This window comes from Microbacterium halotolerans (assembly GCF_003569805.1).
Taxonomy (GTDB): domain Bacteria; phylum Actinomycetota; class Actinomycetes; order Actinomycetales; family Microbacteriaceae; genus Microbacterium; species Microbacterium halotolerans.
Window position 1 is genome coordinate 971606 of record NZ_KZ984051.1, and the last position, 57671, is coordinate 1029276.

Genomic DNA, 57671 nt, shown 5'->3' on the forward strand with positions numbered 1-57671 from the left:
GCCGCGCTCAGCGCGTTCAGCGGGAGAAGCGGACCTCCGTGAGGGACTCCCCCAGGAAAGCTTCATCGCGCTGGGCGCCGTCGAAGACGAAGCCGCGCTTGGTGTAGAAGCTCTCGCCGCCCGGGTAGTTCTGTGCGATCCAGCCGTACAGCGGCTCGTCGCCGTCGACGACGGCGTCGAACAGCGCGCGGCCGATGCCCTTGCGGTGCCACGAGTCGAGCAGGAACACGAAGTACAGTTCGCGCGGGGCAGGGGCGTCGTCGTCCCTTGCGGGGCCGGAACCGGCGAAGCCGACGATCTCGCCGTCGACGAGGGCGGCCGCATGGCGGTGCTCGTCGCCGCGGGAGGCGTAGTTCGACCACAGGTCCGCGAGACGGCGAGGGGACACGGCCTCGAGGGCTGCGGTGGAGATCATGCCGTCGTAGGTCTCGTGCCACACCTTGGCGTGGACGCGACCCATGGCCTGGGCGTCGACATCTCGGATCGGTCGGATGAGCACGTCGTTGGTGTCCATGGGGCAGAGCCTAAGGCGCGGTCCCTGGTGCGCGAAATCCACATTCCTGCGCACATAAATCGTAGTGTTGAGGTATGTCGACGCTCGATGATGCCCACCCCGGAAAGGACATCGTCGACGAGGCGATCGCCCTGGCCAGGAAGTGGGTCTCGAAGTCCGCCGACGCGGCACCCGATGCCGCGGCGGAGCGGCTCGCCGGTGTGCTCCGCGACGACAACGGGCTCGCCTTCACCGTCGGCTTCGTCGATGGAGTGATGCGCCCCGAGAGCCGCACGGCAGCCGCGCACAGCCTCGCCCGCGTCGCGCCGCTGGCCCCGAGATTCCTGCCGCCGCCGATGCAGGCCGCCGTGCGCCTCGGGGGCATGGTGGGTCCGCTCGCCCCCGCCGCCGTCGTGCCGATCGCTCGGCGTGTGCTGCGTTCGATGGTCGGGCACCTGATCGCCGACGCCCGTCCGGACAAGCTGGGCCCTGTGCTCGAGAAGATCCGCGAGGACGGCGAGAGGGTGAACCTCAACCTTCTCGGCGAGGCCGTGCTGGGCGAGAAGGAGGCGCAGCGGCGCCTCGCCGGCATCAGGCAGCTGGTGGAGCGCGACGACGTCGACTACGTCTCCGTGAAGGTGTCGAGCGTGATGAGCCACGTCTCGATGTGGGCGTTCGATGAGATCGTCGACAGGGTCGTAGAGCGGCTCACCCCGCTCTACGAGCTCGCCGCCGGCAACGGCACCTTCCTCAACCTCGACATGGAGGAGTACCGCGACCTCGACCTCACGATCGCGGTGTTCACGCGCCTGCTCGAGAAGGAGCAGCTGCGCGACATGCACGCCGGGATCGTGCTGCAGGCCTACCTGCCCGATGCGCTTCCCGCGCTCCGCGAGCTCACTGCGTGGGCCGGGCAGCGGGTCGACTCGGGCGGCGCTCCGATCAAGGTGCGCCTGGTCAAGGGGGCGAACCTCGCGATGGAGCACGTCGAGGCCGCCGTGCACGACTGGTCGCTGGCGACCTACGGCACCAAGCTCGACACCGACGCCAACTACATCAGGTGCCTCGACGAGGCCATGCGGCCCGAAGCCACCCGCGCCGTGCGCATCGGCGTGGCCGGGCACAACCTGTTCGACATCGCCTACGCATGGCGTCTCGCGAACGAGCGCGGCGTGACGGACGATGTCGAGTTCGAGATGCTGCTCGGCATGGCGCAGGGCCAGGCACGGGCGGTCGCCGAGACGGTCGGGCCCATCCGGCTGTACGTGCCCGTCGTCGCGCCGGCGGAGTTCGATGTCGCGATCAGCTACCTGGTCAGACGTCTCGAGGAGAACGCCTCGAATGAGAACTTCCTCTCGGTCGCATTCGATCTGGTCACGCATCCGGATCTGTTCGAGCGGGAGCGGGAGCGCTTCGTCGAATCCGTGCGGCGCTCGGGCGCGCACGACCTCCTGATCGGGCCGAACCGCCGTGCCAGGCCCGGCCACCTCGATGAGCCGAGAGCGACAGCCGACCCGGATGAGCCGCTCACGCAGGCGGTGCTCGACCTCCAGCGCGGCCACGGTGATCCGGAGGACGAGGCGGGGCCGACGCGCAACGACACATTCGTCGAGACGGCCGAGTTCCAGACCAGGGCGGTGACGGAGGGCGGTGCGCCGGGCTTCCACAACGCCCGCGACACCGACCCGGCACTGCCGGAGAGCCGCGAATGGGCGCGGCGGATCCTGGCCAGGATGGCCACGTCGACGCTTGGTGAGGAGCGCGTGCTCTCGGCACGGGTCACCACGAGCGCCGAGCTGACCAGCCGTGTGCTCGGCGTGCGCTACGCCGCCGCGTCGTGGGGGGAGCGGCCGGCGTCCGAGCGTGCCGAGATCCTGCGCCGCGCGGCCCGCGCGCTCGAGGCGCACAGGGCCGACCTGATCGAGGTCGCTGGCTCCGAGACCGGCAAGGTGCTCGCCGAGTCGGACATCGAAGTCAGCGAGGCGATCGACTTCGCGAACTACTACGCCGCGAACGCGGGGGAGCTCGACCGTATGCCTGGCGCGCGGTTCGTTCCCGCCGCCGTCACAGTCGTGGCTCCGCCGTGGAACTTCCCGCTCGCGATCCCCTCCGGCGGCGTGCTGGCGGCGCTCGCTGCGGGATCCGGCGTCGTGTTCAAACCCGCCCCGCAGGCGCGCCGCTGCGGTGCCGTGATCGCGGAAGCGCTGTGGGAGGCCGGCGTGCCGCGCGACGTGCTCGAACTGGTCGATCTCGACGAGGGTGAACTCGGACGCGAGCTGATCGAGCATCCGGATGTCGAGCGCGTGATCCTCACCGGATCGATCGAGACGGCGAAGCTGTTCCGCTCGTGGCGGCCTCAGCTGCCGGTGCTCGCCGAGACCAGCGGCAAGAACGCGGTGATCATCACGCCGTCCGCCGACCTCGACCTGGCCGCGGCGGATGTCGTCAGGAGCGCGTTCGGGCACGCCGGACAGAAGTGCTCAGCGGCATCGCTGGCGATCCTGGTCGGTCCTGTCGGCCGCTCGAGGCGGTTCGCGCGGCAGCTCGTGGATGCAACGAGGTCGCTGCGGATCGGCCCGCCGTCCGACCCGCTCAGCGAGGTCGGCCCTGTGATCGAGGTGCCGACGGGCAAGCTGGAGTGGGCGCTGAACACGCTCGACGAGGGCGAGCGCTGGCTCGTGAAGCCGCGAGAGCTGCCCGGCGGCGGCGGGCGGTACTGGACCCCCGGCATCCGGGTCGGTGTGAAACCGGGCTCGCGGTTCCATCTCGAGGAGTTCTTCGGCCCCGTGCTGGGCATCATGCACGCCTCGTCGCTGGACCAGGCGATCCGGATGCAGAACGCCGTGGACTTCGGTCTCACAGCCGGCCTGCACACCCAGGACCCGCGCGACCTCGAGGAGTGGGTCGACCGAGTCGAGGCCGGGAACCTCTACGTCAACCGCGGCATCACCGGTGCCGTCGTGCAGCGTCAGCCGTTCGGCGGGTGGAAGCGCTCCTCGGTCGGGCCAGGCACGAAAGCCGGCGGGCCCAACTACCTGATCGGTCTCGGCACCTGGCGCGGCACCTCGGGCGGGCAGGCGTCGAGGTCGCTGCATCTGCGCGGTCTCGACACCCGCATCGCCTCGCTGATCGAGGCCGCGCAGCCGAGCCTGCCGTACGCCGGCTTCGAATGGCTGCGTCGGGCGGCGCTGGCCGACGCGCTGGTGTGGGATCGCGAGTTCGGCAAGATCAAGGACGTCTCAGGGCTCGGTGTGGAGCGCAACCTGTTCCGCTACCGGCCGGTGCCCGTCGCGGTGCGCTGCACGATCGACGCATCGTGGCACGAGCTGCTGCGTGTCATGGTCGCAGGCGTGCGCGTCGGCAGTCACTTCTCGGTCAGTCTTCCTGAGGGCATGCCGCGCGAGGTGCACCGCGAGCTGACTGCGCTGGGCGTGCCCGTGCATGTCGAGGGCGACGATGAGTGGATCCGTCGTGTGAATCCGCGTGCCGATGAGGCAGAGGATGATGACGCTCCGGATGACGCGCGGACGGATGCGGAAGCGGACGACCTCGCGGTCGACGGGATGGTGCCGTCGGCGCGGACCGAGCCCACGGACGAGATTCCGGAGGTCACGACCGCGCACGCGATCAATCCGGATGCGGCGCAGGGCGGCGATCTGGTCGCCGCAGGTGCGCCCGCCGACATCGAAGACGAGGAGGAGGACGACACGCCCGAGCTGCGCCGTCCGCCGCGGGTGCGACTCGTCGGGCCGCGGGAGTCGGTCGAGCGTCTGCACACGAGGCTCGCCGAGGCGACGGCGGGTGATCCGGATCTGGCCGTGTACGACGGCGAGGTCACCACGGCCGGCCGCCTCGAGCTGCTCCCATTCCTGCAGGAGCAGGCGATCTCGATCACCGCCCACCGCTACGGCAACCCCGACCCCACCTTCGACGAGGTGATCTGACCAGGGCGTGCGCCCGTCGGCGCGTCCGGCGACCTGAGGCGGTTCCCGGCTGGGCGTGGCAGAATGGTTCCGGCGTGCTCGTGCGTAGGCGTTCAGTTGCTCCGCCGGGCCCCAGGACTGCGTCCGCCACCGTTTCACGACGAGGAGCGTCAATGTCCCAAATGGCCCCTGCCCCCCAGGCCCCCGCACAGCGCACGATGCGCACGCGCCGGTTCCTGATGTGCCGGCCAGAGCACTTCACGGTGTCCTACTCGATCAATCCGTGGATGCATCCGGATGATCCGACGGACACGTCACTGGCCGTGCGCCAGTGGCAGGCGCTCTACGACGCCTACGTCGCGCTCGGTCACGAGGTCGAGCTGATCGACGACGTCGACGGCCTGCCCGACATGGTCTACACGGCCAACGGAGGGTTCGTTCTCGACGGCGTCGCCTACGTGCCGAAGTTCCGGCACGCGGAGCGCCGCGGTGAGGAGGAGCTGTTCGCCGGATGGTTCCGCGAGCACGGCTTCGGGGTGGTCGAGCCGGAGTTCACGAACGAGGGTGAGGGCGACTTCCTGCTGGCGGGCGACGTGATCCTCGCCGGTCGCGGCTTCCGCTCGGACGACGCCAGTCACGGTGAGCTCGAGCGGATCTTCGGTCGGCCGGTCGTGTCGCTGACGCTCACGGACCCGCGGTTCTACCACCTCGACACCGCGCTGGCCGTGCTCGACACCGTCGTCGCCCCCGGCGAGACGCCGATGATCGCCTACCTGCCCGGCGCCTTCGACGACGCCAGCCGAGCCGAGCTGGAGCGGCGGTTCCCCGACGCCATCCGGGTGTCGGACGCCGACGGTGATGCGTTCGGGCTGAACGCATCGAGCGACGGCCTGCACGTGTTCTGCTCACCGCGCGCCACGGGCTTCCAGGAGCAGCTGCGCGAGCGCGGCTACGAGCCGGTGCCGATCGACCTGTCGGAGCTGCTGCTCGGCGGCGGCGGCATCAAATGCTGCACGCTGGAGCTGAGGGGAGCCGCATCATGACGCAGGAGACGCACGTTGCGCGAAACTACGCACCGCTCGACGTCACGATCGCGTCGGGCGAGGGCACGTGGGTGACCGATGTCGAAGGACGCCGCTACCTCGACATGCTCGCCGGCTACTCCGCGCTCAACTTCGGCCACCGGCATCCGGAACTCGTCGCGGCGGCCACGGAGCAGCTCGGGAAGGTCACCCTGACCAGTCGCGCGTTCCGCTCCGACAGGCTCGAGCCGTTCGCCGCAGCCCTGGCGGAGCTGTGCGGCAAGGATCTCGTGCTGCCGATGAACACCGGGGCGGAGGCAGTCGAGACGGGGATCAAGGTCGCCCGAGCCTGGGGCTACCGCGTCAAGGGCGTCGCCCCAGAGCGCGCGAAGATCGTCGTCGCCCACGGCAACTTCCACGGCCGCACCTCGACGATCGTGAGCTTCAGCGACGACGCGTCGGCGCGAGACGACTTCGGTCCGTTCGCGCCGGGTTTCGTGTCCGTGCCTTTCGGCGACATCGATGCGCTGACCGAGGCGATCGACGACGAGACCGTCGCCGTCATGATCGAGCCGATCCAGGGCGAGGCTGGCGTGATCGTGCCGCCGGAGGGATTCCTGCGCCGCGTGCGCGAGGTGACCGACGAACGCGGCGTGCTCTTCGTCGCCGACGAGATCCAGTCGGGCCTCGGCCGCACCGGCGAGACGTTCGCGTGCGATCGCGAGGGCGTCGTGCCGGATCTGTACCTGCTCGGGAAAGCGCTCGGCGGCGGCATCGTGCCGGTGTCGGCCGTGGTCGGCGACGAGAGCGTGCTCGGCGTGCTTCGCCCGGGGGAGCACGGCTCGACGTTCGGCGGCAATCCGCTCGCCGCGGCCGTGGGCCAGCGGGTCGTGCAGCTGCTCAGCGACGGACGGTTCCAGGAGCGCGCCCGCGCACTCGGCGAGCATCTCGACGCTCTGCTGTCCGGCCTCGTCGGCTCCGGTGTGGCGTCGTACCGCCGAGTCGGGCTGTGGGCCGGTGTCGACATCGACGAGTCGGCGGGAACCGGCCGCGAGGTGACCGAGGCACTGCTGGCCCGCGGCGTGCTCGCGAAGGACACCCACGGCCAGACGGTCCGCCTCGCTCCGCCGCTGACGATCCGCGCATCCGAGCTCGACTGGGCCATCGAACAGCTCAAGCTCGTCCTCACCCGCTGAGCATCGGCGGGTTCCACCGCCCGCGAGGTGCCTGGAGTTCGCCGAGATGCCCCGGGATGGTTGCGGTTGTGAACCATCCCGGGGCACTTCGGGAGCGATGTCGCTCGCGTGCGTGCGAGGTGACATCCTGGCCCGTTCGGAGCTCGCCTCGGTGAGGGGCTACGCTCGGAACATGGCACGCATTGTGGTGGTCGGCGACGCACTCATCGATGAGATCCACGACGAACTCGGTACGCGCGAGTTCATCGGAGGAGCGGCGCTGAACGTCGCCGTCGGCATCGCCCGCCTCGGCGAAGACGTGACCCTGGTCGCGATGGTGGGCGACGACGATGCCGGTGCGCAGATCCGGGCTCATCTCGCCGAGCACGGCGTCGAGCTGATCGCGACGGACTCGCCGCACGGCTCGGCCCGCGCGATCAGCACGCGCGTGAACGGCGAGCCGACGTACGTCTTCAACGAGGCGTCGCAGCAGCGGCACATCGCGTTCTCAGATGAGGCGGTGGCAGCGGTCGAGGCGGCCCCGGTCGTGGCGCTCAGCTGCGTCGCGCTGGACTCCGCAGCGCAGATCGCTGAGTTCGACCGGGCGCTCAGCGGTGCGCGCATCGCGATCGACCCGAATCCGCGTGGGGGGATGCTGCTCGACCGAGATGACTTCGTCGCCGGGTTCGAACGCGTTGCGGCGGCCGCGGAGTTCGTGAAGGTCGGCGAGGACGACGCCGCGCTGCTCCGGATGGGGTCGGTGGACGACCTCGAGGCGCACCTGCGCTCCAGCGGCGTGCCGACCGTGCTGGCCACCCGCGGCTCCGAGGGCGCGACGATCGTGACCTCATCCGGAACCTTCGATCGACCGATCGCGGACCTCCCCGGCGACGTCGTCGACACCATGGGCGCCGGTGACTCGATGTTCGCGGTCTTCGTGGCGGCGCTCGCCGCATCGGACGCACCCGACTGGCGCCGCACGTTGGAGCGCGCCCAGCTCATCGCCGCAGCGACGTGCCGCGCCGAGGGCGCCCTGCTGCAGCTCCCGTAGCGCCGCTCGCAGAACCGGCCGGAGCGACGCCTAGTCGGAGAGCTGACCGAGAGTGCGGGGGCGCACGACCAGCCACAGCGCGAGGATGCCGAGCACCGAGCAGGCGATCATGATCGACGCCATCGACAGCGGTGTGATGCCGCCGGTGATGCCGGCCACGACGCCGACGAGAGGTGAGATGACGCCGGCGATGCCGTTGTTCGCCGCGCCCAGCACGCTCGCGGCGGTGCCTGCGGCATCCGGATGACGGTCCAGCGCGAGCACCTGAGCGCACGGGAGGGTGAAACCGCACGACGTCATGAACACGAACAGCGGTGCGATCACGCCCCACGGGCCGTCGATGAGCGCCGCGCACACCGGGATCGCGATCGCGGAGACCAGCAGCATCCCGGTCGAGAACGCGAGCACCCACTGCGGACCGTAGCGGGCAGCCAGTCGTGCCGCGACCTGGTTGCCCGCGATCAGGCCGAGCGAGTTCACGGCGAAGACCAGGCCGTACTGGACGGTCGACAGGCCGTAGCCGGTCTGGAACAGGAACGACGAGGACGACAGGTACGAGAACAGCCCCGAGAACGTCATCGCGCCGATCGCGAGCACACCGACGTACACGCGGTCGGTGAACACGACGCGGTAGCGGTGCCGGATGGAGGTGTTGCCGGATGAGACGCGGTCGTCCTTCGGGCGCGTCTCGGGCAGCGCGAACAGGGCGCACACGAGGATGAGCGCTCCGTAGCAGGCGAGCACGACGAAGATGCCGCGCCACGGCAGCACCAGCAGCAGGCCGGAACCGATCAGCGGCGCGATCACCGGTGCGACGCCGGTGACGAGGGCCAGGCGTGAGAGCATGATGACCAGGCGCCGGCCGGCGAACAGATCTCGCACCATCGCCATGGCGACCACGGCTCCGCCGGCTGCGCCGATGCCCATCAGCACGCGGGTGATGCCGAGCACAGCGAGGTCAGGCGAGAAGATCGCGCAGGTGCTGGCGATGAGGTGCAGCGTCGTGGCGATCAGCAGCGGGGTGCGACGCCCGATCATATCGCTGAGCGGGCCGACGATCAGCTGGCCGAGAGCGAATCCGACCATGGTGCCAGTGAGCGTGAGCTGCACGGCGCCTGCGGTCGTGTCGAACTCGCTCTCGAGGGCGGGGAACGCGGGCAGGTAGAGGTCGACGGTGAACGGGCCCAGCGCCGTGAGAGCACCGAGCAGCAGCACGTACGCGAAGCGACGTCCGGCCGAGAGCTTGTCGCCCGGATGCACATGGGCGGTTTCGCGGGAGGCCTCGCGCACGTACTCCGGAACCGAGATCGACCCGGTCGGGATCGCGATCAGACCGGTGGCCGTGGGGATCGCATGCGTCTCGGTGCGGGGTTCGCGGGCGCGCCTGTCGTGGGCGTCGCGCGGTTCGCGCACCTCATCCGGTGTCACGGCATCCTTGGCATCGCCTGGCTGCTCGCGTCGGGCTGCGCCCTGGTCGCCGTCACGGGGTGCGTCGTCGCTGTCGCGGTGATCGCTGGTCACGGGCACTCCTCATGGCTGGTGGACGGCTACCCCTGACGCTATCGCGACCCGCCTGGCGAGAGCCAGCATGCCGGAGCGCGCCCGCTCACCGGAACCCCGCGAGGGAGGCCGCCGAGATGCGCACGTTTTCGACATCCGGACGTTGAAACCTGCGCATCTCGGCGAGAAAGGCGCATCTCGGCAGCCGGGAGTCAGGGGCGGGGGAGGTAGCGGTACACGTCGAAGGTGCGGGCGACGACGGCTCGCAGGGAGTCGAGGTCGCCGTCGACGATTCCTGCGGCGCGTGCCTGGATGAGCAGGTTGCCGACGGCGGTCGCCTCCACGGGGCCGGCCTCGACCGGGACGCCCGCGCGGTCGGCGGTGAGCTGGCAGAGCAGCTCGTTCAGCGACCCGCCTCCGACGATGTGGATCGTCTCGACCGGCACGCCCGACAGCTCCGACGCCGTGCGCACGGCGCCGGCGAAGGCCTCGGCGAGGCTCTCGATGATCGAACGGGCGAACTCCGGCTTCGTACGCGGCACGGGCCGACCGTGCTCTGCCAGCCACACGGCGATGCGCTCCGGCATGCCGCCGGCCGGCATGAACACCGGGTCGTTCGCGTCGAAGACGCCGACGGCGCCGTCGACCTGCGCCGCTTCGGTGAGGAGCTGCTCCAGATCGATCCGCTCGCCGTCGCGCTCCCACTCCCGGATGGTCTCGCTCAGCAGCCAGAGTCCCATCACGTTGTGCAGGAACCTGGTGCGCCCGTCGACCCCGCCCTCGTTGGTGAAGTTCGCCTCGCGGGCGGCGTCGGTGAGCACCGGATGCTCGGTCTCGACGCCGACGAGGCCCCAGGTGCCGCACGAGATGTACGCGGCGCGGTCGGCCTTCATCGGCACGGCGACCACGGCCGATGCGGTGTCGTGCGACCCGACCGCGACGACGGGGGCGCTGCCGCCCAGTTCCTTCGCCACGTGCGGGAGGAAGGAGCCGACGCGCTCGCCGGGGGCGACGAGCCGCGGCAGCACGCGCTCAGGCACGCCTATCCGTGCGGCGAGCTCGGTGTCCCATTGCTTCGTCGTGACGTCGAGCAGCCCCGTCGTCGACGCGTTCGTGCTCTCGGCGACCCGCTCGCCCGTGAGCAGCCAGCCGAACAGGTCCGGCATCAGCAGCACGGCATCGGCCGCGTCGAGCATGCCGTCCTGCCGCTCGCACGCCAGCTGGTACAGGGTGTTGAACGGCAGGAACTGCAGCCCGTTGCGCCGGTACAGCTCCTCGAACGGCACCGCCGCGTGCACGGCCTCGACGCCGCGGGCGGTCCGTTCGTCGCGGTAGTGCATCGGCGTGGAGAGCATCCGATCGCCGCGCAGCAGTGCGTAGTCGACCGCCCACGAGTCGACGCCGATCGAGGCGACATCCGGGGCCGCGGCGAACGCCTCGCGCAGTCCGGTCATCGCGCCGCGGTACAGGGCGAACAGGTCCCACTGCATGCCCGACGGTGTCGTGACCGGATCGTTCGCGAACCGCCCGACCGTGTCCATCCGGAGCTCGTCGCCGTCGAAGCTGCCGACGATCACGCGCCCGCTCGTTGCGCCGAGGTCGACTGCGGCGACGGACGTCATCGGGCCGCCTCCGACACAATGCAGTCAGCTCCCGCGGCAGCGGCGGAGATCGTCCCGAACCGACCGCTCGAAGCGCGGATCGACTGCGTTGTGTCGCGGCGTGCGTGCTTTCCTCTGTCGGCGACCGTCGATGTCATCAGATCTCCTCGTGGGTTGTGGGCTCGGCGGCTGTCGCGAGTTGCTTTCGAGGCGGCCGCCGCACGGATCAGCGGACGAACGCCTGCGCGACGCCGGAGTCGACCGGAATGTGCAGCCCGGTCGTGCGGCTCAGCTCGGGCCCGGTGAGCACGTACACCGCGTCCGCGACGTTCTCCGGAACGACCTCGCGCTTGAGGATCGTGCGGTTCGCGTAGAACTGACCGAGCTCCGACTCGTCGATGCCGTAGGTCTTGGCGCGGTTGGCGCCCCAGCCGCCGGCGAAGATGCCGGAGCCGCGCACGACGCCGTCCGGGTTGATGCCGTTCACGCGCACGCCGTGCTCGCCCAGCTCGACCGCGAGCAGCCGCACCTGGTGGGCCTGGTCGGCCTTGGTGGCGGAATAGGCGATGTTGTTCGGCCCGGCGAACACCGAGTTCTTCGACGAGATGTAGACGATGTCGCCGCCGAGCCCCTGCTCGATCAGAGCCTTCGCCGCGGCCTTCGATACGAGGAACGAGCCCTTCGCCATCACGTCGTGCTGCAGATCCCAGTCGGCGGCTGTGGTCTCCAGCAGCGACTTCGACAGCGAGAGCCCTGCGTTGTTGACCACCAGGTCGACGCCGCCGAAGGCGAGCAGCGCCTGGTCCATCGCGGCCCGCACCGCCTGTTCGTCGGCGACGTTCGCCGCGACGCCGATGGCGACGTCGCAGCTCCCGAGCTCTGCCGCGGCGGCACGGGCCTTGTCGAGGTCGAGGTCGGCGATGACGACGCAGGCTCCCTCGGCGGCCAGGCGGGTCGCGATGGCCTTGCCGATGCCGGATGCCGCTCCCGTCACGAAGGCGATGCGGCCGGCGTGGGTCTTCGGCTTCGGCATCCGCTGAAGCTTGGCCTCTTCGAGCGCCCAGTACTCGATCCGGAACTTCTCCTCGTCCGAGATCGGTGCGTAGGTCGACAGCGCCTCAGCTCCGCGCATCACGTTGATCGCGTTGACGTAGAACTCGCCTGCCACGCGGGCGGTCTGCTTGTTCTTGCCGTAGCTGAACATGCCGACCCCGGGCACCAGCACGATCAGCGGGTCGGCGCCGCGCATGGCGGGGCTGTCGTCCGTCGCGTACGCGTCGTAGTAGGCCGCGTAGTCGGCGCGGTAGGCCTCGTGCAGCTCCTTCAGCCGTGCGATCGAATCCTCGACCGACGCATCGGCCGGCAGATCCAGGATGAGCGGCTTGACCTTGGTGCGCAGGAAATGGTCGGGGCAGCTGGTGCCGAGTGCGCCCAGTGACGGGGCCTTCTCCGAGGCGAGGAAGTCGGTGACGACCGCGTCGTCGGTGAAGTGCCCGACCATGGGGGCGTCGTGCGAGGCGATGCCCCGGATGGTCGCGGCCAGCGCCGCCGCCTTCTCACGGCGCTCGGTCTCGGGCAGCGCTTCGTAGCCTGAGCGCACGGCGCCGAACGGGTCGGCCTTGCCGTTCTCCGCGATGTATGCGGCCGCGGTGTCGATGATCCAGAGCGAGTTCCGCTCGCTCTCCTCGCTGGTGTCGCCCCATGCCGTGATGCCGTGGCCGCCGAGCACACAGCCGACCGCCTGCGGGTTCTCCTTCTTGATCGCGGCGATGTCGAGTCCGAGCTGGAAACCCGGGCGGCGCCACGGCACCCACACGACCTTGTCGCCGAAGATCTTCCCCGTCAGCTCCTCGCCGTCTGCGGCGGTCGCGATCGCGATGCCGCTGTCGGGGTGCAGGTGGTCGACGTGCGCAGCGTCGACGAGGCCGTGCATGGCCGTGTCGATCGACGGCGCCGCACCGCCTGACCCGTGCGCGCAGTAGTCGAACGCGGCGACCATCTCGTCCTCGCGGTCGATGCCGGGGTAGACGTTCACCAGCGCGCGCATCCGGTCGAGGCGGAGAACGGCGAGGCCCTTCTCCTCGAGCGTGCCGAGGTCGCCGCCCGAGCCCTTCACCCAGAGCAGCTCGACGGGCTCGCCGGTGACGGGGTCGGTCGCCGTGCCCTTCGCCGACGTGTTGCCCCCGGCGTAGTTGGTGTTCTTCGGGTCGGAACCGAGTCGGTTCGAACGCGCGATCAGATCGGCGACGGCGGGGTTGGTCGGTGCATCGGTGGTCATGAGGCTCCCTGTTTGTTTGTGTTGATTCTTACAGGAAACAACAAGCTTGACAACCCGGATGCCATCCCCCGCCGGTGAACACTCCGCCCACCGTCGCTCAGGTGCGGGAGGACGCCGCTTTCCCGCGGGGTCGGCGGCACTCTTACGCACCTGAGCGGCTATCGGATGCTGACCAGGCCGCGGAAGGGAGCCAGGCGGGGGTCTGACGGGTCGAGCTCCGTGATGAGCGTGTCGATCTGGCCGGTCGACAGAGTGGCGGCGGTGGAACGGCCGCCGAGCTTGGCCGAGTCGAGGCACAGCACGACGCGATTGCTCGCGCGCGCGAACACCTGCTTGACCTGGCTCTCGATCAGCGACACCTCGCTGGTGCCATGCTCGGCGTCGAACCCCGTCGAGGACAGGAAGAAGAGCTTGTACAGCATCGACGCGGCGCCGGCGCAGGCGACGGGGCCTACGAGGCTGCCGGTCGACGGCTCCGCCTCCCCTCCTGTCAGCACGGTCTGACCCGCGTGCGCCGCGCGGAGCGCGACGTAGTTGTCGATCGAGTTCGTGGCGATCGTCAGCTTCGGCCGTGCATCGAGATTGGCGGCGATGGTGCCGACCGTGCTCGACGCATCGAACGCCACAGCGCCGGTCGTCGGCAGCAGATCCGCGGCCTTGCGCGCGATGACCTGCTTCGCGCGCGGTCGGGTGGCACGGCGCTCATCGAAGTGGCGGGGTCGCTCGATCGCGACGGCGCCTCCCCGTACGCGTCGCAGCTGACCGGACAGCTCGAGTTCGTCGAGGTCGCGGCGCACCGTCATCTCCGACACGTCGAGCTGTGCGGCGAGGTCGGTCAGGCGAGCGGCGCCCTCGGTGTCGACTGCAGCCAGGATCGCCGACCTGCGCTGTTCGCCGTCGACCGTTCGGTTCGTCGCCATGCGGACTCCTGTTCGAATCTGTTATGTTTCACACCGTAGTTCACGATATCGAGGATGTCATTCACGTGACGCCCGGGATGAACCGTGGCGGACGAGCGCAAAGGAGCGGAGGGTCGAATGGCTCAACGGGGTACGGCGGGGCACTTCGCCGCGATCGATCTCGGCGCGACGAGCGGCCGCGTGATCCGAGGCGTCGTGAGCCGAGACAGAATCGAGCAGGTCGAGGCATCTCGGTTCGCCAACCGCCCCGTCATGCTCGACGGCACGCTGCACTGGGACGTGCTCTCGCTGTGGCGCGGCGTGATCGACGGGCTCTCCCATGCGGTGAGGGACGCCCCGCAGCTGAGGTCCGTTGCGGTCGACACCTGGGGCGTCGACTACGGGCTGCTCCGCGACGGCAGGCTGATCGCGAACCCCGTGCACTACCGAGACGCCCGCACGGCGGACGAGCTCGAGCGCGTGCACGCAGCGATGCCCGAGGCGGATCTCTATGCCCGCACCGGTGTCGAGCCGCTCGCGATCAACACGATCTACCAGCTGGCGGCCGAGGTGCGCGGCGGGCTGCTCGACGTCGCCGACACGGTGCTGCTCACTCCCGACCTGTTCTCATACTGGCTCAGCGGCGCAGCGGTGGCGGAGCAGACCATCGCATCGACGACCGGTCTGCTCAGCGCGGCTACCGGAGACTGGGACGACGGCGTGCTCGCAGCCCTCGGACTGTCGCGCGATCTGCTGGCGCCGATCACCCGGCCGGGCGAGCGCATCGGTGCGCTGCGCAGCGACGTCGCCGCACAGATCGGTGCGACGAACCCGATCGACGTGATCGCCGTCGGCGCGCACGACACCGCGTCTGCCGTGGTCGCCGTGCCCATGCCGGCCAGCGGAGGTGCGTTCATCTCGTGCGGCACGTGGGGACTGGTCGGCGTCGAACGCCGTGCCCCCGTTCTCACGCCGGAGGCGCTGGCCGCCGGTGTGACGAACGAGCGCGGCGTCGACGATCGGTTCCTCACGATGCGCAACGGCATGGGCCTGTGGATCCTCAGCGAGACCCAGCGCTGCTGGGAAGCGGAGGGCGAATCGGCGGACATCCGGATGCTCCTGGCCGAGGCAGAGGACGCGCCCGTCGATGTGACGGTGTTCGACGTCGAGGACGCGCGTTTCCAGCCACCGGGCGACATGCCGGCCCGCATCGCCGCGTGGTGCGCCGAGCACGATCTGCCCGCTCCGGTCGGTCGGGGCGCGGTCGTGCGCTCGATCATCGAGTCGCTCGCCCAGGCGTTCGCCGAGGCGGTCGCCGAGATCGGCGCGCTGAGCGGCGAGCCGGCGACGCAGATCAACGTGGTCGGAGGCGGATCGCGCAACGAGCTGCTCTGCCAGCGGCTGGCCGATCGCTCGCAGCTGCCCGTTCTCGCCGGCCCCGTCGAGGCCACGGGGCTCGGCAGCCTGCTCGTGCAGGCGAGAACCGCCGGAGTCGTCGACGGCACGATCGAGGACCTCCGCGACATCGTCATCCGGACGTTCTCACCGAGGCTGTTCCGCCCGCGCTCGCTCTGACGGGCGCCAGACATTCCGCTTCAGATGAAGGAGACATCATGACCGCAGTGCTGAGACCGGGGCTCGTCGGCGAAGAGCTCGTCGATCTCACCAGGCGACTGGGTGAGCCGGCGCGCGACCTCGTGATCCTCGCGGAGGGGAACACGAGCGAGATGATCGACGACGACCGGATCGTCGTGAAGGCATCCGGATCATCGATGCGCGACGCGCAGCCCGAAGCCTTCGTGTGCGTCGACCTTGCACCGCTCGTCGAACTGCTGCGCGACCCGGATGCCGACCAGGCGCGGCTCACAGCGGAGCTGACGGCGGGCGAGGCCGACGGGCGCGAGGTGCGCGCGTCGATCGAGACGCTCGTGCACGTCGCAGTGCGGGCTGTGGCCCCTGTTCGGTACGTGGCGCACACCCATCCCACGGATGTGGTCGCTCTGCTGTCCAGCACGAACGCCGAGCAGGCCTTCGCCGAACCCGTCTACACCGACGAGCTGATGACGCTCGGACGCCCGCTGTACGTGCCGTATGCCGTTCCGGGCATGAACCTCGGCCGGGTGTTCCTCGAGCGCCTCGAGGCCTACCAGCACGCGCACGGCGAGCTGCCGTCGCTCGTGCTGCTCGGCAACCACGGCATCGTCGCGATCAGCGAGACGGCCGCGGGAGCCGAATCGATCTCGCTGATGGCCGTCAAGAGCGCACGCGTGCGCTCCGGGGCGCACGCCTTCGGCGGCCTCGCCCCGCTCACCGGCACCGAGCACTACTTCGACCGCCCGGACTTCGCCTCCCGCCGCGCAGAGCTCGCGGGGAAGGGCGAGTAGCGGCGAATCACTCCAGGTTCGTGTGGCGGGCGCGCATCGCCTCCGCGTCGTCGCCGCGCAGATCGCGCACGCGGCGGGTGATCAGGTCGACCAGCACGAACATGCCGATCTCATACGCGCTGCCCATCGGCAGCGCAGCGTCGCTGCCGGCGTCGCGCGCCATCGTCTGCGCATCGATCACGAGCACCTCGTCGGCGCGGTCGGCCGGCTCGATGTCGGGTTCGGCGGTCAGATACAGGATCTTCGCGCCCGCCTGCTTCGCCGTGTCGGCGATCGCGGTGACCATTGAGATCCGGCCCGGCCCGCAGCTGAGGATGACGAGGTCGTCCTCACCGAGGTGCGGCACCGTCATCTCGCCGACGGCGTGGGCGTCGACCCCGGCATGGAACAGCCGCATCACGAGGCCCTTCATCACCAGCCCTTCGCGCCCGCCCGCATAAGCGGCGACACTGCCGGCGTCCGCGATCATCCGGGCGGCACGGTCGAGGGATTCGGGCGGCACGCTCTCCACGGCCGAGGCGACCTCGGCGACGGCGCGGGCGGCTTCACGGGTCACTGTCATGGGAGCTCTCCTTCTCCTGGCCGCGTCGGCGCGGCCGTTTCGGTGCGGGTGGCGGCAGGTCGCTGGGAGTCCGGATGTCGGAACGTCCGAGACAGGATTCCGCAGGCCGGACCGATGCGGCATCGGACGGGACTCGACGGCATGGTTGTGGTGGTCATGCCTGCCGTGGCTTGAGATCTTCGGCGAACTCATCGAGCGCGGCCCCGAGCGCGGCGAAATCGACATCCGCCGATGGGGCGATGTGCACGGTCGCGACGACCGCGCCGCCGCGTTCCCTGCCAGGTGAGACGTACGCGTTCAACTCGAGATTGCCCGTCGAGGAACGCGCAGGCGCTCGTCGTCCCATGTCGTGCCCGCAATCGTCGGGAGCCCGCGTTCCCCTCTCGCTCGAGGCCCATTCCCTCAGCGCATCCTCGTCGGGAGACGACTCGGGGAACTCGTCGAGCGTGCGGCGAAGGTCTTCACGGGGCACGGCCAGAAGCACGGGCTCCGCACTGCCACCGTCCCACAGCGGCAGCCGGCTCCCTGCCCGTGGTGTGTACGGCAGCACATGGGCGCCGAGTCTGACGGCGATGCAGACGTTGTGCGCGCCGATGAGGGACTGCAGCGTGACGGTGTGCTCGTGCAGCACGCTCGAGCGCTCCCAACCGATCCCGAAGCGCCGCACCGTCGCGATGTCGTCGACGAACCCCGAGGCGATCTCCGTGAAGGCGCTGCCCAGGATGAGGTCGTCGCCGCTGCGGGCCAGCATGCGCTCGTCGAGGAGCGTTCCGATCAGGTCGCTGGCGCTGCTCTTGGCCAGTCCGGCAGCGCGCGCGAGATCGGCCGGCCGCGCGCGGCGCTCGAAGGCCAGCGCGTCGAGGACTCCCAGCGCGCGCCGTACGGCCGGTGCGCGGCCGCCGCCCTGGTCTGATGTCATCCCCATCGCTCGTACCCCTCCGCGTTGTCGGCGTCGATGATCCGGACCGGAATCAGATGTGCTCGCTGCGCGAGTGAGCGGCCTCTGGCCAGTTCGCGCCCGATCGTGATCGCGGCCGTGATGAGCCGTGCGGGATCCTGCGCGACGGAAGCGATGAGCGGACCGCCGGAGACGATGTCGTCCACCGCGTCGGAACGACCGTCGACGCTCACGATCGGAATCGCCGCCTCCGTGTCACGCTGCGCGGCGGCCGCCCCCATCGCTATCGGATCGCATACGGCGAAGACCGCGTCGACATCAGGCACATCCGCGAGAACGCGCGCCATCATCCGCTGCCCTGCCGCCGAGGTGTCGTGCTCCTCCTGGCAGTACGCGGCGATCTCGATGCCGCCGCTGTCTCTGATCGCCTCTCGGAACCCGGCGACGCGGTCGATGTTCGCGTTCTTGCGCAGCCCGTCGAGGATCGCGACCCTTCCGCGTCCCCGCAGCACCTCGGCGACTCTGCGCCCTGCGAGCAGCCCGGCCTGGGTGTTGTCGCTGGTCACGCTCATGTCGACGCCGTCGAGGCGGGAGCCGATCGCGATCACCGGCACACCCGCGCGGCGCGCATGGTCGAGTTCCTCGGTGTGGGTCCCTGCGTCGACCGAGTCGATGATGATGATGTCGGCGCCGTCGTCGATCAGCTCGTGCCACTGGTCGCGCTGGGTCCGAGGGCTCTCCTGGGCGTCGCGCACAAGGAGCTGACCGCCTGCCGCGCTCATCTCTCGCGTCGCGGCGCGCAGCATCGCCGTATAGAAGCTGTTCGCTCGCGAGACGATGAGGAGTCCGACGCCGAGGGGCCTGCCCAGCATGGCGGTCGACGCCGCTGCGAGCTCGAGCACGTGCGAGCCCAGCCAGAATCGCCCGTCGGCAAGGCGTACGAGCATCCGGTCGTCCGCGAGCGCATCGCAGATCCCGAGCACGCTGGTGCGCGGGAGCGAGAGCGCCTTGGCCATAGCCGAAGCAGTCGACGGTCGGCCGGTGCTGGCGAGATAGCGCAGCAGAGCGACCGCACGTGCCGCGGCAGGGACTCGACCAGGCTGCAGCATCACACTCTCGCATCGTCGTTGACACCGGATGCGCCCAACCATACACTTTGTGACCACGAGCCGTGCATGAGTTCGAAATTTGGAACACATCTCGTCTCGACCCGAGCATCAGCAGTGTTGCGATCACTCGTCAGGAGATTTCGATGAAGACTTCCCGTGCACTCATGACCGTCGCAGGCCTTGCCGCCGGCGGCCTGCTTCTCGCCGGTTGCGGTGGCGACGGCGGAGATGGAGGCGGCGGTGGCGACGACGCCGTCACCGTCGCATTCGTTCCCAAGCTCCAGGGCTCGCCCTACTTCGAGGCGATGAACACCGGAGCCGAGCAGGCGGTCGAGGACATCGACGGTCTCGAGTGGATCTACCAGGGTCCGACCGATGCCAGCGCCACAGCGCAGGCCGACGTCGTCCGCTCGATGATCCAGCAGCAGGTGGATGTGCTGATCGTCGCCCCGAACGATCCGGATTCGCTCGCCCCGCTGATGCAGGAGGCCGCCGACAACGGCATCAAGGTCGCCACCAGTGACACGGATGCGCCGGACTCGGTCCGCGAGCTGTTCGTCAGCCAGGCGACCGCCGAGGGAATCGGCACCACCACCATGGACACGCTCGCAGAGGCCATGGGAGAGGAGGGCGAGTACGCGATCGTCTCCTGCGGTGAGACCGCGGAGAACCTGAACTCGTGGATCGAGGTCGAGCAGGCGCACCAGGAGGAGGCCTATCCCGACATGGAGCTCGTCGAGGTCGGGTACTCGGGCGAGGACTCGGCGGCGAACGCTCAGATGGCGACCGACTTCATGAACGCCTACCCCGATCTGAAGGGCCTGATCGGGCAGTGCACCACCTCGGCCGTCGGCGTCGCACAGGCCGTGCGCGATGCCGGTCGCGTCGGCGAGGTCTTCAGCGTCGGGGTCGGCACCCCGGCATCGATGGTTCCGTACCTGGAAGAGGGCTCCTCATCCGGATCGATCCTCTGGGACGTCGAGCAGTTCGGCTACCTCACCGCATGGGCCGGTCTGCAGCTGGGCCAGGGCAACGAGCTCGCCGAGACCAACGCCGTCAACGACGCCATCACCGCCGCCGAGTACTCCGCCGACGACAGCACGCTGCTTCTCGGGCCGCCGACCGTGTTCGACGCCGAGAACGCCGGCGAATACGACTACTGATCGATCCGAGCCGGAGGGCCATCGTGACAGACGTCATCCCTCGAGTCAGGCTCACCGGGATATCCAAGCGCTTCGGGGCCGTGCGTGCCATCAGGCACGCCGACCTCGAGGTGCTCCCCGGGAGCGTGCACGCCCTCGTCGGCGAGAACGGCGCGGGCAAGTCGACCCTGATCAAGATCCTCGCCGGTGCGGAGTCCTCCGACTCGGGTGAGATCGCGATCGATGAGCGGGTCGTCTCCTTCGCTTCGACCACCGACGCGATCGCCGCCGGGATCGCCACCGTCTACCAGGAACCGCAGCTGTTCGGCGAGCTCACGGTCGCGGAGAACATCTTCATCGGCAGGGAGCGGCGCCATCGCGGCGTCGTCGACTGGAAGAAGCAGCACGGCGAGGTCTCGGAGCTGCTCGAGCTGATGGGGCTGCCGGAGAGGTACGCGACGGTTCCGATCGACGAGCTGTCGATCGCCACGAAGCAGCAGGTCGCGATCGCCAAGGCACTCGCGCAGGACGCGTCGGTGCTCATCCTCGACGAGCCGAGTGCGATCCTGACCGACGCCGAGATCGACGTGCTGTTCGGCGTCGTGCGCAGGCTCCAGGAGCGCGGCGTCGCGATCATCTACATCTCGCACCGGCTGGACGAGCTGTTCCGGATCGCCGACACCGTGACCGTGATGCGCGACGGCGAGACGACGGGAACGCACGCGATCGCCGACATGACCGTCCGCTCGATCGCCGAGGAGATGGTCGGCGGTCTCGAGGTGGCGGAGAACCGGCGCCGTGACCTGACCGGCGCCGCGCCGGTGCTCGAGCTCGACGGCCTGACGCGCGGGAACGACTTCCGAGACGTGAACGTCCGCGTAGGTGAGGGGGAGGTCGTCGCGCTGTACGGGCTGGTCGGCTCCGGCTCGTCGGAGATCTCGGCTGCGCTGTGGGGGATGAAGAAGGCGACATCCGGTCGGATCCTGCTCGACGGCGGGCCCGTTGCGCCGCGCTCGCCGCGGCACGCGCAGAAGCTCGGCATCGGGCTGCTGCCAGCCGACCGCAAGGGCCAGGGCATGTTCTCGTTCCAGACGATCGCGTTCAACATCTCCGCAGGCCGCATCGGGAAGTTCGCACGGGGCGGGCTCTGGTTCGACGGGAAGAAAGCGCGCTCCGTCGCACGCGACATGATCTCGCGGCTGGCGATCAAGACGCGCAACGAGCGCTACCCGATCGCATCGCTGTCCGGCGGCAACGCGCAGAAGGTCGTGCTCGCCAGACAGCTCGTCGAGGTGCCGCGGGTGCTGGTGCTCGAAGAGCCGTCGCAGGGTGTGGACATCCGGGCCAAGGAGGAGATCCACACGATCATCGAGGAGCTCGCGGACCAGGGCGTCACCGTTCTGGTGGTGACGTCGGACCTGCCGGAGGCGCTGCGTATCGCGGATCGCGTCGTGGTGGTGCGCGCAGGAACGACGACCGCGGAGTTCGGGCCGGACGCCACGCAGGTCGACGTGCTGGCCGCTGCGGCGGGCGACGCCGCGCAGACCGAGGAGGTCGGATCATGACGGATCTGCTCACCCGCGACATTCCGGCGGCGGGAAAGCGTCGAACCCGCGTGCTGCCGCGCGCCCTCTCGACGCAGGAGATGGTGCTGATCGGCGTGCTGATCGTGCTGTGGATCCTGCTCGGGGCGTTCACACCCAACTTCCTGACCGCGCAGTCGATCCAGCCGCTGCTCGCCAGCGCCGCACCTATCGCGCTGATCGGCATCGGCATGACGGCCGTGATCGTCACGGCCGGGATCGACATCTCCGTCGCCGCCATGCTGATGGTGTGCGCCGTCGTGATGGCGAAGCTGATGGTCGACCTGTCGTGGCCGATGCCGCTGGCTCTGCTGGCCGGCATCCTGCTCGGCGGGCTGTGCGGGCTGTTCAACGGCATCCTGATCACGCTCGGACGCGTGCATCCGATCATCATCACGTTCGGCACGTCGAACATCTTCATGTTCCTCGGGTGGCGCATCTTCGACTCGAAGGTCGTCAACGGCATTCCGACCAGCGTCGGTGTGCTGGGCCGCGGGGCGGATGGGCGGTTCCTGGGCGTTCCGTACTCGTTCCTGATCGTGATCGTGCTGGCCGCACTTCTGTGGTGGTACATGAGGTACACCGCGGGCGGACGCCATTTCTACGCGATCGGCAATGATCAGAACGCGGCACGGCTGGTCGGCATCCGCGTGCAGAAGCGCACGATCATCCCGTACGTGCTGACGGGCCTCGGCGTCGGTCTCGCCGCCATGGTCGCCATGGCGAACGGCACGCAGACGCTGGCGCAGTCCGTCGGGCAGGGCATCGAACTGCAGGCGATCGCCGCGGTGGTGATCGGCGGCACGTCGATCGTCGGCGGTCGCGGCAGCGTGCTGGGCACTCTGCTCGGGGCGCTGCTCGTGCAGACCGTGACATCCGGGACCATCCAACTCGGGTGGGCGCCGCAGCTGGCGAACTTCTTCGTCGGCGTCGCGATCATCATCGCCGTCGGCGCCGACCTGCTGCAGCAGCGACTGACGAGGAAGGCATCATGAGCGAGCAGAACACCGCCGCACCGGCGCCGGACACCACTCTCGTCGTGCAGAGTCGCTCGGAGGAGACCCGGATGGCCGCGATCATCCGGACGCTGCTCACCCGTCGCGAGCTGATGCTCGTCGTCGCGCTGATCGTGCTGCTGATCGTGATGTTCTCGCTGTCGGCGGCCGGCGTCACGAACGGTCCATTCAACGGCCGGGCGATGGCGGGCAACCTGATCAACGTGGTGCCGCTGGCGATGCTGGCGCTCGCGGAGATGATCGTGATCCTCACCGGACGAGGCTCGATCGACCTGTCGGTGGGCTCGATCGTCTCGCTGGTGAGCATGGTCTTCGGCTTCATGTACGGCGTCTGGGGGATGCCGCTGTGGACCTCGATCATCGGAGCGGTCGTGGTCGGCGGGCTGCTCGGCGCCGTCAACGGCGCGCTGGTGGCGTTCCTCGGCTTCCCGCCCCTGATCGCCACGCTCGCGACCTACTACGCGTATTGGTCGCTGGCGATCGTGATCAACGACCAGCAGCCGATCAGCTCGCCGGAGATCCAGGAGCTGTACGACACGGCGCGTTCGATACCGATCTTCGGCAGCGGGTTCCCGAGCATTCCGGCAGGCGTGTTCCTGTTCCTGATCCCGACCGTGATCGTCGTCTGGTACCTCGTCAACCGCGCGCCGCTCGGCCGTCGGCTGTACGCGGTCGGCACCAACGACGTCGCGGCGAAGTGGGCGGGCATCGACCTGGTGCGCACGCGCTTCACGGCGTTCGTGCTCTCCGGGGCGATCTCGGGCCTGGTGGCAGTCGTGACGGTGGGGCAGTTCGCCTCGGCCAGACCGGATGCCGGAAATGCGGGCAGCGGCATGGCCCTGCCCGCCATCACCATCGCCGTTCTCGCCGGCGTCGCGATCACCGGAGGCATCGGCAAGGTGTCGGGTGTGGTCATCGCCGCGCTGCTGGTCACGTGGCTGAACGCCGGCATCCTGCTGCTGTTCCCCGGCAACCACGGCACGCAGTACCAGCTGCTCGCGCTCGGTGTGCTGCTGGTGGGGGCAGCGCTTCTGAACGGCTACACGAACCGCAGGTATCACATCATCGGATAGGGGTGGGGTGTGCGTGCTCGCACACCCCACCCGACACTCGAACGGAGCACCATGGCAGTTCTCGACTCGTTCTCGCTCGCTGGGAAGACCGCACTCGTCACCGGAGGGAATCGTGGGCTCGGCCTCGCGTTCGCGCGCGGTCTCGCCGAGGCCGGTGCGCGCGTCGTCATCGCCTCCCGGGACCACGACCGCAATCAGGCGGCCGTGCGGAAGCTCAGCGACGAGGGCATCACGGTCGACGCGATCGACGTCGACATCACCCAGCCGGGCGAGGCGGACCGGATGATCGACGAGGCGATCGCGAAGCTGGGCCGTCTCGACATCGTGCTGAACAACGCGGGGATCTCGATCCACCGGCCGGCGCTCGAGGTCACCGACGAGGAATGGGACACGGTCGTGAATCTCAACCTCACGGCGCTGTGGAAGGTGTCGATCGCCGCTGCGAAGGTGATGAAGGACGCCGGCGGCGGCAACATCATCAACACAGGTTCGATCAGCTCGCTGATCGTGAACCGGCCGCAGTGGCAGCCCGCGTACAACGCGTCGAAGGCCGCAGTGCACCAGCTCACCAAGTCGCTCGCCGCCGAATGGGCCGAGCACGGCATCCGGGTCAACGCCGTCGCCCCGGGCTACGTGAAGACCGAGATGGCGCCGGTGGACGAGCCGCAGTTCCGACAGCACTGGATCGAGGACGCGCCGATGAAGCGCTACGCGACTCCGGAGGAGATCGCCCCGACGATCGTCTACATGGCCTCGGACGCCTCGTCGTTCATGACGGGCTCGGTGGTCGTGATCGACGGCGGGTACACGCTGTACTGACGGGCGGCGCGGAATAGGGAGCGCGCTGCCGCGGTTGCGGGTTTCATGGCGCAGGTGATGACGACGACCGAGCAGACTCCGCTCGAGCGGATGCTTGCCGCGTTGGAATGGCGCGTGCTGGAGGGCCGTCGAACGTCGCTCGCTCCTGGGGAGCGGCTGCGGTTCCGCGCCGGGGTCGCCGCACTCGCCTTCGTCGCGCAGGGGCGTCTGATTCGGACGGCTGAGAGCGGATGCGGGGAGCTGCTCGCCGGCGCAGCCGTCGTGTCGATGGGGCGTGCGCCCGTCATGCTGTCGGCTGGCGAAGCCGCCGAAGTGATGTCGGTCGAGCTGGAGCTCACACCCGGCACGTCGTCGATGCTCGAGCGGGTTCCGAACATGCTCTCGGTCGCCCGTTTCGCGGAGGAGGAGCCGACGATGGCCGCGATCGCCCGTGATATCGGGAAGCCCGGCTGCGAGGAGCGGCACGGCACCATGGGCACGATCTGCGCGCTGATGGCGACGACGGTCGTGCTTGCGGCGATCCGGATGTGGGCGGAGGCCGGGTGCGTCCCAGAGGGCTGGCCCGCACGATCCGCCGACCCGTTCCTCTCCCGCGTGCTCGATGCGATCCATGACGATCCGGGTCGAGCCTGGTCGGTGGCGCAGCTCGCGGAGATCGGTGCGATGTCGCGCACGGTCTTCGCCGACCGCTTCCGCGCCGCAACGGGATGCACGCCCGCGGCGTACCTCGGCGCGGTGCGCATCGACACGGCCAAGTCGCTCCTCGCCGAGGGCGCCAGCGTCTCAGAGACGGCACGGAGGCTCGGCTTCGCCTCGGACGAGGGGTTCAGTCGGGCGTTTCGCCGCCGCACCGGCCTCCCGCCTTCGCAGTGGCGCTACCGCCGCGACCTGCCGGCGAGCGAGAACAGCACGCCGCCGACCGCGGTGCAGATCGCCGCGATCGCGTAGGTCCACACGATGCCGGCGGAGTCGACGATCAGGCCGCCGATCCCCGCTGCCAGCACGATCGCGAGCTGGAACCCGACGACGACGAGCGCCCCGCCCGGTTCGAGGGCGCCGGGCGCCTGACGCGCGATCCAGGCGTTCAGCACGATCAGCCAGCCTCCGAACGCCGTGCCCCAGACGACGACGGCAGTGCCGAAGACGGGCACGGAGCCAGCCGCGGCGAGGGTGATGGCGATCGCGACGGCCACGGTGAGCGGCACGGCCGCGCGGAGCACACCCAGGTGCCGGTCGACGATCGCTCCCACGATCAGGTTGCCTGCCAGACCGCCGATGCCGAAGAGCGCGAGCAGCGTGACGACGCCCGCCGCGTCTACCTCGACGCGCTCCAGGGCGATCCGGATGTAGGTGTATGCCGTCACGTGTCCGAAGACCGTGAGCACGTGCCCCGCGAGCCCCGTGGCGATGCCGGGGCGGCGCAGGGTTTCGACCAGCAGCGAGATGCGGGGAGCGCCCTCTGCGGGAACAGGCGGCAGGATCCAGCGCAGCGCGACCGCGACGGCCGCGGTGACGACAGCCGCGGCGACGAAGACCGTGCGCCAGTCGGCGACCGCGGCCAGCATCACGCCGAGCGGCACACCGGCGACGGTCGCGAGCGAGACGCCCGCCGTGGTGAACATCACAGCACGTCCGAGCCGCTCTGGGCCCGCGATGCGTGCGGCGACGGCGAGCGACATCCCCCAGAACCCGCTGAGCGCGGCGCCGAGGAAGAAGCGGGAGATCAGGATCATCCACAGCTCGGGCGCCGCGGCGACCACGAGGTTCGACACGGCAGCGGCCGCGGCGAGCAGGGTCAGCAGGGTGCGCCTGTCCATTCTCGGCACGATGAGCCCGATCGTCGGCGCGGCGATGAGCCCGACGAACGCCGTGACGGTGACCGTCTGACCCGCCTGACCCGGCGTCACACCGAGCTCAGTCGCCATCTCGGTCAGCAGTCCGTTCGGCAGGAACTCGGCGGTGACGAGCACGAAGCTCGTCATCGTCATCACGATGAGGGCCGCGTAGTCGAGGCGATCGCGGGTCGGGGAGTGCGTCGGTGTGGTCGCAGTGTCGGTCATGATCCCAGGCTCGTGCACGCGCGGAGCCCGCGCCCGACGCGTCGTCCGCACCGCCCGATCGATCGTCCGGATGCGGTTCAGCCGCCCGTGGAGCGTCTCACTACGAGCTCCGGTGGGAGAACGACCTGGCTGTGCTGGTGCGTTCGGTCGTGAGCGGAGTGCTCGATCAGCAGACGCGCGGCGATGCGCCCGAGCTCATCGATCGGCTGACGGATCGTCGTCATGGGCACGATCCAATCCTTGGCGACATCGATGTCGTCGTATCCGACGATCGCGATGTCCTCCGGAACACGCAGTCCGATGCCGGCGAACGCGCGATACGCGCCGAAGGCGAGCATGTCGTTGCCGCAGAAGACGGCCGTCGGCCGGTCGTGTTCGAGCAGTCGCTCGGCGGCCGCGTGACCATCGCGGATGCCGATGCCGGATGCGGAGATCTCGATGAGTGAGGCCGTCGGATCCATGCCGGTGTCGCGCAACTCGGCCCGTGCGCCGTCGACGCGATCGGCGAACTGCCGAAAGTGCGCCGGGCCGCCGATGAATGCCAGCTGCCGGTGTCCGCGTTCGACGAGGTGGCGCGCGGCGAGTCGCCCGCCCTGTCTGTTGTCGACCGACACGGAGCAGTGCGTGTCACCACCGTCGAAGTCGAGCAGCACGACGGGGAGCGAGCGCGGAAGCGCGCGATAGCGGGAGGCATCGATATCCGGCGTCGCCGGGGCGAGAAGGACGCCGCGCACGCCTTGCGCGGCGAGCATGCGCAGCAGTGCCGCCTCGCGTTCGAGGTCTCCGTCCGACGTGCTCAGCATGATCACATGACCCGATTCCCGTACGGCGCGCTCGATCGCGTGCGCCGCCTCCGTGTAGAACGGGCTCTCGACGTCGAGGACGACGAGGCCGATGACCTCGCTCGGTGCGCCGGTCAGCATCCGGGCCTGCTGGTTCGGAACGTAGCCGAGCGCGGCGATCGCGGCGTTCACGCGATCGCGCGTGTGGGTACGGACCCGCTCCGGATGGTTCAGCGTGTTCGACACCGTTCCGCTCGAAACTCCCGCGTGTGCCGCGACATCGCGGATGTGAACGGCTCCGACGTGCGAACTCGTGTGTGTCCCCATGGATCAACCCTGTCTCAATGGATGAGGCCGGATCCCTTGTGAACCGCGACCGCATTCGTTAAGTTTAAAGCGCTTTAGAAATTAAAGCGCTTTAAACCTGCATCACGCAACGGCGCGGGTGCCCCGACGTTCCGGGCACCGTGCCTCCGCAATCCACATCGATCTTGGAGGACACGATGGTGAAGCAACGACGCTTCCTGGCACCGGCGATCACAGCACTTGCGGTGATCGGGCTGGGGTTGGCCGCCTGCACCCCCGGTGGGCAGAGCAATGGCGGCGGGGACGAAGAACGCGAGGCCGGTGACGGCGACTACACGATCGCGATCGTCCCGAAGGACTCGACGAACCCGTGGTTCGTGCGAATGGAGGAGGGCGTTGAGCGATACGCCGACGAATCAGGCATGGACGTGTTCCAGCGCGGGCCGTCCGACACCGATGCGACCATGCAGGCGCAGGTGATCCAGGATCTCATCGCCCAGGATGTCGACGCGATCGGAGTGGTTCCCGTCGACCCTGCGGCGATCGAGAACGTGCTGAAGCAGGCGCTCGACGCCGGCATCGTCGTCGTCACCCACGAAGGCGCCAGCCAGCAGAACACGATGTACGACATCGAAGCGTTCAACAACGACGAATACGGGGCGTTCATCATGGACAACCTCGCCGCGGCCATGGGCGAGGAAGGCCTGTACACGACCATGGTCGGACACGTCACGAACGCCTCGCACAACGAGTGGGCGGACGGTGCGGTCGCGCGCCAGGAGGAGGCCTACCCTGACATGCAGCTTCTGGAGGAGACTCCTCGAGTCGAGTCTCAGGACGACGGCGAGGTCGCGTACCAGATGGCGAACCAGCTCCTGAAGGCGCACCCCGACCTCAAGGGCGTCGTGGGCACGTCGTCCTTCGACGCGCCAGGTGTGGCCAGAGCGATCGAGGAGAACGGGCTGATCGGCGAGGTCTTCGCCAGCGGCACTGGTATGCCGGCGGACAACAAGGAGATTCTCGAGAAGGGCATCGTCAAGTCGCTCACGCTCTGGGACCCGGCCGGTGCTGGGTACGCACTCGCCTCGCTCGCGACGAAGATCCTTGACGGAGAAGAGGTCGCGGACGGCATCGACCTGGGCGTCGAGGGCTACGAGGACATGCAGTTCGCCGAGGGCAGCGACACTGTGCTCGAGGGAAACGGATGGATCGAGATCAACGCCGACAACGTCGAAGACTTCGGCTTCTGACCTTCACGGGCGGCCGGTGAACAGCAGCACCGGCCGCCTCCGACCCTTCCTGAAGGGAATGCTCACCGTGGACAACATCATCGCTCTGCGCAACATCCGCAAGGCCTTCTCTGGGGTGCAGGCCCTCGACGACATCACGCTCGAGATCGCGCCGGGCGAGGTGCACTGCCTCGCTGGAGAGAACGGAAGCGGGAAATCGACACTCATCAAAGTGCTGTCGGGAGTGCACGCGCCCGACAGCGGTGAGATCGTGCTCGGGGATCACTCTTTCCGTTCGCTCACACCGGGAGAAGCGATCTCCCAGGGCGTGCAGGTGATCTACCAGGACTTCTCCGTCTTCCCGAACCTCACCGTGCTCGAGAACCTCGCCTTCACCTCCGAGATCTCGGAGCGCCGGAAGTTCATCAGCTGGCGGCGCATGCGCCGCATCGCCGAAGAGGCGCTGAAGAAGATCGGCGTGGACATCGACCTGAGCGCACGCGTCGACTCGCTGTCCGTCGCTCAGAAACAGCTCGTCGCTATCGCCCGTGCCCTCATGAACGACGCACGACTGCTGGTCCTCGACGAACCGACCACCGCCCTCACCAAGCGGGAGGTCGACCGCCTGTTCGGGATCATCGGCGAGCTCACCTCGCGTGGAGTGGCGATTCTCTTCGTCAGCCACAAGCTGGATGAGGTCTTCGAGATCAGCCAGAGATTCACGATCATCCGCAACGGAAAGCACGTGATCACCTGCCTTCCGGAGGAGCTGGACAGGAAGAGCTTCTCCTCGTACATGACGGGCCGCGAGTTCGACCAGACTCCGTTCGAGCCAGCAGATGTCGCCGATGCGCCGGTTCTCGAGCTCGAAGGGCTCGGCATCGCAGGCGCCTTCGAAGATGTGAGCCTCTCATTGCATCCCGGCGAGATCCTCGGGATCACGGGGCTGCTCGGTTCGGGCAGGACCGAGCTCGCCCTTTCGATGTTCGGGGTGCTGCGGCACGACACGGGTCGGATCCTGCTCGACGGGCGTCCGGTCGCATTGAGGAGCGTGCGCGACGCGATCGCGCACGACATCGCCTACGTTCCCGAGGACCGGCTCACGGAGGGACTCGCGCTGGAACGGTCGATCGGCAAGAACATCACCATCCCGGTGATCGATCGCTTCGTCTCGCGCCTCGGCCTGCTCAGCGGGAAGCGCCTCGGCGCGGAGGCGGAGCGATGGGTCGATCGTCTGCGGATCGCCACTCCGTCGCCGGACAATGCCGTCAGCACGCTCTCGGGCGGAAACCAGCAGCGGGTCGTCCTGGCGAAGTGGCTGGCGACAGATCCGCGCATCCTGATCCTCAACGGGCCGACCGTGGGTGTCGACATCGGATCCAAGCACGACATTCATCAGGTGCTGCGGGGCCTCGCCGCGGACGGCCTCGCCGTGGTGATCATCTCGGATGACATACCGGAGGTGCTCGAGAACTGCAGTCGGGTGCTCGTGATGAGGGCAGGCCGGATAACCCACCACGTCGAGCCTCGTGAGACCAGCGAACAGGAGCTGTCCGAATACATGTCGGAGGACATCGTCGAGGAGGTGAGCCGATGAACGTGCGCGTCGCGGCACGGAAGGTCGTGCGTCAGAACGAGTTCTACATCCTGCTCGTCATCGTCGCGCTCTCGATGGCGATCCAGATGCGAAGCGGCCTGTTCTTCACAGCCAACAACCTCGTCGATCTTGCGGGGGCGATGGTCGTTCCCGGAATCTTCGCCGTCGGCACGTTCATGGTCCTGGTGTCGGGCGGAATCGACGTCTCGTTCCCTGCGCTGGCCTCGCTCGCCGTCTACGCGACGACGCGCATCCTCGTCGACGCCGGCTGGCAGGGCGGTCTCTGGCTTCCCCTGCTTCTCGTCGTCGGCATCGCGGCTGTGCTCGGCGCGTTCAACGGACTGTTCACGGCGTCCATCGCGATTCCCGTGCTGATCATCACCCTCGGCACGGCGAACGTGTTCACGGGGTTCATGCAGGGTGCGCTGTCGTCCGTGCAGATCCCCAACATCCCGCAGGCCATGGCGGAGTTCGGCCGTGCGTCGCTGTTCGTGACCGAGAATCCGCAGACGGGGCATCTCGCGCGCCTGCCCGTGGCGTTCCTCCTGCTCGTGCTGATCGTGGCGCTCGCCTTCGTCGTGATGCGATTCACGACCTTCGGCCGATCGATCTATGCCATCGGCGGCGATGAGAGCTCCGCTGCGCGCGCCGGTGTCAATGTGCGGCGGACGAAGTTCCTGCTCTACGTCATCGCGGGCGTGCTGGCGGGAATCGCCGGTCTCGTACGCACCAGCATGATGGGCCAGATGCACCCGACGAACCTGCTCGGCATGGAACTCATGGTCATCGCGGCCGTGGTGCTCGGCGGAGCGGCCATCACCGGAGGGCGAGGCACGCTGACGGGGGCGATGCTCGGCACGCTGCTCATCGTGATCGTGCAGAACAGCATGATCCTGCTCGGCATCCCGACGATCTGGCAGAGCATCGCGCTCGGTGTTCTGATCCTCGTCGGAACAGGGATCTCGGCCGTGCAGATCACCAGATCCCGTCGAGGACAAGGGGCGTTGCTGTCATGATCGCGAACACTCAAATGTCAGCCGATCGCGAGGAGCCGTTGTGACCACCACCATGATTCCCACCTCTCACACGCCTCGCGTGCTGAAGGGCGTGCTTCGAGACGCGCACGTCGCGCGGCTCGCCGCCGTGCTGCTCCTGCTCCTGGTGTTCTTCGCCGTCGTGAAATGGCAGAACTTCAGCTCCATCGTCACCTGGCAGGCGATGGCCGTGCAGTTCCCGGAGTTCGGGCTCCTCGCCCTCGGAGTGATGCTGACGATGGTGCTCGGCGGTATCGACCTTTCCGTCGTCGGCACGGCGAACATGACCGCGATCGCCAGTGCCATGCTGATGCTCCAGATCGCTCCGGCAGGATCCGGATCGTCCGCGGGGTTCCTCGCACTCGGCGCGGCGGTCGCCTTCTCACTCGTGCTCGGTGCGGTGGCCGGGGCGCTGAACGGCTTCCTCGTCGCCAAGGTGAGGATCCCCGCGATCCTGGTCACCCTCGGCACATTCGAGCTGTTCACAGGCATCGGGCTCGTGCTCAGCGACGGGAAGCCGATCTCCGGCATGCCGCCCGAATACGCCTACGTGATGGGCAGCCGGATCGCGGGCTACGTTCCGATGGTGCTGGTCATCTTCGTGATCGGGGCCGTGCTCATCTGGTTCCTCATGAACCGCACGGCGTTCGGCACGAAGCTCTACATGCTCGGGTCGAATGAGACCGCGGCGACCCTGAGCGGGCTCAAGCGCACAAGCCTGATCGTGCGCACCTACATGCTGTCCGGTCTGTTCGCCGCATCGGCCGGACTCGTGATGCTTGCCAACTACAACTCGGCGAAGGCCGACTACGGCACGACGTACACGCTGCTGGCCATTCTCATCGTCGTGCTCGGCGGCATCAATCCGAACGGCGGCACGGGGCGCCTGGCAGGCATCGTGCTCGCGGTCATCGTGCTGCAGGTGCTCTCCTCCCTGTTGAACACCTTCCCCGATGTGAGCAATTTCTACCGACCGCTCATCTGGGGCGGGGTGCTGCTGCTCGTGATCGTGGTCAATCAGTGGGACGGGCGAGGGAATCTCTCCAGAATGCTGCGGTGGAGAGGACGTGCATCATGAGCGATTCAGAGGATCGGCGGGTCGTGCTCGGTGCCGACTTCGCGGGATTCTCGCTGAAGGAAGCAGTGAAGTCGCACCTGATCGAACGAGGCTGGCAGGTCGACGACCTCACGCCGACCCTCGATGAGGCGGACATGTATCACAGGGTCGGTTTCCTGATCGGCGCGCAGATCTCGGAGGGACGCTACGAGAAGGCTCTCGCATTCTGCGGCTCGGGCATGGGCATCCACGTCGCTGCGAGCAAGTGCCCGCACGTGCACGCAGCGGTCTGTGAGACGGTGCAGAGCGCACTGCGGGCGGCGACCGCGAACAACTGCAATGTCCTCGCGATGGGGGCGTTCTACGTCGCACCCCGCCTCGGGCGGGCGATGGCCGATGCCTTCCTCGAGCATTCCCTCGGTGACGGATACGAGGAATGGGAGGGGTTCCGCGAGTACCACCAGATCGGCTACGACGAGTGCGAGCGATTCGACTACGCGGCGTACCGCGACAACGGCTTCCGCGTCGTCGAACCGCGCGAGGCAGTGCTGGGGCCGGAGCCTCGAGGGCTCGCTTTCTGAACGGCGACAAAGGAGACAGCAATGGCAAAGGTTCTGCTGGCCGGTGAGTCGTGGTCGACGACGACAGTGCACACGAAGGGCTTCGACAGCTTCACGACGTCGGGGTACGACGAGGGCGGTGGTGCGTTCATCGCCGCCCTCGAAGCCGCGAGACACGAGGTGGCCTACCTTCCTAACCACCACGCGGCCAGCCGATTCCCTCGCACCGCCGATGAGCTGGCCGAGTATGACGTCGTCGTGCTCAGCGATATCGGTGCGAATACGCTCCTCCTCCCGCCAGAGGTGTTCGAGCGCGGCAAGCGTGCACCCAACCGCCTTGACGTGCTCGCAGACTGGGTGCGGTCGGGCGGCGGGATTCTCATGGTCGGTGGGTATCTGACGTTTCAGGGCATCGAAGCGAAGGCCAACTATCGCAGCACCGCGATCGCCGATGTGCTGCCGGTGGAGATGGAGACGGGCGACGACCGAGAGGAAGCACCGCAAGGGCTTGTGCCGCGCGTCGTCGTCGACGCCCATCCCGCGCTCGCGCAGGTCGAGGGGGAATGGCCCGCCCTGCTCGGCTACCAGCGTCTCACCCCGCGTGACGAGTCGCGGGTCCTCGTTGATATCGGCGACCATCCGCTCCTCGTCGTCGGCGAGGCGGGGGCAGGACGCTCGGCCGCCTTCGCCAGCGACATGGGGCCGCACTGGATGCCGGCCGAAGCTGTCGAATGGGCGGGCTACGCGCCGCTGTGGGCGCGGTTGGTCGAATGGCTCGCAGGCGAGAGCACGTGACGGATGGACGTGCGCTGGTCGGCATGACAGTGATGCGTGTTCAGCCGCCTCCGACCTCGAATCGGTCGGGCGGGTGCCCGCCTGGCGTCGGGTAGAGGAACAGGATCTTCAGCTGCTCCTTCTCGTTCGCACGGAAGCCGTGGGCGCCGTCGGCATGTGCGGGGCTCAGCACTGCGCCTCCCGGAGCGATCGGCGTCTCGCCGCCGAGGGAGTCGAGAGCGACGCCTGACCCGCTGACGACGTACTGGAACTCGAACTGCGAGTGGTAGTGCAGCGTGATCGTCACACCGGGTTCCAGCGTGACGATCCCGCCGTACATGTCGGCGCCGTCAGTGGCACCGCTGACGATCAGCTCGACGCTCGTTCCCGGATAGTCGGGTGGCTGAGTCTGTCGGGCATCCGGGCCGATGTAGACAGAGACGGGTCCGCTGGCGCCCTCTTCCGCAGTCACGCGGATGCCTTGCGACGAAGAAGCGGTCGGACGGAAGTCTGCATGGAACATCCCCTGGCTCGTGACGACGGTGTCTGTGGATGAGGATACGCCTATCGGCTGCCCGCTCGAAGCGCGACGATGAAGGGCCGCGGTCGGAGCCGCGGGCCCTTCACCTCCGGATGTCGGTCAGGCGCCCCAGCCGGCCTGCTGGCCGCCGACGCGGTCGGCCTCGATCTTCTCCTGGTAGCCGGAGCCGAGGTGCGCATGCATCGGGTCGGCGGGCAGACCCCGGCACTCACGCCACTCGGCGAGCTGCGGACGCACGTCGGTGTAGAACGCGTCCATGAACACCTGGTTCGCGGCGAGCACGTCGCCGGCCACCTGAGCGGTGCGCAGCTTCTCGGTGTCGACGAGCAGAGCGCGGGCGGTCATCTCCTGCACGTTCAGCACCGAGCGGATCTGGCCGAGGATCTTGTTCTCGACGTTGTGGCACTGGTCGAGCATGAACTGCACGTCGGGGTTGTTCAGCCCGCCGCCGCGGACGACCTCGAACACGATACGGAACAGCTGGAAAGGGTCGGCCGCGCCGACGATGAGGTCGTCGTCGGCGTAGAAGCGGCTGTTGAAGTCGAACGAGCCGAGCTTGCCGAGACGCAGCAGCTGCATCACGATGAACTCGATGTTCGTGCCTGGCGCATGGTGGCCCGTGTCGAGGCAGACCATCGCCTTCTCGCCGAGCGCCGAGACCTGCGCGTAGGAGGTGCCCCAGTCGGGAACGTCGGTGTGGTAGAATGCCGGCTCGAAGAACTTGTACTCGAGCACGAGGCGCTGATCGTCGCCGAGGCGCGCGTAGATCTCCTGCAGCGACTCGTGCAGGCGATCCTGGCGGCCGCGCATGTCGGCCTGACCCGGGTAGTTCGAACCCTCGGCGAGCCAGATCTTCAGGTCGCGTGACCCGGTCGCGTCCATCACATCGATGCATGCGAGGTGGTGGTCGATCGCCTTCCGGCGCACCGAGACGTCTTCGTGCGTGAGCGCGCCGAACTTGTACTCGTCGTCCTGGAACGTGTTCGAGTTGACCGTGCCGAGCTGCACGCCCTCGTCCTCCGCGTGCTTGCGCAGGTCGGCGAAATCGCCCATATCCCACGGGATGTGCAGCGCGACGGCCGGTGCGAGACCGGTCAGTCGGTGCACCTGGGCCGCGTCGGAGATCTTCTCGAACGGGTCGCGCGGGGTGCCAGGCGTGCCGAACACTTTGAAACGGGTGCCCGAATTGCCGAAGGCCCAGCTCGGCAGCTCGATGGCCTGCGCTTCGAGCGATGCGAGGTGTTCGGGGGAGAGCGTGCTCATGACGATCACCGTGCCTTTCACAGTCGTGGGGGGCGCGACGAGGCGGGCAGGCCTGGAGACCCTCGTCGCTGTGGATTCTACTGAGTTGAATCGTTTCATGATCCGGACGATCCGTCAACAGGGCGCAGCCGCGGTGCAGCCAGCGAGCCGTGCGTTCGAGCGACGCGCGGGCCGCGTTCGTGCGCTCATGGCGATGCGGCGTTCGGGGCCATCGCGCAGGGTTACGCTGTCAGCACGCACAGGTGAGAGGGGCGCGATGACCGTCAGCATCCGCGACGTCGCGGCGCACGCCGGAGTATCGCTCGGCACGGTGTCGAACGTGCTGAACAGGCCGGATGTCGTGGCCGAAGGCACGGTCGAGCGCGTGCGCGCCGCTGTGGCCGAGCTCGGCTATGTGCGCAACGACGCCGCCCGTCAGCTGCGCGCGGGGCGCAGTCTCACGGTCGGACTGGTCGTGCTCGACGCCGCGAATCCGTTCTATGCCGAGCTGTCGCGCGGTGCTGAGGACGAGGCGTCGCGACACGGTCTCTCGGTGCTCGTGGGCAACAGCGGCGAACAGGAGGAGCGTGAGTCGGCGTACCTCGACCTGTTCGCGCAGCAGCGGGTGTGGGGCGTGCTCGTCTCGCCCGTCGGTGAGAACGTCGACCACCTCATCCGGCTCAGCGAACGCGGCACCCCTGTGGTGCTCGTCGACCGGTCGGCGCCGGGATCGGGGCTCTCCTCCGTCGCGACCGACGACGTGCGAGGCGGTTACCTCGCCGTGAAGCACCTGCTCGATCAGGCACGGCGCCGCATCGCCTACATCTCGGGGCCGCAGGGTCTGCACCAGGTCGCCGATCGCCTCGAGGGGGCGCGTCGAGCCGTCGACGAGGTGCCGGGAGCGACGCTCGAGGTGATCGAGTGCGCGGCGCTGACGGTGCTGGAGGGCCGCGCGGCCGCACAGGACATCGTCGACAGACCGCCGGCGGACCGGCCTGACGCGGTCTTCGCGGCCAACGACCTGCTCGCCACCGGAGCACTGCAGGCGATCGTGATGGGCGGATCGATGCGGGTGCCCGACGACATCGCCCTGGTCGGCTACGACGACATCGATTTCGCCTCATCCGCCGTCGTGCCGTTCTCGTCCATCCGGCAGCCCGCCCGCCTGATGGGCGAGACCGCCATGCAGCTGCTCGCCGACCGCCCCGACCCGCCCCGCGACATCCGCTTCACTCCCGAGTTGATCATCCGTGCCTCTACATCGTCCTGACCCCGCGCGCAGGCTGCCGAGCTGCGCACCTTTCGCCGAGATGCGCCACTTTTGACGTGGTTCTGTCGAAAAAGTGCGCATCTCGCGAGCAACGGGCGAGTGCGGGGTCCGACGTGAACGGTGTGTGAATGCTACTGCTCTTCCCGGAGCCCCTGCGCTTCGGGAAGATCGAGATAGCCGTCGTCCGCTGCCGCTCTGCTCAGGTCCAGGCGTGAGCTGACGGGGCGCCCGGCGTTGGTGTACTTCGTCTTGACGCGCTGCAGGTACTTCTTCGCCGTGTCGGGTCTGACGCCGATCGACTCGGCTACGGCATAGAGCGGGAGCCCCGTGGCGTACAGCACCAGGGCGCGCTCCTCCTGATCGCTCAGCACCGGCCTTGTCGGGTCCTGAGCGATCACCGATGCCAGCTCGGCCGACATGGACTGGCGTCCCGACAGCACGGTGCGCACGGCCGTGAGGATATCCGACTCGCTGTCGCGCTTGCCGATCACGCCGGAGACGCCCGAGCGGAGCATCCGTCTCACCAACGGGGGCGAGGCGAGTGCAGAGAAGACGATGACGTGGATGCCCGATGCCGTGATGCGTCGTACGGTTGCGGGGTCGGCACTGGGCCGGTGGTCCACCATCAGATCGAGGATCAGCAGTTCGGCGCGCCGCTCCGGAGGGCGGTCGCGTGACCAGCCGACGAACTCTGGCAGGGTCTCCCCGCTGAAGACGACCTTCAGATCCGATTGGGAGGTCAGCAGCGCCTCGGTGTATCGACGCTGCAGGAGATGATCCTCGACGATCGCGATCTTCCTGCGCATAGTCCTCTTCGGCGTATCGGGAGCTCCACGGGTATGCCTGGGACATGCATTCGGACGGCCGAGTTGTCGGGCAGCGGAGTCGGGTGCGACTGGCACCGCTCCTACGAACCTATGTGAGCAATGCCGGTGGGAACAGAAACAGGGAGTGCGTGACCTCCCTCCGGGGGTCAGTGCGTCCTGCCGAGCCGAAGGTGACGCGGCGTGTAGCCGAGCGTCTCGCGACGTCGTGACCCCTTCAAGGGGGTCATCTGACGCAGGGGGATGCCTGGCACTGCCGGTTGAATACCAGACTGACCGGTGGACCGCGCCTGCGCGGGCCCCGCGCGGAAGTGCGGTACTCCATTCTGTGAAAGGACAATGCCCTATGCATCGGACGAGACAGTCTGCATTCCGCGGCGCAGGTGCGTGTGCACTTGCAGCGTCGCTGGTCGGTGCCTCACTCTTCGTCGGCATCCCCGCGGCGAACGCGGCGGCTGATGAGATCATGGTCACCAACCTGGGCCTTGATGGCGCCGGCTCGTTCCGTGCGGCGCTCGAGGCCGCCAATGCCTCGACGAACGCCGACGGCGTCTCGATCCGCTTCGCGCCCGAACTGGCCGGCACCGGAGATCTGGCCCTGTCGGGGCTGGGCGTGAACAGCATGTACACCGATCGCGTGGGCAACGCAGCAGGGAACACCTCCGACAACATCGGGCAGTCAGGCGCGCGCTTCCTGATCGATGCGATCGCCCCGGTCTCCGTGGACTTCACCAATCTCGACGGCATCACCGATGTCGACGGCTCTCACACGGCAGGCATCTACGTCGCATCGGATGACGTGACCCTGTCGAATCTGAACAATCTGCTGCCTGCAGAGGCAGGTGTCGCCGTCTCCGGTGACAACGTCACGCTCGACGGCATCAATATCGAGGACCCGACGTCCAGCCAGATGGAGATCGGCGTCGCGCTGCTCGACGGCGCAGACGGAACGACGATACTCAACTCGAATCTGTACAGCGGGTACTGGTCGAGCATCGCGGTGGACACCGCCGCTACGGTCACGAACACCACTGTGTCGGGGGTGGACAGCCGCGGCGTGGAGGGTTTCGCGCACGTCATCTTCGAGGATGATGCCATCATCGACGGATTCACTGTGGCAGGCAGCACCTTCGGCGCTCCGGGCGAGAGCGCGCCGAGTCCCGGGTTCTATTTCAACCCGAACAATGCCGTCACCGGTCTGGCCATCCAGGACTCGACCATCCAGTCGCCGTCGAGCGCCGCCCTCTTCTTCGAGGGCGCCGGGCAGACACTGACGAACACCATCATCTCCGGCAACACCTTCGGCGGGAACGAAGGCGCCGCGATCGGCCGCGTCGTCGAGGACAACACGGCCGACTGGAGCAACGTGACGTTCACGGACAACGACATCTCGTATGCGGCTTCGGCGACGTTCCGCGGCACGGTCGAGGACGCGACGTTCTCCGGAAATTCGTTCGCCAACGTATCGGACGGTTCGTTTCCTGCGCTGGGCCTGCGCGGCACCACATCGAACGTCGTGGTGGAGAGCAATACGTTCGACCGGATCTGGGCGCTCGACACGGTCCGCGTCGAAGGAGTCTCGGCGACCGGTGTCGCGATCGAGAACAACACGATCGACAACCTCGAGGCCAGCGTGAGCCGTTCCGCCGTCCGCATCGACGTCGCCGGAACGGGCAACACCGTCAGCGGCAACACCTTGACGCAGGACATCGACGACACGACGCTCCCCGTGGACGTCGACAACCACTGGGCGATTTACAACTCGGCCAGCGCAGCGAGCGCTGACGCGGAGGTCGGCTGGACCATCTCAGGCAACGCCGTCGACGGCTTCGGCGGCAAGGACCGGTCGCAGGCTCCGATCGTGCACAACGGTGTGGGGAAGCTGCTCGTCACCGGCAACACCTTCGGCCAGCAGACCCGTGGAGGCACCGAGGAGATCGTCGAGCACGACGGCTACCACTTCTTCTGGAACGTGGGAGACTCCGTGAGCAACAACACCGTGCAGACCTACCGCGCGGAAAGCGTCGCTTACACGGGGGATGTTGTCACGTTCACGGCGACCGACCCCGATCCGCTCATCGGCAACAACGCCGCGACGGCTCCCGTCACGCTGCACGTGTACTGGACGGCTGACGACAACGCTGAGGAGTACCTCGGCGCCATCTCGGATGTGACTCCCGGGCAGACCGTCTCCGTGTCGACTGCCCACACGGACGGCTTCATCCGAGTGCAGACAGTCGACGCGAACGGCTATACCTCGCAGTACTCGATCATCGACCCCGAAGCGCCCGTCGTCACCCCGACGGCACCTGAGGTGACCGAGACCACTGAGACGACGGTGACCGGAACGGCCACGCCGGATTCCACGGTCACGGTTCGCAACTCCGACGGCGACGACGTCACCACGGCGACGACGGACTCCGACGGCGAGTGGACGACAGACGGCCTTCAGTGCGGTACGACGTACACCGTGATCCAGACCGTCGACGGCGTCGACAGCGAACCGATCGAGTTCACGACCGCCGACTGCCCCGTCGTCGTCGCACCGGAAGCGCCGACGGACATCACTGCCGGTGAGGACGATGCGACGGGTACGGCCGACCCGGACGGCACGGTCGTCGTCAAGGATGAAGACGGCAACCAGGTCGCCACGTCCGAGGTGAGCGACGACGGCAGCTGGACGGTGACAGGTCTCGAGTGCGAGACGACGTACACGACGGTGACGGTCGTCGACGGTGTTGAGAGCGAGCCGATCGAGTTCACCACCGCGGCATGCTCGACCGATGGCGACGGGAACTCGTCGACGGATGGCGATGGGACCGACGGCACAGGAACCGGTGACGACGATCTCGCCGTCACCGGTGGCGAGCTCTCGCCGACGGCCGCCATCGCAGGCATCGTCCTGCTGCTCGGCGGCGCGGCGCTCCTCTTCGCACGGCGGCGCCAGCAGGTCTGATTCCTGCACGACGGAGTCGCGGGGAAAGCCGACGGCCGACCTCGGCGGCTCCGTCGTGCGCGGCGCTCCTCGGTTGACCCCCGAAATGGGGTCAATTCGCGCAGAGAGAAGGCGCGTTCCCGCAGCAATCGCTAGGTTGCTGTTGCGCCCGCTCGAAGTCGGCACTTCTTCTCCAAGCGTGAGTTCGAGGTCGACAGTGGGACAGCGTCGGTGCGGACACGATGATCGCCGATGTCGACCTGTGTGCAGGCGTACGTTGTGAACCGACTCTGCTGGCCCCCAACAGCCGAGCACCGGGGTACGACGTTCGCCGCACGGAGATCGAGCCTCGGTGAGCGTGTCGTTGCCTGGCAGTCGCACCCGCGACCGGTTCGCGTCCGTGCGCCGATATACGTTGCGCCCCGGCTCTTCTGCCCCAGACTGGAGAGTCGGGGCGCCTCGTCTGCCGACGTTGATGAGGCGGCCTGACCGGATCCGTCACCATGCACGCGGCGACCATTCGACTGAACATGAATCCCCTCACCGTCTTCCAGCCTCCGCAGTCGAAGCAGCGTCCCGTCGGCGGCGTGATCGACGCCGACACGGACGCGTCACTTCACTCGCTCGTCGCCTCCATCCGCCGTGTCGCGCTTATCGCGGCTGCCGCATGGCAGAGCATCATGCTCCTGGTCGTGATGGTCGCCGAGCCGACGGCGTACTCGCTCTGGACGGCGGAGCTGGTGGTCGCCGTCATCGCGCTCGCGGCGATGGACAGCCGCGTGCCTGATGTGATGGTGCCGATCGGGATGGTTGGGCTCGCCGCCTGGAGCTTCATCGTCAGCGGCGACATCGAGTCCGCGCTGTCGTTCGCAGCCTGCTGGCAGATCAACTTCGCCAGCTGCATCGGAGGCATGCTGGTGCTGCGCTGGTGGGTCGTGCCGATGACGGCGCTCTCGGCGGTCGGAGTCTCGGTATCGCTGCTGACAGTGCTCCCGAGCTGGGGAACGCAGCTCCCGACTGCGGTGGTCGTTTCGCAGATCGCGATCATCCTGGCTGTGCGCGCGGGTCTGCCTGTGCTGCTGAGAGTCGCACGTGCTGCGGACGCGGCGGCGGCGGATGCTGAAGAAGCAGAGCGCCGCGAGGAAGTGGCCAAGCGCGTCAGCAGCATGCTCGCCGAAGATGCGCGGGTGCTGCACGATACAGCCATCAACACGCTGGGTGCGATTGCGCGCGGCGCCGGGGGCCGCGTAGACGCCCGCGTCATTCGGGAGCACTGCGCTCGCGATGCCGTTCGGCTGCGCGCGCTGAGGAGTGCAGATGCGGAACCGACTGCTGCATCGCTGCGCGACGTGTTCGAGCTGCCTCGCCTGCCGATCCGTCGGCACGGGGCAGATGATCGTGCGCTGCGCCGCATAGAACGCCGCCTCTCGCGTGCGACGATCGACGCCGTCGTCGGCAGCGTGCGCGAAGCTGTGACGAACGCAGCGAAGCACTCCGGTGCGGACACCGTCGATATCCGCTTCCAAGAGGAGGCCGACCGGCTGGTCGTCACGGTCCGCGACAGCGGTGTCGGGTTCGAGGCGTCGGATGCGACAGGTGGCGGAATCGACGAATCGATCCGTGCGCGAGCGAAGGCCGCAGGAATCCGCGCAACCGTGACCAGTCGACCGGGTGACGGCACAGCTGTCGAGCTGAGCACACCGTGCTTCCCCGCAGAAGCCGAACGCAGGATCGACGGAGAGACCGACCAGAGCCGCACCACCGGCCGGCTTCTTCGCCGAGCGGGTGCCCTCTGGGCCGTGGGATGCACGGCAGTGAGCGTGCTGCTGACGGTGCTCGGAGGCATCAACAATCACGGAGCGCTCCTGCCCATGATCGTGGTGATGGCACTGGCGTGCGCGGCTCCTCATCTGAAGGCGCTCCGACGTTCCCGAACCGCGCTGCTCGTTCTGCTCGTGTCATGCACCCTTGTCGTGTTCGCGCTTTCGGCGGCGGCGACGGGCTTCGGAACCGACGGCGTCGTGCACTGGCAGGCGCTCGCGGCGACGGCCCCCACCACCTCACTGCTGGCCGAGCGCCCCGGTCGCCGCACGATGATCGCCGCCGCGGTCGCGTGGGGTGCTCTCGTCTTGGGTCTCTCCGTCTGGCAGGCGCCGGCGGCATCCGCTCAGATCGTGCTGCTGGCGGGCGTCGTCGGGCTGGGGCTGACCGCGGCCTGGGCCGTCTTCCAGAAGTTCGTCGCCGGGCTGCTCTCGACCTCATGGGAACTGCGCCGCAGGGCGTTCGCCTCTCGGCTCTCGGCGGACCTCGACGATGCCGCCCGATCGACATACCGGCGCTGGCTGCGAGCAGGACTCGAAGACGCGATCGTGCTGCTCGACGCCGTGGCTGCGGGCCACCGTGATCCCGTCGACATCGGGGTGAGGGAAGCATGCCGAGATGAGGAGGCGTATCTGCGCCAGCTCATCCAGGTGAGCCCTGAGCTGACGCACATCGGCGGGGAGATGATGCCGCTTCTGTACGAGGCCCGTATGGCAGGAGTGAGACTCGACCTTCGTCTGGGTGACAGAGACGCTCCGGATGATGCGACGGCGCAGGACATCGCGGCGGTCATCGCCGGCGGCGTCGCCGGCGCGACAAGAGGCAGCGCCCTCGCCGTCTCCGTTCTTCCCGCGCGTGGAGATCTGTGGGTCACGCTCGCCGGTGAGCACCTCGCGGTGACGGCGGAGCGGGCCACCAGCGCGCGGCACGAACGCTTCGGCGACCGGGAGCTGCTGGAGCTGCGCTACAGCAGCGGCGATGCGCGTCGCGATCCGGAGAGCACTCTGGAGTGACGACAGCGCGAGCGAGGCGCGCGGCATGCGAATCTCTGGTCGCCTCCCCGCAGATGTCATGTCCTTCCGGACGGCTGTGGTGCATTTGACCTCCATGCGGGGGTCAAATGCACCGGTATTCTTCCCCACTCAGCGTCCTTTCAGAATACTGATCCTGGACACGGCCTATCGCCTGCGCGATGCCGTCAGCCGATCACGAGGGAAGAGGTCCGCAGTGCCGAAGACAGTGTCGAAGAATCCGAGGCGCCTCGCGGGCAGTGCGGCCGTCGTGTCGACGCTGGTCCTGCTGATGTCGATGCTGGGCGTCTCTGCACCAGCATCCGCGGCGACGGACGACGGCACTCTTACGGTCAGCGTGTCGCGCACGTTCACCGAGACGGGTGCTGCCGATCCGACCCAGGACGTGCCGCAGCAGGGCATGGACGTCGTGGTCACCGATCCCGCGGGCAACTCGGTGTCGGGCACGACGGGAGCAGACGGTCTGTTCGTGCTCGCCCCGGATGCCTCTCTCGAGGACGGCATCTACCGAGTGGAGGTGACGATCCCGGCCGCCTACGACTACCTGGAACCAGCCTTCGCCTCGCTCGGCGGCGACTACGGTTCCCACGTCGGTTTCGTGGACGTCTCGGGCGGCACCGACGTCACCTACCGCACAGCCGTGTGGAACCCGTCCGACTACGTGCAGCCGGAGCCCGATCTGGCGCTGCCGTTCCAGGCGAACAGGAACACCACCACCTCCACGGACTCCTTGATCGAGTGGAGCGCCGACTCCCTCGACAACCGCGACCGCACGCCGACGAAGACGACGCTGAACACTCAGGGCGACACCGGCACGACCTACGGGACGGCATACGACCGCGAGGGCCAGCGGGTGTTCGCCTCCGCGTACGCCAAGCGGCACACGGCGTACGGTCCCGGCGGATCCGGGGCGATCTACGTCACCGATCGCGTTGCCGGCACGACGTCGCTGTTCGCGACGCTCCCGGATCCCGGGGGCACGTTGCACGATGACGACGACCTGCGCCGCGACCCGGACTTCTTCGCGGCTCCCGGACGCGAGAGCCTCGGTGACATCGAGCTCTCCGAAGACGGCTCGACGCTCTGGGCCGTGAACATGAATGACAAGAAGCTCTACGGCCTCGACGCGGCCACCGGAGACATCACCAGCGACGAGCCGATCCCCGATCCCGGCTGTGTCGGGGGTGCATGGCACCCCATGGGCCTCGGCGTGCAGGACGGCAAGGTGTACGTCGGCGGCATCTGCGACGCCTTCGACTCGCAGCAGCGCAGCGATCTGATGGCTTCGGTGTACGAATCCGCCGACGGCACGACGTTCTCCAAGGTGCTCGACCACACCCTCGACTTCCTGCGCGGGCGAGTCAACGACCCGGGCGTGGTCGATGTGAACACGCACTGGAATCCCTGGTACGACGAGTACGACGAGAGCAAGTACTACTCGGCCTGGGTGCACGCCTTCCCCCAGCCGCTGCTGAGCGACATCGACTTCGACCGCGACGGATCCCTGCTGCTCGGCTTCCGCGACCGCTTCGGCGACCAGATCGGCTACGACGGGCTCGCACCCGACGGAGAGCACGAGGGCAACGGCAGCGCGGCGGCCGGAGACATCATCATGGTGTGCCTCATCGACGGCAGCTATGTCTGGGAGGGCGAAGGCGCCTGCCCCAGCAACGTCGTTCCCGAGTACACGGGAGGTGCGGCGAACGGGCTGACCAGCGAATACTTCGTCGGAGAAAGCGTCCTCGGAGACCATCACCAGGAGCCCGGCATCGGCAGCGTGGCGCCGATCTTCCGCGAGAACGACGTGGTGATGACCGCCATCGACACGGGAAACGGCGCGTGGCAGCAGGGAGTGCAGTACCTCGACCTCGACGACGGCACCGGGATGTGGCGTCAGGACGGCCGCGGCAGTCTCGACCGTGGTCAGCGGCTCTCTTACGGCCCCTTGACCTTCGGCAAGGGGAACGGCCTCGGTGACCTCTCCATCCTCGCCGACCCCGCCCCGATCCAGATCGGCAACGTGGTCTGGTTCGACGAGGACAAGGACGGTGTGCAGGATCCGGATGAGGTGCCGCTGCCGAACGTCACGGTCGAGCTGCTCGCCGACGACGGTGCGACGGTGCTCGCGACCACGACGACGGACGAGAACGGCGAGTACTATTTCTCGTCGCTCGACACTCCGCTCGCGCCCTACGGCGACTACCACGTCAGGTTCACACCGCCAGCGGACGGTGAGACGGCCTACCTCGGTCCGGATCTCGGAGAGGTGGATTGGGCCCGTCTGAGCTTCACGGATCAGGATCAGCTGGACAACGACGCGATCGACTCGGACGCCTCGGTCGACACGGGCACGACCGGACTGATCACGATGGGGGCTCCCGGCGCCGATGATCACACGATCGACGCCGCCTTCATCCTCGAGCGGGAACCCGGGTACGAGCACGCCAAGACGAGCGACCCCGAAGGGGGGACCTCGGTCACCGGCGGCGACACGATCACCTACACGGTCACCGGCTCGAACACCGGCGAACTCCCCCTCGAGGTCGACATCGTCGATGACATGACCGGTGTGCTCGCCGCCGGTGCCGAGCTCACAACTGGTCCGGATGCCGTCGTCTATCGCGAGGACGGTTCGACAGTCGACGGAACGCCCGGTGCGGATCTCTCCGGCCAGGATCTGACCTGGAGCGGTTCCGTACCGGCAGGCGGCCACGTCGAGGTGGTCTACACGGTCACCGTGGACGACGACGTCGCCCCCGGCACGATCTTCGAGAACCGGATGTCGTCCGTGGCGACGCCGCCTCCGGGAGACTGGCCCGATACGTTCGAGCCCGATCCCGTGGTCATCGAGCATCCGGTGCCAGGCTTCGAGCATGCGAAGACGAGCGATCCGGCATCCGGAACAGCCGTCACCGGCGGAGACGAGATCACCTACACGCTGACCGGTGAGAACACCGGGGCCACGTCGCTCGACGTGGTGATGAACGACGACCTGACGCAGGTGCTGAACGCCGACGGGACCGAGATCGGAACGGTCACCGACGGCCCTGCGGCCGTGGTGTACGACACCGACGGGACACCGGCTGGTGGCACGGCGCCGGCTGCAGCGATCGACGGCACCGAGTTGAGCTGGGCCGGTGAACTCGCCATCGGGCAGTACGTCGAGATCGTGTACACGGTCACGCTGAACCAGGACGTGCCAGGTGCGACGGTGCTGCGAAACGGGTTGACCTCGACGGCGACGCCTCCCGATGACGACCCGATCACTCCGGACGAGGAGCACGTCGAGCACCCGACACCCGAGTATGCGCACTCGAAGACCTCGAACCCGGTATCGGGCACGGTGGTCTCTCCGGGTGACGAGATCGAGTACACGGTCACCGGGTACAACTCCGGCGCGACCGAGCTGAACGTGTCGATCGCCGACGACCTGACCGACGTGCTCGCGCACGCCGACCTGGTCGGCGAGGCCGCATACCGCGTGCTCGCGAGCGATGGCTCTGAGGTCACCACCGGCACCGCCGACGTCACGGGCACCGACCTCGCATGGACGGGGACGCTGCAGCCGGGAGAGCGCGTCGAGATCGTGTACACCGTCGAGATCGCCGAGGAAACCGAGCCAGGGGCGATCGTGCGGAACACGATGACCTCGAACGCCGAGACCGACGACGGCGTCGAGCTGCCGGAGCCGCCGGAGGTCGTCACCGAGCACCCGATCGGCGGGTACACGCACAGCAAGACCAGCGATCCGGAAGCGGGAACCGCCGTGCGCGCCGGCGACGAGATCACGTACACCGTGACCGGGACCAACACGGGCGGGGCGCGGCTCGAACCCGTGGTCATCACGGACGACCTCGGCGATGTGGCGCCCTTCGCCGCGCTGCCGGGCGGCGACGTGGCGGCGACGGTGTACGCCGGTGACGGCTCGGTCGTCTCGACGTCGACCGCCGACATCGCCGACGACGTGCTGACCTGGACCGGAGCGCTCGACGTCGGCGAGCACGTCGAGATCGTCTACACGGTCACGGTGAACGAGGACGTGGTCGGCGAGCTCGTCAACCACCTCTCGTCGGAGGCGACTCCGGAAGGGGACGAGGATCCGATCACGCCGCCCGATGTGGAGATCGCGCATCCGATTCCCGGCTACGAGCATTCCAAGGCGAGCGATCCGGCATCCGGCACGCCCGTCGTCGCGGGAGACGAGATCACGTACACGCTGACCGGAGAGAACACCGGAGCCGCCGTGCTCGACCCCGTCGCGATCCGCGACGACCTGAGCGGTGTGCTCGTCGACGGCGTGCAGCTGCTCGACGGGCCGGAGGCGACGGTCTTCGACGACGCGGGAGCCGAGGTCGCCGACGCCCCGGAGGCGGCAGTCGACGATGGCCAGCTGGCGTGGGACGGCGTGCTCGGCATCGGCGAGCGGGTCGAGATCGTCTACACCGTCGTGCTCACCGACGACGTCGAACCGGGAACGGTGCTCGTCAATGCGCTGACGTCGTCGGCGACGGACCCGACGGGTGAGACGATCGAGCCGGAGGAGGAGACCGAGGAGCATCCGGTCCCCGGTCTCGACATCGTGAAGTTCGATGCGCGAGAGGGCGTGGATGCTCCTGCGGATCCCGTCGACGGACCGAGCTCGCTCGGTACGACTCCGGGCGACTGGGAGGCGAACGCCGATGCGGACACCGCCTTCGACGCCGCACGGTACGAGGTCGGCGATGACGGATCCACCGGGGCACAGCCGGTGGGGATGATCGTGACCAACACCGGTGCCGTCGAACTGACGAACGTCGTGGTCTCCGATGAGACGCTCGACGGGCCTGACATGACCGACGTGCGGTGCGACTTCTCGCCGCTGGGCGGGCCGGCGGACGGCACCGAATGGGCAGGACCATTCGAACCGGGCGATTCGTTCCGGTGCACGGGCATGCTCGAGCTGTCGGCGCCGCAGACGCACGCCGACCGGGCGACGGTCGACGCAGATGCGGTCGTCGAGCTGCCGGACGGCGAGACGGTCACGACCCCGCTGTCGGACACGGACGACTTCCACGTGCAGACGCCGACGGACAGCGGCGTGGACATCACCAAGCGCGACCAGGCGTCGGGCGAGGAAGCCGATACCACCGACGACGCACTGTTCGTGCCAGCCGGTGAGACCCGTACGATCGAGATGCCGGTCCGCAACACCGGAGTCGTGCCGCTGCACCGCGTGGAGGTCGGCGATGTCACGGATGCGGGACCGAACGTGACGAACCTGCAGTGCACCTTCCCCGACGGCGAAACGGTCTCTGCCGACGCCGACGGCATCGTGCGCTGGGAGGCCTCCTTCGGCGATCCGGGGGCGACATGGGATCCGGGTGTGGAGTTCGGCTGCACCGCCGAACTCACCGTGAACGCGGATGACCCGTGGCACGCCGACACCGTGTCCGTCACAGCGGAGACGCTCACCGGCGACCCGCTCACCGACGAGGATCCGTTCGTCGTCGGCGTGCCCGGCATCGACATCGTGAAGTTCGACGGGCGTTCGGACGCGCCGGCGAACCCTGTCGACGGGCCCTCGTCCGACGGCGCAACCCCGGGGGACTGGTCGCCGGCGGTGGACGCCGACACGGCGGACGACGCCGTGCAGTACGGGCTCGACGGGGAGACGACCGGTGCGCAGCCGGTCACCATGATCGTCACCAACATCGGTGCCGTGCCGCTGACGAACGTCAGCGTCTCGGATGAGACGATCTCCGGCCCGGACGTGATCGGCCTGACCTGCGACTTCTCCGAGCTGGGCGGTCCGGACACGGGGACGACCTGGGCCGGTCCGTTCCAGCCGGGCGACGCGTTCTCGTGCACCGGAGTCGTGGAGCTCGCCGCAGGCGAGGACCACGCCGACGTCGCCTCCGTCGAGGCCGACGCCGCGGTCATCGACGCGGAGGGCAACCGGACGACGATCACGCTGAGTGACAGCGACGAGTATCACGCCAGGGCGGCCTCCCTGGCCGTCACGGGCGGCCTCATCGTGGGCGTCCCCCTCGCCGTGATGCTGCTCCTCGCGGGCGGAGCGTTCGTCTTCGTCGCCGCACGCCGTCGCTCATCCGCGGTCTGACCCCGCGTCGGGCTTGCGAGATGCGCCACTCTCGCCGAGATGCGCACTTCTGAACGTTGTTCTGTCGCAGAAGTGCGCATCTCGCGGGCTGCATCTCACCCGGGTCAGCGGTGCCGTCGAGAGCGGGCCGCGACGCGACACCCGGTGCCGACCGGTGCGTGTGAGAGCATCCTGCCATAGGGTTCGAACATGCCCGAGTTCATCGATGACCGCGGTGTCGTGATCGTCTACGACGTGTACGAGCCGCGCGCAGAGCCGCGCGGAGTGGTGCATCTCCTGCACGGCGTCGGCGATCATGCCGGACGGTACGCGCACGTGATCGATGCGCTCACGGCGGCCGGATTCGTCGTCTACGCCGACGATCACCGCGGGCACGGCCGCACGGGCATGAAGCAGCACGGCTCGGCGGCGAAGCTCGGCAGGCTCGGCTCGGGAGGGCTGCGTGCGGCGCTCGCCGCTGTCGACCGGATGGGGCGGATCATCCGGACCCAGCGTGTCGGCCTTCCGCTCATCCTGCTGGGGCACTCCTGGGGCTCCTTCCTGGCGCAGATGCTGATCAACGACGACCCCCGCAGCTGTGAGGGTCTGATTCTCACCGGATCCGGGCTGCGGGTGTTCGGCGGGCTGAACGCAGGCGACCTGAACGCGCGGTGGCGGGGCCCCGGTGCAAACGGCATGGAGTGGGTCTCAACGGATGCCGAAGTGTCACAAGGGTTCGTCGACGATCCGCTCACCAGCACGGAACCGCTGGCGAAGCTGTTCGGTCCGCTCGATACCCTGCGGCTCTACGGCCGTCCGCGCAAGGGGCTGGCGGACGATGCAGGCAGTGACTTTCCCGTTCTGCTCATGGTCGGCGGCGATGACCCCGTCGGCGGTCCGCGCTCGGTGCACCGGCTCGCGAAGGACTACCGGGAGCGTGCGGGATTCCACGACGTCACGACCCTCGTCTACCCGGGCGCTCGCCATGAGATCTTCAACGACCACAGCTGGCCGCAGTCTCGCGCCGATCTCATCGCCTGGCTCGAGCGTCGCTACCCGGCGGCATGAGGCCGCGCCGCGTTCCCCGGGACGCGCGTAATCTGGAGGCATGCACGGCGAATTCAAGGTGCCAGGCGGCAAGCTCGTCGTGGTGGACCTCGACGTTACTGACGGCAGGATCGCGGACTTCCACCTCGCGGGCGACTTCTTCCTCGAACCCGACGAAGCGCTGCTCGAGATCAACGCCGCGGTGAACGGCCTGTCGGAGAGCGCCGACGTGGCGCAGATCGCCGGGGCTGTGCGGGCCGCACTCCCCGAGGACGTGCAGATGCTCGGCTTCACTCCCGAGTCGGTCGGCACCGCTGTGCGCCGTGCGCTCGTCACGGCATCCGGATGGCGGGACTTCGAGTGGGAGGTCGTCGATGACCCCGCCGTCTCCCCGATGATGAATCTCGCTCTCGACGAGGTGCTCACCGAGCGGGTCGGCGACGGGCGTCGGAACCCGACGCTGCGCATCTGGGAATGGGACGAATCGGCCGTGGTGATCGGCTCCTTCCAGTCGTACCGCAACGAGGTCGATCCGGATGGCGCCGCCGGGCACGGCTTCCAGGTCGTGCGGCGCATCTCCGGCGGTGGAGCGATGCTGATGGGCGCCGAGCAGATCATCACCTACTCGCTCTACGTGCCGTCGTCGCTCGTCGCGGGCCTCACGTTCGCCGACTCCTACGCGTTCCTCGACGACTGGGCGCTGCAGGCGCTGCACTCCGTCGGCATCGAGGCGAGCTATCAGGGCCTGAACGACATCACGAGCCCGCAGGGCAAGATCGGCGGCGCCGCGCAGAAGCGCCTCGCGAACGGCGGTGTGCTGCACCACGCGACCCTCAGCTACGACATCGACGGTCAGGTGATGACGGAGGTGCTCCGGATCGGCCGCGAGAAGCTCAGCGACAAGGGGACGACGTCTGCGGCGAAGCGAGTCGACCCCATCCGGAGCCAGACCGGTATGCCGCGCAGGGCGATCCTGGACGAGTTCATGAAGACGTTCCGCTCGTATACGGGCGCGACCGACGGATCCATCACCGCGGAGGAGTACGCCGCGGCTGAGGAACTGGTCCGCACCAAGTTCTCCACGGAGCGCTGGCTGCACCGCGTCCCGTAGCCGTGCTGCGGGGCACGGCGGTCAGCGAACGGACCGTTCCTGCTCGATCGGACCGGTTGCTCACGCACGGAAACGGTCCGCTCGGAGAGGAAGGGCACGTCCGCGCGCGGGTTCGTCCGTCGTATTCCGTCTGCCGCATAGTCGATGCAGACGGTTCCGGATGCCGAGCAGATGCCCAGCGTGCGATGCGTGCGTTTGTCGCAGGTCCGGGGCATGATTGACGCATGTTCCGTAAGAAGCGACTGGCACCTCCCGCGCCGACGCGACAGGCGTCGGCCACGCCCAGCCGTGCCGGGGCCGCATGGTCCGACGGCCTGGGTATCCTGGCTATCCGATCCGTGCAGATCATCGCGGTCGTGCTCCTCCTCGGCGGAGCGATCTGGGGGCTGCGCTCCCTGACCCTCGTGGTCATCCCCGTGCTGCTGGCGATCGTGTTCGCCGCGGCGTTCGAGCCCGTGATGCGCTTGCTGCGTCGGGTGATGCCATCGGCACTGGCGACGGTGATCGTGCTGCTCGGGGTCGTCGGCGTGATCGGCGGCGTGGTCTGGCTGATGGTGCGGGCCGTCATCGCGGAGTGGCCGAAGCTCTACGAGAGCGCGGAACAGGGCATCGGTCAGATCATCGACTGGGTCGAGCAGCTCCCGTTCGACATCGACACGGCGCAGATCCAGGAGTGGTGGCAGACGGCACAGGACTTCGTGCTCAGCTCTCAGTTCGGCTCCGCACTCGGCAACGGTGCGATCGCAGGCGTCAGCGCCGTGGCGACCTTCCTGACCGGGCTCGTGCTGATGGTCGTGATCCTGTTCTTCTTCCTCAAGGACGGCCCCCAGATCTGGCAGTTCGCCATCCGTCCGTTCGAGGGCGAGTGGTACGACCGGATGCAGCGAGTCGGCACCAAGGCCGTCAATACGATCGGCGCGTACGTACGCGGAACGGCGGCCGTCGCCGCCGTCGACGCGATCGGCATCGGCGTCGGCCTGTGGATCCTGGGCGTGCCGCTGTGGTTCCCGCTGATGCTCGTGGTGTTCCTGCTGGCGTTCATCCCGATCGTGGGCGCCACGCTCGCCGGCGTTCTCGGCGCGCTGGTGGCGCTGGTCGACGGCGGGATCGTGAAGGCGCTCATCGTGGTGGCGATCGTGGTTGCGGTGAACCAGCTCGAGGGCAACTTCCTGCAGCCGGTCCTGATGGGCAAGGCACTGAAGCTGCACGCACTGGCGATCCTGATCGCACTGACCATCGGCACCGTGCTCGCCGGCATCCTCGGCGCCATCCTCGCCGTGCCGATCGCTGCCGTGATCTGGGGCGTCATCCAGGTGTGGGACGGCCCGAACCAGCCGGCCAAGTGGGCCATGAAGAAGAAGCGCACAGCGGACGTCGAAGCATAGGGCGTTCAGTCGCCTTGCGAGGCAGGGCGCAGAAGGTGCGTAGGCGCGCTCAGCGCGGCGGCGTCGAATCGCGGATGGCGAGCGATAGGGGCAGCGGGGGCGGCTGCGTCCACTCAGCAGCGACGACGGCACGAACGGCGGCCTCGCCGAGGCGTTCGAGCGGTGCGTTGACGGATGTGAGTGTGGGGGTGACGTCGCTGGCGAAGGGAATGCTGCCGAAACCGGCGACGGCGATGTCGTCGCCGATTCCGCGACCGGCGTCGCGGATGGCCGACATGGCGCCGATGGCGACGACGTCGGTGATGGCGAACACCACGGTGCCGGGGCGCACACCGTCTGTGAGCGCTGCCGACATGGCGTGGTATCCCTCGGCGCGGCTGAATCCGGTGCGCAGCACGCGAGGCGCATCGCCACCGGCGGTGCAGAAGCCCTCGGAGAATCCGGCCAGCCGGTCGTCACTGGTGACGAGCCCGTCGGCTGCTGCGAGGGCGATGGCGTCACGATAGCCGCGTCGGGCGAGCGTTCGGCCGAGTTCGAGCGCTCCGCCGCGATCGTCGATGGCGACTGTGCGGGCGTTCGTCGTGCCGGCCGGCGCTCCGATCGACACGATCGTGCCCCCGGCGGACTCGACGTCGTGCAGCATCGCCGTGAGCACGGCGCTGTCGGTGTGGCTGGAACGCGATGCGGCCAGGACGATGCCGCGGGGCCGCTGACCGCGCAGGTTGCGGACGAGGCGCGCTTCGCGTTCGGTCGCACGCTCAGTGATGCCGATCGTGAGCACGAGATTCTCGTCGTCGGCGGCATGCGCGACGCCGGATGCGATGCGGGAGAAGTACGGGTCGGCGATGTCGGCGACGAGAAGGGCGATCGTCGCAGAGGTGCCGCGCGCGGTGGCCTGGGCCGACAGGTTGGCGGAGTAGCCGAGTCGGTCTGCGACGGCTTCGACGCGCTCCCGGTAGGCGTCGGCGACGTTGCGGGTGGAGCCGTTGAGCACGCGCGATGCGGTGGCGAGCGACACTCCCGCTTCGCGGGCGACGTCCTGCAGCGTCGTCGCACGAGGTGCCGGGGCGTCTGACATGCCAGTCAGAGTACCGCGAAGTGTGCGACGACACCGTCTCGTGCGCGCGCCCAGGCTGCCGAGATGCGTACCTTTCGTCGAGATGCGCCGCTTTGGACGCCCGGATGTCGAAAACATGCGCATCTCGCGAGCACGGCAGGGGCGGGGCGGCCTCTCACGTCTGATCATGCCCACTGGGTAATCGCTTTCCGAAAAGGGGTGGTGCTTTCATGGGATAGCGCTTACCCTGAACGTGCTTGATCATTCCAAAGGCGGAAGGAACAGCATGTCTCAGTTGGTGCGCAGGAACGTTCTTCGGGGCGCGACGGCCGTGACCGCAGCAGTGGCTATGGCCGTCGTCGGGTCAGTCAGCCCGGCTGCGGCCGAGGAACCGGAGTTCACAGAACACCTCACCTTCGAGTCCTACGCGCGGGAAGCGCTTGACGGACAGGACGGGTGGACCGCCGACGGTCCCGCAGAGGTCGTCGCGGGGCCGTTGAACGGCAACAACCAGGTGCTCGAGATGACCGGCGGCTCCCACCGTGCCTCGCGGGCGATCCCGGAGATCGCCGATGAGGACACGGGCACGCTGTTCTTCCGCTTCTATCGCTCGGGCAGCGTGGACACGTCGTTCGGCATCACCGACGTCGACCAGCCCACCACGTACACCGACAGCAGGGCGTACGTGAACAACCAGAACAGCGACACGATGCTCGCCCGCGACGGCGGCGCGTTCACGCCGGTCGGGAGCTGGTCCGAGAACGCCTGGCAGTGCGTCTGGGTCGTGGCCGACAACGCGTCGGACGAGATCGCCGTCTACAGCCAGGGCGGTGCCTACGAGGAGCAGACGCGCCTGCCGGACGGCGCGGCCGAGCAGTTCGGCTTCCGAGAGGATGTCTCAGGCAGTCTCGACCGGTTCTTCTGGATCAACGGATCGAGCAGCGACGGGCAGCTCATGCTCGACGACGTCGCCGTCGACAACACGGGTGAGAACCTCGCCAACCCCACCGGCAACCCCGCCGACTGCGCTTACACGGGCGAGGCGGAGCAGCCGTTGCTGAACCCTCTGCCGGATCCCCGGCAGTCCACGCTGGGCATCGAGGTCGAAGAGCTCGCACAGCTCCCCGAGTCGCACACCACTCCGGAGACCGGGGACTCGCGCCTCGAGCGGCACAATCGCATCACGCACCTGGACGAGGTGCCCGACGACTCGGGCCGACTGATGGTGCCGGATATGAACGACATCCTCCACCTGGTCGACAAGGACACCGGTGATCACGTTCCCTACCTGAACGTGCGCGACCGCTTCATCGACAACTTCCATAACCACGCCGGTCTCGGCACAGGTCTCGGCTTCGCCGAGTTCCATCCGGAGTTCGCCGAGAACGGCATCTTCTACACGGTGCACACGGAGGCGGGCAGCGCCCTGACCGAGGACGACCCGGACTTCCCCGAGTACGGGACCACCGGCTACCACAGCGTGCTCACCGAGTGGACGGCTTCCGACCCGTCGGCGGAGACCTTCGAGGGCACCAGCCGCGAGCTGATGCGGTTCCCGTTCGCAGGTCGCGTCCACACGGTGCAGCAGATCGCGTTCAACCCGACGGTCGAGCCGGGCGACGCCGACTACGGGAACCTCTACATCCTCGTCGGTGACGGAGGGAACGGTGTCGGCAACGACAACCCGCAGGACCCGGCGACTCCGCACGGCACGATCATGCGGGTCGACCCGCTCGGCTCCGACAGCGAGAACGGTCAGTACGGCGTTCCCGACGACAATCCGTTCCTCGATGAGCCCGGCGCGCTGCCGGAGATCTACGCCGTGGGGATGCGCGACCCGCACCGGATCAGCTGGGACACCGGCGGCGAGCACCAGATGTACCTGGGGCACATCGGCGAATGGCAGGTGGAGTCGATCTACGAGGTCGAAGCCGGGGACAACTTCGGCTGGTCAGAGCGCGAGGGTCCGTTCCTCGCCGACAACCGGCAGATCTTCCCGCTCCCCGAAGGCGATGCCGAGCTCGGGTACACCTACCCGGTCGCCGCATACGACCACAACCGCGACCCCGGCCAGACCGGCGACGCGGGTGTGGCCACCAACGGTGGCTTCGTCTACCGCGGCGGCATCGCCGAGCTGCAGGGGAAGTACCTGTTCACCGACCTCGTCCGAGGCTGGGTGCTCGCCACCGATCACGAGGACATGATCCGAAACGACGGCGATGTCGATGATCTTGCCGAGATCTCCGAGCTGAGGGTGTTCGCCGACGGCGAGGAGACGACGTTCCAGGAGCTCGTCGGCGACGACCGGGTCGACCTGCGGTTCGGTTCGGATGCCGACGGCGAGCTGTACCTGATCGCCAAGGCGAACGGCACCATCTGGAAGGTCACGGGCGCGCGCACGGTCAGTGCGCAGTCGCCGATCGTGCTGCCGGAGCTGGCCGACCGCGTCGTGGCGCACTACGACTTCGATCACCCGGTCGACGGTTCGGCCGCGTTCGAAGCAGACCAGGGCACATCCGGCACGGAGATCGAGTTGGTGAACGGCGGCACGGAGATGCGCGTCGCCGATGCGGCGTACCCCGGCGCAGGCGAAGCGCTGCAGACGCAGCAGATGAGCCCGGATGAGCAGTCGAACGACGACTGGAAGGCCGGTGTGCACAATCCGGATGGCGTGGAGTCGCTCTCAGGGCTGGCCGGGCTCGATTCCACGTCGGTGATGGGCTGGTTCAAACCGACCGGTCTGCACCCCGCGCTGAACTCGAACACCGAAGACCCGGATGACCGCTACAACGCGATCGGTCTGGCCGGTGTGCTCACGGGCACCTCGGACGGGCACGCCGTGCGCGCGCTGCTGGAGGTCATCCAGGTCGACGGCGAGCTGAAGATCGTCGCCCTGGCCCGACGCGTCGACGGCGAGGCCTCATGGACGTATGCGGCTGACCTGCCGTGGGACGAGATCCTGGTGCGCGGCGAGTGGGCTCACCTCGCCGCCGGCTTCGACTTCGCCGCGGGAGAGATGCAGCTGTTCCTGAACGGCGAGGAGCTCGAAGGCGACTACACCAGCGCGGACAACCCGTGGGGCGAAGGCGCCACATCGCCGAGCGTTCCGGCCGGAATCAAGATCGGCGGGAGCTTCCCGCAGAACACTCGGGAGGCCAACCCCTTCACCGGGCGGATGGACGATCTGATGTTCCTCGACACGGCGCTGACCCCCGAGCAGGCGGCGGCGCAGTACGACATGTTCGACGTGCAGCCTCCCGCCGAGACGACGATCCCCGGATGCTCCTTCGACGAGGAGCTCACCGATCTGATGGCGGGCGAGAACTGGCAGCCGCGGACCCCGGAGCTGTGGGAGTTCCCGGGTGACGAGATCGTCCTGGCCGAGCCCGGCGGCAACCCGG

General features: G+C 68.2%; 40 protein-coding genes (1 of these 40 cut by a window edge). 26 read left to right on the forward strand and 14 right to left on the reverse strand.

From position 1 onward, the window contains the following. Positions 1–16: 16 nt before the first annotated feature. Positions 17–514 (reverse strand): GNAT family N-acetyltransferase, encoded by a 498-nt coding sequence (locus DZG09_RS04420; RefSeq protein ID WP_119696465.1) that lies wholly within the window; start codon positions 512–514, stop codon positions 17–19. Between the two features lie 74 nt (positions 515–588). Here DZG09_RS04420 and DZG09_RS04425 point away from each other — a divergent pair, with 74 nt between their 5' ends. The 4 genes from DZG09_RS04425 to DZG09_RS04440 all read left to right on the forward strand — a co-directional run bounded on the left by DZG09_RS04425 (position 589) and on the right by DZG09_RS04440 (position 7664). After that, positions 589–4437: a proline dehydrogenase family protein gene (locus tag DZG09_RS04425; RefSeq protein ID WP_240423686.1), complete on the forward strand. Its 3849-nt coding sequence runs from the start codon at positions 589–591 to the stop codon at positions 4435–4437. 152 nt (positions 4438–4589) lie between these two features. Next, complete coding sequence (ddaH, locus tag DZG09_RS04430; RefSeq protein WP_119696466.1) at positions 4590–5459, forward strand: dimethylargininase; 870 nt, start codon at positions 4590–4592, stop codon at positions 5457–5459. After that, positions 5456–6634 carry an ornithine--oxo-acid transaminase gene (rocD, locus tag DZG09_RS04435; RefSeq protein WP_338039978.1) on the forward strand — a complete coding sequence of 393 codons (1179 nt, stop codon included), beginning with the start codon at positions 5456–5458 and terminating at the stop codon, positions 6632–6634. The genes ddaH and rocD overlap by 4 nt, the downstream gene beginning before the upstream one ends. Before the next feature lie 172 nt (positions 6635–6806). Then, entirely contained in the window at positions 6807–7664 is an 858-nt protein-coding gene (locus tag DZG09_RS04440; protein WP_119697385.1) for a PfkB family carbohydrate kinase, read from the forward strand. A gap of 30 nt (positions 7665–7694) precedes the next feature. Here the strand turns inward: DZG09_RS04440 and DZG09_RS04445 are convergent, their stop codons facing one another. The 4 genes from DZG09_RS04445 to DZG09_RS04460 all read right to left on the reverse strand — a co-directional run bounded on the left by DZG09_RS04445 (position 7695) and on the right by DZG09_RS04460 (position 13963). Beyond that, positions 7695–8972: a multidrug effflux MFS transporter gene (locus DZG09_RS04445; RefSeq protein WP_240423843.1), complete on the reverse strand. Its 1278-nt coding sequence runs from the start codon at positions 8970–8972 to the stop codon at positions 7695–7697. Positions 8973–9376: 404 nt separating this feature from the next. Beyond that, positions 9377–10786, reverse strand: coding sequence for a rhamnulokinase (locus tag DZG09_RS04450; protein WP_119696468.1), 1410 nt, complete (start codon positions 10784–10786; stop codon positions 9377–9379). Positions 10787–10991: 205 nt separating this feature from the next. Continuing rightward, a complete protein-coding gene (locus tag DZG09_RS04455; protein WP_119696469.1) occupies positions 10992–13043 on the reverse strand; it encodes a bifunctional aldolase/short-chain dehydrogenase in 2052 nt (683 codons plus the stop codon). Positions 13044–13201: 158 nt separating this feature from the next. Beyond that, complete coding sequence (locus tag DZG09_RS04460) at positions 13202–13963, reverse strand: DeoR/GlpR family DNA-binding transcription regulator (RefSeq protein WP_119696470.1); 762 nt, start codon at positions 13961–13963, stop codon at positions 13202–13204. A 117-nt stretch (positions 13964–14080) separates the two neighbouring features. Between DZG09_RS04460 and DZG09_RS04465 the strand changes: the two genes are divergently transcribed. Both DZG09_RS04465 and DZG09_RS04470 read left to right on the forward strand, forming a co-directional pair. Then, entirely contained in the window at positions 14081–15517 is a 1437-nt protein-coding gene (locus tag DZG09_RS04465; protein ID WP_119696471.1) for a rhamnulokinase, read from the forward strand. A gap of 38 nt (positions 15518–15555) precedes the next feature. Beyond that, positions 15556–16326 (forward strand): class II aldolase/adducin family protein, encoded by a 771-nt coding sequence (locus DZG09_RS04470; RefSeq protein ID WP_119696472.1) that lies wholly within the window; start codon positions 15556–15558, stop codon positions 16324–16326. 7 nt (positions 16327–16333) lie between these two features. Here the strand turns inward: DZG09_RS04470 and DZG09_RS04475 are convergent, their stop codons facing one another. The 3 genes from DZG09_RS04475 to DZG09_RS04485 all read right to left on the reverse strand — a co-directional run bounded on the left by DZG09_RS04475 (position 16334) and on the right by DZG09_RS04485 (position 18895). Beyond that, positions 16334–16888, reverse strand: a complete 555-nt coding sequence (locus DZG09_RS04475) for a phosphoheptose isomerase family protein (protein WP_119696473.1) — start codon at positions 16886–16888, stop codon at positions 16334–16336. Between the two features lie 154 nt (positions 16889–17042). Beyond that, positions 17043–17807, reverse strand: a complete 765-nt coding sequence (locus tag DZG09_RS04480) for a helix-turn-helix domain-containing protein (RefSeq protein WP_162893148.1) — start codon at positions 17805–17807, stop codon at positions 17043–17045. Further along, positions 17804–18895 (reverse strand): substrate-binding domain-containing protein, encoded by a 1092-nt coding sequence (locus tag DZG09_RS04485; RefSeq protein WP_240423844.1) that lies wholly within the window; start codon positions 18893–18895, stop codon positions 17804–17806. Before DZG09_RS04485 ends, DZG09_RS04480 begins: the two co-directional genes overlap by 4 nt. 143 nt (positions 18896–19038) lie before the next feature. Here DZG09_RS04485 and DZG09_RS04490 point away from each other — a divergent pair, with 143 nt between their 5' ends. Genes DZG09_RS04490 through DZG09_RS04515 form a run of 6 tightly spaced genes read left to right on the forward strand, consistent with a single transcriptional unit; the run spans position 19039 to position 25476 of the window. Beyond that, positions 19039–20058, forward strand: coding sequence for an autoinducer 2 ABC transporter substrate-binding protein (locus tag DZG09_RS04490; RefSeq protein WP_119696476.1), 1020 nt, complete (start codon positions 19039–19041; stop codon positions 20056–20058). Between the two features lie 23 nt (positions 20059–20081). Continuing rightward, the gene (locus DZG09_RS04495; RefSeq protein ID WP_119696477.1) at positions 20082–21602 is read left to right on the forward strand and encodes a sugar ABC transporter ATP-binding protein; all 1521 of its coding nucleotides are present in this window, start codon (positions 20082–20084) and stop codon (positions 21600–21602) included. Further along, positions 21599–22615 carry an ABC transporter permease gene (locus DZG09_RS04500; protein WP_119696478.1) on the forward strand — a complete coding sequence of 339 codons (1017 nt, stop codon included), beginning with the start codon at positions 21599–21601 and terminating at the stop codon, positions 22613–22615. The genes DZG09_RS04495 and DZG09_RS04500 overlap by 4 nt, the downstream gene beginning before the upstream one ends. Then, the gene (locus DZG09_RS04505) at positions 22612–23709 is read left to right on the forward strand and encodes an ABC transporter permease (RefSeq protein ID WP_205529057.1); all 1098 of its coding nucleotides are present in this window, start codon (positions 22612–22614) and stop codon (positions 23707–23709) included. The genes DZG09_RS04500 and DZG09_RS04505 overlap by 4 nt, the downstream gene beginning before the upstream one ends. A gap of 51 nt (positions 23710–23760) precedes the next feature. Then, the gene (locus tag DZG09_RS04510; protein WP_119696479.1) at positions 23761–24528 is read left to right on the forward strand and encodes an SDR family NAD(P)-dependent oxidoreductase; all 768 of its coding nucleotides are present in this window, start codon (positions 23761–23763) and stop codon (positions 24526–24528) included. Between the two features lie 57 nt (positions 24529–24585). Beyond that, the gene (locus DZG09_RS04515; RefSeq protein WP_162893150.1) at positions 24586–25476 is read left to right on the forward strand and encodes a helix-turn-helix domain-containing protein; all 891 of its coding nucleotides are present in this window, start codon (positions 24586–24588) and stop codon (positions 25474–25476) included. Here DZG09_RS04515 and DZG09_RS04520 read toward each other — a convergent pair. Together DZG09_RS04520 and DZG09_RS04525 are read right to left on the reverse strand one after the other, a co-directional pair. Then, positions 25404–26588: an MFS transporter gene (locus tag DZG09_RS04520; protein WP_119696481.1), complete on the reverse strand. Its 1185-nt coding sequence runs from the start codon at positions 26586–26588 to the stop codon at positions 25404–25406. The genes DZG09_RS04515 and DZG09_RS04520 overlap by 73 nt on opposite strands. Before the next feature lie 77 nt (positions 26589–26665). Then, positions 26666–27697, reverse strand: a complete 1032-nt coding sequence (locus tag DZG09_RS04525) for a LacI family DNA-binding transcriptional regulator (protein WP_119696482.1) — start codon at positions 27695–27697, stop codon at positions 26666–26668. Positions 27698–27873: 176 nt separating this feature from the next. Between DZG09_RS04525 and DZG09_RS04530 the strand changes: the two genes are divergently transcribed. The 6 genes from DZG09_RS04530 to DZG09_RS04555 all read left to right on the forward strand — a co-directional run bounded on the left by DZG09_RS04530 (position 27874) and on the right by DZG09_RS04555 (position 33948). Next, a complete protein-coding gene (locus DZG09_RS04530) occupies positions 27874–28926 on the forward strand; it encodes an autoinducer 2 ABC transporter substrate-binding protein (protein WP_119696483.1) in 1053 nt (350 codons plus the stop codon). 67 nt (positions 28927–28993) lie between these two features. Continuing rightward, positions 28994–30502, forward strand: coding sequence for a sugar ABC transporter ATP-binding protein (locus DZG09_RS04535; protein ID WP_205529058.1), 1509 nt, complete (start codon positions 28994–28996; stop codon positions 30500–30502). Next, a complete protein-coding gene (locus DZG09_RS04540; RefSeq protein ID WP_119696484.1) occupies positions 30499–31518 on the forward strand; it encodes an ABC transporter permease in 1020 nt (339 codons plus the stop codon). Before DZG09_RS04535 ends, DZG09_RS04540 begins: the two co-directional genes overlap by 4 nt. Positions 31519–31558: 40 nt before the next feature. Then, positions 31559–32614 carry an ABC transporter permease gene (locus DZG09_RS04545; protein WP_240423691.1) on the forward strand — a complete coding sequence of 352 codons (1056 nt, stop codon included), beginning with the start codon at positions 31559–31561 and terminating at the stop codon, positions 32612–32614. Beyond that, positions 32611–33174: an RpiB/LacA/LacB family sugar-phosphate isomerase gene (locus DZG09_RS04550; protein WP_119696485.1), complete on the forward strand. Its 564-nt coding sequence runs from the start codon at positions 32611–32613 to the stop codon at positions 33172–33174. The genes DZG09_RS04545 and DZG09_RS04550 overlap by 4 nt, the downstream gene beginning before the upstream one ends. Before the next feature lie 21 nt (positions 33175–33195). Then, positions 33196–33948: a glutamine amidotransferase gene (locus tag DZG09_RS04555; protein WP_119696486.1), complete on the forward strand. Its 753-nt coding sequence runs from the start codon at positions 33196–33198 to the stop codon at positions 33946–33948. Positions 33949–33988: 40 nt separating this feature from the next. Here the strand turns inward: DZG09_RS04555 and DZG09_RS04560 are convergent, their stop codons facing one another. After that, positions 33989–34399 carry a cupin domain-containing protein gene (locus DZG09_RS04560; RefSeq protein WP_162893151.1) on the reverse strand — a complete coding sequence of 137 codons (411 nt, stop codon included), beginning with the start codon at positions 34397–34399 and terminating at the stop codon, positions 33989–33991. A 168-nt stretch (positions 34400–34567) separates the two neighbouring features. Continuing rightward, positions 34568–35731, reverse strand: a complete 1164-nt coding sequence (gene rhaI / locus DZG09_RS04565; RefSeq protein ID WP_119697390.1) for an L-rhamnose isomerase — start codon at positions 35729–35731, stop codon at positions 34568–34570. Positions 35732–35987: 256 nt separating this feature from the next. On the opposite strand from rhaI, the gene DZG09_RS04570 reads away from it, so the two are divergent. After that, complete coding sequence (locus tag DZG09_RS04570) at positions 35988–36980, forward strand: LacI family DNA-binding transcriptional regulator (RefSeq protein WP_162893152.1); 993 nt, start codon at positions 35988–35990, stop codon at positions 36978–36980. Positions 36981–37111: 131 nt separating this feature from the next. Here DZG09_RS04570 and DZG09_RS16510 read toward each other — a convergent pair whose 3' ends face one another. Then, complete coding sequence (locus DZG09_RS16510) at positions 37112–37786, reverse strand: response regulator transcription factor (protein WP_162893153.1); 675 nt, start codon at positions 37784–37786, stop codon at positions 37112–37114. A gap of 364 nt (positions 37787–38150) precedes the next feature. Here DZG09_RS16510 and DZG09_RS04580 point away from each other — a divergent pair, with 364 nt between their 5' ends. The 6 genes from DZG09_RS04580 (at position 38151) to DZG09_RS04605 (ending at position 53213) form a co-directional block, all read left to right on the forward strand. Further along, entirely contained in the window at positions 38151–40760 is a 2610-nt protein-coding gene (locus DZG09_RS04580) for an Ig-like domain-containing protein (protein WP_119696488.1), read from the forward strand. Between the two features lie 509 nt (positions 40761–41269). Further along, positions 41270–43573 (forward strand): sensor histidine kinase, encoded by a 2304-nt coding sequence (locus DZG09_RS04585; RefSeq protein WP_162893154.1) that lies wholly within the window; start codon positions 41270–41272, stop codon positions 43571–43573. A gap of 214 nt (positions 43574–43787) precedes the next feature. Continuing rightward, the gene (locus DZG09_RS04590; protein ID WP_162893155.1) at positions 43788–49691 is read left to right on the forward strand and encodes a DUF7927 domain-containing protein; all 5904 of its coding nucleotides are present in this window, start codon (positions 43788–43790) and stop codon (positions 49689–49691) included. Between the two features lie 189 nt (positions 49692–49880). Next, positions 49881–50738 (forward strand): alpha/beta fold hydrolase, encoded by an 858-nt coding sequence (locus DZG09_RS04595; RefSeq protein WP_119696491.1) that lies wholly within the window; start codon positions 49881–49883, stop codon positions 50736–50738. A 40-nt stretch (positions 50739–50778) separates the two neighbouring features. Continuing rightward, complete coding sequence (locus DZG09_RS04600; protein ID WP_119696492.1) at positions 50779–51828, forward strand: lipoate-protein ligase LplAB; 1050 nt, start codon at positions 50779–50781, stop codon at positions 51826–51828. Positions 51829–52052: 224 nt separating this feature from the next. Further along, positions 52053–53213 (forward strand): AI-2E family transporter, encoded by a 1161-nt coding sequence (locus tag DZG09_RS04605; RefSeq protein WP_119696493.1) that lies wholly within the window; start codon positions 52053–52055, stop codon positions 53211–53213. Positions 53214–53262: 49 nt separating this feature from the next. On the opposite strand, the gene DZG09_RS04610 is transcribed toward DZG09_RS04605, so the two are convergent. After that, entirely contained in the window at positions 53263–54291 is a 1029-nt protein-coding gene (locus DZG09_RS04610) for a LacI family DNA-binding transcriptional regulator (protein WP_119696494.1), read from the reverse strand. 265 nt (positions 54292–54556) lie between these two features. Between DZG09_RS04610 and DZG09_RS04615 the strand changes: the two genes are divergently transcribed. Beyond that, positions 54557–57671: the 5' portion of a PQQ-dependent sugar dehydrogenase gene (locus DZG09_RS04615; protein ID WP_240423693.1), read on the forward strand. The gene runs 752 nt beyond the window's last position; only the first 3115 of its 3867 coding nucleotides appear in the window; the start codon lies at positions 54557–54559; its stop codon lies beyond the right edge, outside the window.

Excerpts from the sequence above, each read along its gene's own strand:
- DZG09_RS04420 (WP_119696465.1), bottom strand. The coding sequence starts at position 514 with ATGGACACCAACGACGTGCTCATCCGACCGATCCGAGATGTCGACGCC.
- DZG09_RS04425 (WP_240423686.1), top strand. The coding sequence starts at position 589 with ATGTCGACGCTCGATGATGCCCACCCCGGAAAGGACATCGTCGACGAG.
- ddaH (WP_119696466.1), top strand. The coding sequence starts at position 4,590 with ATGTCCCAAATGGCCCCTGCCCCCCAGGCCCCCGCACAGCGCACGATG.
- rocD (WP_338039978.1), top strand. The coding sequence starts at position 5,456 with ATGACGCAGGAGACGCACGTTGCGCGAAACTACGCACCGCTCGACGTC.
- DZG09_RS04440 (WP_119697385.1), top strand. The coding sequence starts at position 6,807 with ATGGCACGCATTGTGGTGGTCGGCGACGCACTCATCGATGAGATCCAC.
- DZG09_RS04450 (WP_119696468.1), bottom strand. The coding sequence starts at position 10,786 with ATGACGTCCGTCGCCGCAGTCGACCTCGGCGCAACGAGCGGGCGCGTG.
- DZG09_RS04455 (WP_119696469.1), bottom strand. The coding sequence starts at position 13,043 with ATGACCACCGATGCACCGACCAACCCCGCCGTCGCCGATCTGATCGCG.
- DZG09_RS04460 (WP_119696470.1), bottom strand. The coding sequence starts at position 13,963 with ATGGCGACGAACCGAACGGTCGACGGCGAACAGCGCAGGTCGGCGATC.
- DZG09_RS04465 (WP_119696471.1), top strand. The coding sequence starts at position 14,081 with ATGGCTCAACGGGGTACGGCGGGGCACTTCGCCGCGATCGATCTCGGC.
- DZG09_RS04470 (WP_119696472.1), top strand. The coding sequence starts at position 15,556 with ATGACCGCAGTGCTGAGACCGGGGCTCGTCGGCGAAGAGCTCGTCGAT.
- DZG09_RS04475 (WP_119696473.1), bottom strand. The coding sequence starts at position 16,888 with ATGACAGTGACCCGTGAAGCCGCCCGCGCCGTCGCCGAGGTCGCCTCG.
- DZG09_RS04480 (WP_162893148.1), bottom strand. The coding sequence starts at position 17,807 with ATGACATCAGACCAGGGCGGCGGCCGCGCACCGGCCGTACGGCGCGCG.
- DZG09_RS04485 (WP_240423844.1), bottom strand. The coding sequence starts at position 18,895 with ATGCTGCAGCCTGGTCGAGTCCCTGCCGCGGCACGTGCGGTCGCTCTG.
- DZG09_RS04490 (WP_119696476.1), top strand. The coding sequence starts at position 19,039 with ATGAAGACTTCCCGTGCACTCATGACCGTCGCAGGCCTTGCCGCCGGC.
- DZG09_RS04500 (WP_119696478.1), top strand. The coding sequence starts at position 21,599 with ATGACGGATCTGCTCACCCGCGACATTCCGGCGGCGGGAAAGCGTCGA.
- DZG09_RS04505 (WP_205529057.1), top strand. The coding sequence starts at position 22,612 with ATGAGCGAGCAGAACACCGCCGCACCGGCGCCGGACACCACTCTCGTC.
- DZG09_RS04510 (WP_119696479.1), top strand. The coding sequence starts at position 23,761 with ATGGCAGTTCTCGACTCGTTCTCGCTCGCTGGGAAGACCGCACTCGTC.
- DZG09_RS04515 (WP_162893150.1), top strand. The coding sequence starts at position 24,586 with ATGACGACGACCGAGCAGACTCCGCTCGAGCGGATGCTTGCCGCGTTG.
- DZG09_RS04520 (WP_119696481.1), bottom strand. The coding sequence starts at position 26,588 with ATGACCGACACTGCGACCACACCGACGCACTCCCCGACCCGCGATCGC.
- DZG09_RS04525 (WP_119696482.1), bottom strand. The coding sequence starts at position 27,697 with ATGGGGACACACACGAGTTCGCACGTCGGAGCCGTTCACATCCGCGAT.
- DZG09_RS04530 (WP_119696483.1), top strand. The coding sequence starts at position 27,874 with ATGGTGAAGCAACGACGCTTCCTGGCACCGGCGATCACAGCACTTGCG.
- DZG09_RS04540 (WP_119696484.1), top strand. The coding sequence starts at position 30,499 with ATGAACGTGCGCGTCGCGGCACGGAAGGTCGTGCGTCAGAACGAGTTC.
- DZG09_RS04550 (WP_119696485.1), top strand. The coding sequence starts at position 32,611 with ATGAGCGATTCAGAGGATCGGCGGGTCGTGCTCGGTGCCGACTTCGCG.
- DZG09_RS04555 (WP_119696486.1), top strand. The coding sequence starts at position 33,196 with ATGGCAAAGGTTCTGCTGGCCGGTGAGTCGTGGTCGACGACGACAGTG.
- rhaI (WP_119697390.1), bottom strand. The coding sequence starts at position 35,731 with ATGAGCACGCTCTCCCCCGAACACCTCGCATCGCTCGAAGCGCAGGCC.
- DZG09_RS04570 (WP_162893152.1), top strand. The coding sequence starts at position 35,988 with ATGACCGTCAGCATCCGCGACGTCGCGGCGCACGCCGGAGTATCGCTC.
- DZG09_RS16510 (WP_162893153.1), bottom strand. The coding sequence starts at position 37,786 with ATGCGCAGGAAGATCGCGATCGTCGAGGATCATCTCCTGCAGCGTCGA.
- DZG09_RS04580 (WP_119696488.1), top strand. The coding sequence starts at position 38,151 with ATGCATCGGACGAGACAGTCTGCATTCCGCGGCGCAGGTGCGTGTGCA.
- DZG09_RS04585 (WP_162893154.1), top strand. The coding sequence starts at position 41,270 with ATGAATCCCCTCACCGTCTTCCAGCCTCCGCAGTCGAAGCAGCGTCCC.
- DZG09_RS04595 (WP_119696491.1), top strand. The coding sequence starts at position 49,881 with ATGCCCGAGTTCATCGATGACCGCGGTGTCGTGATCGTCTACGACGTG.
- DZG09_RS04600 (WP_119696492.1), top strand. The coding sequence starts at position 50,779 with ATGCACGGCGAATTCAAGGTGCCAGGCGGCAAGCTCGTCGTGGTGGAC.
- DZG09_RS04605 (WP_119696493.1), top strand. The coding sequence starts at position 52,053 with ATGTTCCGTAAGAAGCGACTGGCACCTCCCGCGCCGACGCGACAGGCG.
- DZG09_RS04610 (WP_119696494.1), bottom strand. The coding sequence starts at position 54,291 with ATGTCAGACGCCCCGGCACCTCGTGCGACGACGCTGCAGGACGTCGCC.